Raw genomic sequence first — 56,106 nt, forward strand, 5'->3', positions numbered from 1 at the left:
CTGTTGGCACACGCGGTCGTATACGGTGCTACCCGGCGGTGGACCCGCCGCAACACCACCCATAAGGTCTTGATCACCGCTCAAAAAGACGCAAGTTCTGGACACCGATGATCGATCTGACCCTCGAAGCCGCCCGCACCATCGTCGATACGGCGCTTCGGGAGGCGAGGAAACGCAGCCTGAAGCCGCTGGCCGTCGTCGTCTTTGACGCCCGCGGGGCGCTGAAATGCGTCTCGGTCGAGGATGGTACATCTCTGCGCCGGGCTGAGATCGCCTGCGGCAAGGCCAACGGCGCGCTGGCATTGGGCCTCGGCTCCCGCGCGATCCATGCCCGCGCGGAGGCGCAGCCCTACTTCGTGGCGGCCGTGACCCATCTGGCCGGCCCCGCCGCCCTGGTGCCGGTGCCCGGCGGCGTCCTCATCCGTTCCGGCGAGGGCCGTCTATTGGGCGCGGTCGGCATCTCGGGCGATACCTCAGACAATGACGAGATCTGTGCGGTCGCAGGCATCGAGGCGGCCGGCCTCGTGTCGGAGACCGGCGCCTGATCATGCATCCGCGCCGGCGCGACTGGCTTGCGGGCGCCGCCGCGCTCGCAAGCATGCGCCCGGCAGCGGCAGCGGAACCGATGTACCGCCGCGGCAACGATGCCGATCCCGAAACCCTGGATCCACACCGTTCCTCCACGGTGGCGGAAGCGCATATCCTGCGCGACCTTTGCGATGGGCTCCTCACCTACGACAATCTGGGCGCGATCATCCCGGGGGCCGCGCGGGCTTGGAGCGTCTCAGAGGACGGCCTGACCCTCAGGTTCGACCTCAATCCTGACGGACGCTGGTCGAACGGCGAACCGGTCACCGCAGCGGATTTCGTGTTCTCGCTGCACCGGATCCTCGACCCGGCCACGGGGGCGAAATACGCCGAGATCCTGTTCCCCATCCGAAACGCCGCTTCGGTCAATCGCGGCGAAAAGCCGGTGGACGCCCTCGGCGTCACCATGGAAGGCCCCCTTGAGCTTACGATCACCCTCGAACAGCCGACACCCTATATTCTCGAACTGCTCACCCATCAGACCGCCGTGCCGGTGCATCGGGCCTCGGTGGAGCGCTACGGCGAGGCTTTTACCCGGCCGGGCAACCTCGTCACCAACGGGGCCTATCGGCTCACGGAGAACGTGCCGGGCGGTGCGGTCCGGCTGGAAGTCAATCCGCATCATCCTGACGCGGCCTCCATCGCGATCCGGCGGGTCGACTTCGTGCCCACCTCCGACCTGGCGGCTGCCGTGCGCCGCTACGCCGCCGGAGAACTCGACTCCCTCGCCGATCTGCCCGCCGATCAGATCGGCGACCTGCGCCGGCGGTTTGGCACTCAGGTGGTGCTCGGACCTTCGCTCGGGCTCGCGGCCCTGGCGGTGAACACTCGCAAGGCGCCGTTCTCGGACCGGCGGGTCCGTCAAGCGCTGTCCCTCGTGATCGACCGGGAGTATCTGGCCGATGGGCTGAATGGCGGAACCATGAGCCCGGCCTATTCCCTCTGCCCGCCCGGCCTCGACAATTACCGGACCCCGCCCGAGACTGCGGGCCGCTCAGGGCTCCCGATCGACCATGAGGAACAGGCCCGACGGCTGCTGGGCGAGGCCGGCTTCGGACCGGACCGGCCCCTCACGGTGGAGTACCGGTTCAACGTCAGCGACAACAACCGCACCGTCGCAGTGGCGATCGGCGAGATGTGGCGCGACCTCGGGATCGTGACCCGCTTCGTGTACACCGACGCCAAGACCCATTTCGCCTACCTGCGCGACGGCGGCGACTTCGACGTGGCGCGCATGAGCTGGATCGCCGACTATGCCGATCCGCAGAACTTCCTGTTCCTGCTCCAGACCGGGAACGACGGCTTCAATGCCGGCCGCTGGTCGGATCCGGCCTACGACGCGCTCCTGGCGCGGGCCGCCGCCGAACGCGACCTCGCCCGCCGGGCCGGCCTGCTTTACGACGCGGAGGCGATCGCGCTGCGCGAACTGCCCTGGATCCCGCTGATGCATTACCGCTCGAAAGCGCTGATCGCGCCGCGGTTGCACGGCTATCACCCGAATGTCCGCAACGCGGCGCCGACGCGCTTTCTGAGGCTCGAGGCGTGATCCGCTTCATCGTCCGCCGCCTCGCCCAATCGATACCGACTCTGTTCGCGGTCATCACCGTCAGCTTCTTCCTGATGCGGCTCGCGCCCGGCGGCCCGTTCGACCTCGAACGGCCCCTGGCACCGGCCGCGATGGAGAATCTGAGGCGGGTCTACGGACTCGACCGGCCGCTGATCGTGCAGTTCGGCAGCTATCTCGCGTCACTTGCGCACGGCGATCTCGGGCCGTCCTTCTCGTTCCGGGACATGCGCGTGCTCGACCTGATCGCCCGGGGCCTGCCGGTCTCGGCGACGCTTGGGGGACTGGCACTCCTGCTCGCGGCGGGGCTCGGCGTCGGGCTCGGAGTCGCGGCGGCGCTCCAGCGCGGCGGCGCGATCGACCGCCTCCTCGGCATCGGCGCGGCGCTGACCGTGTCGCTGCCGAGCTTCGTGGTCGCGCCGCTCCTCCAGATCGCCTTCGGGCTCAGCTTACGCTGGCTGCCGCTGAGCGGCTGGGGCGACGGCGCGCCGAGCCATCTCGTCCTGCCGGTGGTCACCCTGGCCCTGCCGCAGGTCGGCGCCCTGGCGCGGCTGACCCGGGCTTCGCTCGGGGAGGTATTGCGGACGCAGCCGGTGCGGACCATGCGCAGCCTCGGCCTGCCGCCGATGCGCGTCACGCGGCACGCGCTGCGGGGGGCGCTTCTGCCCGTGGTCGCCTATCTCGGGCCGCTGGCTGCATCTTTGCTCACCGGATCAATGGTCGTCGAGACGATCTTCGGCCTGCCCGGAATTGGCCGCTACTTCGTCGAAGGCGCGCTCAACCGCGACTACACCCTCGTCATGGGCACGGTGCTGTTGGTTGCCGGGCTGGTGATCGCCCTCAATCTCTTGGCCGACCTCGCCTGCGCTTGGCTCGATCCGCGCCTGCGGGTCGCAACGTGATGGCAGCGCCGCGCCCGGCGCGCGGGATCTTTACCCGCCTTGTTCGGATGCGCAGTGCGTTGGCAGCTCTTGCCGTGCTGATCCTGATCGCGCTGGCATGCCTCGTCGGCCCCGGCCTGACCGGCCACGATGCCGACCGCGCCTATCCGGACCTGCGCCAATTGCCGGCCGGTCTGGCGGCGCAGCCGGATGCGGCCCATCTCGGCCCGGCGCTGGAACGCCTTGCCTTCCGGATGCGGGTCCGGCTCGAGGCGGTGGTGCGCGACGGCGACACCCTGCGTCTCACCCTCGGCTCCGATGCGGGTGTAGACCGGCGCAGTCTCGTCTACCTCCCGCGCTCCGGGCTATTCGGCACCCCCGCGATCACGGAGGAGCGCGACGGCGGCCGCAGCCTCGTGGTGACGGTGCCGATCCGGAGCCTGCATTTCCTGCTCGGCACCGACGTGCAGGGCCGCGATCTGCTCACCCGCTGCCTCACGGCCGGACGGGTGTCCCTGGCGATCGGCCTCGCGGCCAGCCTCGTGGCCCTGCTGGTCGGAGTCGCCTACGGCGCAACGGCGGGTTTCCTGGGTGGGGTGATCGACGCCGCGATGATGCGGTTCGTGGACGTGCTGTACGCCCTGCCCTTCGTGTTCTTCGTCATCCTGCTGCTGGTGTTCTTCCGCCCGAGCCTCACGCTGATGCTGGTGGCGATCGCAGCCGTGGAATGGCTCGACATGGCCCGCGTGGTCCGCGCCCAGACGCTGTCGCTGCGCGAGCGCGACTTCGTTCGCGCCGCTCAAGCGCTCGGTGTCGGGGCGCCGGGCATCATCACGCGCCACATCGTGCCCAACACCCTCGGTCCGGTCGCGGTGACCGCGACCCTGCTGGTCCCTCAGGTGATCCTGCTGGAAAGCTTCCTGTCGTTCCTCGGCCTCGGCGTGCAGGAGCCGCAGACGAGTTGGGGAGTCTTGGTCGCCGATGGCGCGCGTTCGATCGAGGCGGCGCCCCACATGCTGGCCGCCCCGGCCCTATTCTTGATCGCTACCCTGGTGGCGCTCAACCTGTTCGGCGACGGCCTCGCCGACGCCCTGGATCCGCAGGCCGGGTAGGGGTTCAGGTCAGAGTCCGGATCGGGGAGCCGGCGAGCCACGCCTCGATGTCGTCCACCGCCTGGGTGAAGTACGTCCGGTAATTGTCCCGCGTGACATAGCCGAGATGCGGCAGCGCCAGGACGTTCGGCAGCCGGCGGAATGGGTCGTCGGCGGGCAGCGGCTCGATCTCGAACACATCGAGGCCGGCGCCGGCGATCCAGCCCTCCTCCAGTGCCCGGCGCAAAGCTGCCTGATCGACGATCGGGGCCCGCGACGTGTTCACCAGATACGCGCTCTTTCGCATCCGGCGCAGTTCGACCTCACCGAGGAGGCCGCGCGTCCGCTCGCCCAGCACAAGGTGGATCGAGACGACATCGCTCGCCTCCAGCAGGGCTTCCTTCGAGGCCGCGCGCTCGACACCGGCCGCGGCTGCCCGGCCTTCGTCGAGGTTCGGGCTCCAGGCGATCACCCGCATGCCGAAGGCGCGCCCGATCGCGGCGACCCGCGTGCCGATCTTGCCAAGCCCGAGGAGGCCGAGCGTCGCCCCCGCGAGATCGGTCCCCAGGGTGCTCTGCCAGGGGCCACCGGTGCGCAGCGCTTGGTTCTCCTGCGGGATGTGTCGGGCAAGGCCCAGGATCAGCGCCCAGGTCAGTTCAGTGGGCGGCGTCGGGCTCGAATCCGTTCCGCAGACCGTGATGCCCCGCGCCTTGGCTGCTGCGACATCGATGGCGAGGTTGCGCAGACCGCTCGTGACCAGCAGTTCGAGCCGCGGCAGCCGTTCCAGCAAAGCAGCCGGGAACGGCGTGCGCTCCCGCATGATCACCAGGATCTCGACTTGATCGATCCGCGCGACCAAAGCCTCGCGATCCGGGATAGGCTCCGCGATCGCGGAGATGGCGACCCGGTCGGAGAGGCGCGTCCAGTCAGCCAGCGCCAGGGCCACCTGCTGGTAATCGTCGAGGATCAGGCAGGTCCGCATGGCGATGGCCTAGGCCGCGTCTGACCGTCGGTCAATCGCGGCGCGCTACACGCTGGCCAGCACCGCGAACGCCTCCGCGACGCCGGCGGCTCCGGGATCCTGCACCCCGGCGAGATCCCCCGCGGCGAGGTAGCTGGAGCGACCGGCCCCGGCTCGATCCATCCGGGCCGTGGCCTCGGCACCCGCGCGAGCCGCTTCGGCCGCCGCGCTGAGGTCTCCACCTCTCAAAGCTTCGACCGCGGGGATCAGCGCATCGAGGAGCGTGCGGTCGCCCGGCTTGGCGCCGCCATAGGCCTGCACCCGGGCCACACCTTGCGCCAAAGCACCCGGCCAAGCGGCACCGTCGGCGAATTCAGCAGCGGCCGCGGCGAAGAAGATCGAGCCGAGCACGCCGCTCGAACCGCCGACCGCCCGGCCGATCCGCTCGGCCAGGGCCCGGCACAGGGCGGCGGGATCGGCCTGCGGCAGTCCTTCGAGATCGGCCAGCGCGGCGCGCGCCGCGCCCGCGAAGGTCGTGCCGGCATCGCCGTCGCCGACCTTCGCGTCCAAGGCGTTGAGCTTCGCCTCGGCGGCGATCAGGGCCTGCGCGACCGCGGAAATCCGCGCGTTCGTGACCGGATCCAGCGACGGTGCGAAGGTTTCGCCGGCCAGCCCCTCCGGTATCGGGCGGAGGATCGGTGGGGCGATCCGCACCGCGCCGGGCCAAGCCGGCAGCGGCACCGGCGCGACCAGGGCGGCTTCGAGCGCATAATCCAGCGGCAGGACCGAGAGCGAAGCCCCGTGCATGTCGAGCGCCGTCATCAGCGGCGCGGGCCCGATCAGCAGGCGGACGCGCTTGCCGAGATCGGTAGCGAGTACCGCCCGGGTTAAGATCTGCATCTCCAGCGCGGAGGCCGAGCCGAGATTGTTCACGAGCAGCGCCAGCCGGTCGCCTGCCACAGTACCAGACAGGCGACCGGCCATCATGCGGGCAAGCGCGCCGGCCGGGGGCAACGCGATGCGTTCCACACCGGGCTCGCCATGGATGCCGAGACCGAGCTCGGCCTGCCCCTCCTCTAGACGCTCGCTGCGCGACGAGCCGGGGATCGTGCAGGTCGAGACCGCGATGCCGAGCGATTTGGCCGCCGCCGCTGCCCGGCGGGCGAGAGCCGCCACATCCTCCAGCGGAGCGCCCGCCTCGGCGGCGTGCCCCGCGATCTTGTGGACGAACAGGGTTCCGGCGACGCCGCGGGGCTGCTTGGCGTCCGGAAGGGCGATGTCGTCCGACACGATCACGGTCTCGACGCGATGGCCCAGGGCCCGCGCTCGCTCAGCAGCGAGTCCGAAGTTCAGCCGGTCGCCCGCATAGTTCTTGACGACGAGCAGACATCCGGTGGACCCCGTCACGGCAAGGATCCCGGCCAGCACCGCATCGACGCTCGGCGAGGCGAAGACATCACCGCACACGGCGGCGCTCAGCATCCCCGGCCCGACGAAGCCAGCATGGGCCGGCTCGTGACCGGAACCGCCGCCGGACACCACCGCAACCTTGCTGGAATCCAGCTCGGCGCGCAGCACGACGCGGATGCCGGGATCGCCGTCGAGCCGGGCGAGGCGTCCGCCGCTCGCGGCGAGAGACCGTCGAGGGCGTCGTTGACCACGGTGGCGCGGGCGTCAATGAAATGGGCCATGGCGTGACCTTCGGTGGTTCGGTCCGCGATTCTCTGTCGGCGGCAGCGCGTATTGTCTGCGCAATCCGGCCGTTGGGGCAACCGCCACGGGCGTTGCGAACGGAGCGCTCGGGCAGCGCCCGCCTCTGCAACCTGAAGCCTTATCCTGCCGTGACCGCATCGGCGGGCCTTGAAGGAGAGCTCCAGGGATCGTGCGGCGCGCCAGAGGGGTTCCTTCGAGGCCTTCGCGACGCTGCGGCACCTCAGTGTGAGGTTTGTGTTTCGGACGACCGGTAAAATCGAGTCCGATTTGGCCTCACTCCTTCACGGCCCCGGTAAGCGCCGAGACGTAATATTCCACAAAGAACGAGTACAAAATCACCAGCGGCAGCGAGCCGAGCAACGCGCCGGCCATCAGCGAGCCCCACTTATAGACGTCGCCGTCGACGAACTCGCTCACCACCGCAATCGGCACAGTCTTGTTCTGCGTCGAGGACAGGAAGGTCAGCGCGTAGATGAACTCGTTCCAGCAGAGCGTCAGGGAGAATATCCCGGCCGAGATCAGGCCCGGGAAGGCAAGCGGCAGGATGATCTTGGTGAGGATCTGCCAGCGGCTCGCACCGTCCATCAGGGCGCATTCCTCCAACTCGTAGGGAATGGTCTTGAAATAGCCCATCAGGAGCCACGTCGAGAACGGGATCAGAATCGTCGGATAGGCGAGAATCAGGGCGATCGGTGAGTCGAACAACCCGTAGGCCTGAATGATCGTGGCAAGCGGGATGAATAGGATCGAGGGCGGCACGAGGTAGGCGAGGAAGATCGCTGCCCCGACCCAGCCGGCGCCTCGATAGCGCACGCGCACGCAGGCATAGGCGGCGAGCACGCTCGCGAACAGCGACAGCGCGGTGGCGGCTACCGACACGTACATCGTGTTCCAGAGCCAGCGCGGATATTGTGTCTCGAACAGCAGCTTGTGGATATGCTTGAACGTTGGCTGCACCACCCAGAATGGGTTGTAGTGCTCCATGTCGATCAGCTGCTCGTCCGGTTTGATGGCAGTCAGCGCCATCCAGTAGAACGGGAACAACAGCACCACGAGGATGAGCGCGAGCGGCAGGTACGTGGTCACCAGCCTTCGTGGCAGACGCTCCAGATAGGCCATGCCCTCCGAATTGTCGGTGAGGCCGGCCGGCTGTGCGGCCAGTACCGGATTGAGATGCGGATCGGCATGGGCGGGCGGTGCGGGTGCGCTCAACGGTCGGACTCCCCGGCCTGCCAGGCGCGGCGCTGTAAGCCGAACCACGAGATTCCGATGGCGGCGAGCAGGAACGGCACCATGGCGGTGGCGATGGCGGCCCCCTCCCCCAGCGTCCCCGACAGGATGCCGCGCTGATACGACAGGGTCGCCATCAGGTGCGTGGCGTTGACTGGTCCGCCGCGGGTCATGGCCCAGATCAGCTGGAAGTCCGTAAAGGTGAACAACACCGAGAAGGTCATCACCACGGCGATGATCGGCGTCAGCAGCGGTAGAGTGATCCGCCAGAAGATCTGCCAGTTCGAGGCGCCGTCGAGCGTCGCGGCCTCGTAGAGCGAGGGCGAGACCGTCTGGAGCCCGGCGAGCAGCGTGATCGCGATGAACGGCACCCCGCGCCAGATGTTGGCGAAGATCACGCAGGCGCGCGCCATGGCGGGCTCGCCCAGGAAGTCGATGTTGCCATCGATCACCCCGAGATGGCGCAGCGACCACGAGATGATCGAGAATTGGCTGTCGAAGATCCACCAGAACGCGATGGCCGAGAGCACGGTCGGGACAACGAACGGAATCAGCACGATCGACCGGACGATCGCCTTGAACGGCATGTTCTTGTTGAGCAGCAGGGCGAGGTAGAGCCCCACCGCGAACTTCACTGCCGAGGCGACCGCCGTGTACAGGCAGGTGTTGAACACCGAGAGCCAGAACACGTCGTCGTCCCAGAGCCACGCGTAGTTCTCCAGGCCGATGAACACCCCGTCCCGGCCGATCCGCGTATTGGTGAAGGACAGCCAGATGCCCTTCAGCAGCGGATAGGCCAGGAACAGGCTGAGGATCAGCGCGGTGGGCAGCATGAACCAGAAGCCCGCCCAGCCGCGGCTCGCGCGCAAACGCTGCCAGCTTGAGCGGATCGGAACCGCGACCGGGGCGGGCTGCGTCAGGGCCGTATGCGCCATGCTGTCGCCTCTCGCGCCGAGGGTCAGGTGTTGCGGAAGATGCGCTGGGCGGCGCGCTCGGCGTTCTTGATCGCGCCCTTCACGTCCTCGCGGCCGGTGCAGTGGCTGGCGAACATGTCCACCACCACGAAGTCCGCGAGTACCGCTGCGATGCGCTCGCTCACCGGCGCGAGCCCGCCCGCCGCCAGGGAGCGCCGCCCGGCCTCGGCGAAGACCGCGTTCTTCGGATCGGCCGTCCAGATCGGATTCTTGGGATAGTTCGACAGTGGCTGGCACAGGTAGCTCTGTGCTTGCTCCAGCCACGGATTGTAGTTTGATGCCTCCATCATGAAGGCGATGAACGCCTTACAGGCATTGGGCGCCTTCGAATACTTGAACGCCAGGATCGGGAATGCGAGCTGGAACTCGGTCGGCTTGCCGACCGGGCCGATCGGCCAGACCGCGTGGTCCATGTCCTCGGCGAGCTTCGGGTTGTCCTTCTTGGCCGCGGCGTAGATCGAGATGCCGTTGTTGGTGAGATACAGGTCGCCGGCCAGGAACGCCTTGTTGTTTGAACTGTCGTTCCACGAGACGGTGCCGGGCACAAAGGTCTCGTAAAGCGATTTGACGTATTCGAGCGCCTTGGCGGTCTCCGGCGAATTGATGACGATCTTCTCGTTGGCGTCGACCAGGTTTCCGCCATGGGACCAGAGCGCCCAGTGGCACCACGTGTTGCCGTCGCCGGTGGCGTGGCCGAGCGCGAAGCCGGCAGGCGTATTGTTCTTCTTCAGACCGCGGCAGAGTTCGAGGAAGCCGGCGGTGTCGGTGGGAAATTTGTCGAACCCCGCCTTCTTCATCGCCGAGATGCGGTAGTTCGGGTATCCACCGTTGAACGCCACGGGGATCGCGATCCACTTGCCCTTGACCTTGCCGTAGGCCTCCGCGGACGGAAACCACGGGCCATACTTCTTAGCGAGGGAGTCGGCGACATCCTCCAGGGGCAGGCACTTGTCCGGGAAGAGCGCCGGGAACGAGAACAGACCCCAGACCATGTCGGGCCCCTGTCCCGTATTGGCCGCCACGGAAGCCTTGGGCTGAATGTCGTCGTAGGATTCGTTGCTGACTGTGATCTTGACGCCGGTCGCCTGCGTGAAGGCATCGACCATCTTGAGGAAGGCCTCGTCCTCGCTCGGGATGAAGCGCTTCCAGCGCAGGAGCGACAGGCTGGCCCCCGGCTCGGGCTTCCACTCGGAACTCTGCGCCCAGGCCTTGGCGAAGCCGAGGAGGTCGCCGCCGGCGGCGAGGCCGGCTGCGGCAGCGCCGGCAAGGAGGGAGCGGCGATCGAGACCTTGCATAGGTGGCTTCTCCCTGGGTGTGTTGCTTAGGCGGACCGGTTTGCCGTCCCGCCGTCTGAGAGCTCGACAGCCGTTCAGGTCGGCAGACGACGTCCGGTCTCGGCGTCGAACAGGTGCACGCGGTTCGGGCGCAGGAAGACGGTCTCACCCGGCCGTTCGGTCACGCGTTCGCGCAGGACGCAGGTGAGATCCTGGCCGACCGCACGCACGGCCAGCATGGTCTCCGAGCCGGTGGGCTCCACGACCACCACCTCTGCGGCGATCCCGTCCGGGGTGAGATCGAAATGCTCGGGCCGGATCCCGAGGACGAGGGGCTTCCCCTCGACCCCGGCCGGTACATCGGTCAGCGGAATGGTCAGGCCGGTATCGGTGACGAAGGTCAGACTGCCGTTCGCCCGGATCTTGCCGGACAGGAAATTCATCGCCGGCGACCCTATGAAACCGGCGACGAACAAGTTGTCGGGCCGGTCGTAGAGGTCGAGCGGCGGTCCGATCTGCTCCACGACGCCATCGTGCATCACCACGATCCGGTCGGCCATCGTCATGGCCTCGATCTGGTCGTGGGTGACGTAGATCGTCGTCGTCTTAAGGCGCTGATGCAGTTCCTTGATCTCGGTGCGCATGGCGACGCGCAGCTTCGCGTCGAGGTTCGAGAGCGGCTCGTCGAACAGGAACACCTGCGGATCACGCACGATCGCCCGTCCCATGGCGACGCGCTGGCGCTGGCCGCCGGAGAGCTGTCGCGGATAGCGATCGAGGAGGTGTGTGAGGCCGAGGATCTGCGCGGCCCGATTGACCCGCAGGTCGATCTCGGACGTGGCTGCCTTCCGGATCCGCATCGAGAACGCCATGTTCTCGCGCACCGTGAGATGCGGATAGAGCGCGTAGTTCTGGAACACCATCGCGATGTCCCGCTCCTTGGGCGGTACATCGTTTACCACCCGCTCGCCGATGCGGATCTCGCCGCCGGAGATGTTCTCCAGCCCGGCGATCATCCGCAGAAGCGTTGATTTTCCGCAGCCCGACGGGCCGACCAGGATGACAAATTCACCATCCCGGATGTCGACCGAGACACCGTGAAGGATGTTCGTCGATCCGAAAGCCTTGCGTACCTCGCGGATTCCCACCGAGGCCATGCTTCCTCCCGTTCTAGGCCGCTCTGTCGGCAGCTCTGTGAATACAGTACACGGGAGCGTGAGCGGGAAAGCAAGGCGTCACCTTCATCATCCTGCAGAATATCCCGGTTCTGTCATTCGTCCTCGAACGGGTGGGTTACGGGGCGGTCGGGGTGAAACGGCGCGCAAGCCACAGCCCGCGTTCAGGATGCTAAGGCTGCGCCGCCCCAGCCCGGAAGCAGGCTGCGGGACCAGCCATCTGGGGAAAGGGGAGCACCATGCCGCTATCGGGTCTGAATGCGCATGCGATCCTACCCGTCGACGGATGCCGCGGTTCGCTCGTGGGTCGGGTCTGGCGACCGGACGCGCAGGGTCCGAGCGTCGTGGCGATCCGCGCCGGTGCGTCTGGCGAGGCGCGGGTGATCGATGTCACGCCTCGCCTGCCGACGGTGAGCGACCTGTGCGAGCAGGCCGATCCCGCCGCCGCCCTTCGGGACGCCCAGGGTGAGGATCTCGGCAGCCTCGATACGATCCTCGCGAACACGCCGCCGGAGTCCCGCGATCCGAACCGGCCGTGGCTTCTTGCTCCGGTCGATCTCCAGGCCCTGAAGGCCGCGGGCGTCACCTTCGCGACCTCCATGCTGGAGCGGGTCATCGAGGAGCGCGCCCGGGGCGACCTCGCGGCCGCGGCGGCGATCCGTGCCGAGGTCGAGCGCCTCGTGGGCCAGGACCTGCGGCGGCTCAAGCCCGGTTCGGCCGAGGCGATGGCGCTCAAGGCCGTGCTGGTCGCGCAGGGCGCCTGGAGCCAGTATCTCGAAGTCGGCATCGGCCCGGATGCCGAGATCTTCACCAAGGCGCAGCCGCTCTCGGCAGTGGGCTGCGGCGCGGATGCGGGTCTCCACCCGGACTCGCACTGGAACAACCCGGAGCCCGAGGTGGCGCTCGCGGTCGCGTCGGATCAGCGGATCGTCGGCGCGACGCTCGCCAACGACGTCAATCTGCGCGATTTCGAGGGCCGTTCGGCGCTGCTCCTCGGCAAGGCCAAGGACAACAACGCCTCCTGCGCCATCGGGCCGTTCCTGCGCCTGTTCGACGAGACCTTCGATCTCGACACGATCCGGCGCACCACCGTGACATTGGAGGTAACCGGCGCGGAGGGGTTTCGCATGGAGGGCACCTCGCCGCTGGCCGAAATCAGCCGCGACCCGGACGAGTTGGTCGCAGCCCTGATGGGGCACACGCACAACTACCCGGACGGTGCCTTACTGTTGCTCGGCACGATGTTCGCGCCGATCCAAGATCGGCACGGGCCCGGCCTCGGCTTCACCCATGTCGAGGGCGACCGGGTCGTTGTGGCGAGCCCGGAACTCGGTAGCCTCGTCAACCGCATGCGCCGGTGCGACGCCTGCGAGCCTTGGACCTTCGGGGCTCGCGCTCTGATGCGCAACCTCGCGGCGCGCGGCTTTCTATGACACAGCCTCCGGCTCCAGCAGCGACATTGCCCGCCGAGACCCTGCCGATGAAGAACGCCGCCCTCCTCGACCGCCTCGCCGCGATCGTCGGACCGTCCGGCCTCGTCACCGGTGATGAGCTGCGCCAGCGCTCGGCCAACTGGACGCGACCGACCGAACCCTGCGCGGCCTTCGCGCTGGTCCGACCGCGCAACACTGCCGAGACCAGCACCGTGATGGCGGCCTGCCACGAAGCAGGCGTCGCGATGGTGCCCCGCGGCGGCGCAACCGGGCTCGTGGACGGGACGCTGTGCGCGCCCGACGAGATTACGCTCTCAACCGAGCGGATGACGCAGATCGAGCCAGTGGATCCACTTGGCATGACCGTCGTAGTCGGCACCGGCGCTACCCTCGAAAGCGTGCAGAACGCATCGACCGAGAGCGGCCTGTTCTTCCCCCTCGATCTCGGCGCCCGGGGCTCGGCCACGGTCGGCGGCGCGATCTCCACAAATGCCGGCGGCCTGCGTGTGCTGCGCTACGGCATGATGCGCGAGATGGTCCTCGGGCTCGAAGCGGTGCTGGCCGACGGCACGGTGGTGTCGTCGATGCGCCCGCTGATCAAGAACAACACCGGGCTCGACCTGAAGCAGCTCTTCATCGGCACCGAGGGCACGCTCGGCATCGTCACGCGGGCGGTGCTGCGGCTGCGCCCGGAGCCGGCCGGTTACGCGACCGCGCTGATCGCCTGTCCCGGCGTCGATGACGGCGCCAGGGTCCTGCGCGCGGCGCAGAGCGCGTTCCAGGGTCGCGTCTCGTCCTTCGAAGGCCTGTGGCCGGATTTCTACCGGGTGATGACAGCTCCCGGCCGAGCCACCCCGCCGCTCAGCCACGATTACCCGTTCTACGCGATCATTGAGGTCGAGTGCGTCCCGGAGGAATCCGACCGGTTCCTTGGCCTGCTGGAGCGCCTGATGGGCGAGGGCACGATCCTCGATGCCGCAATCGCCTCCTCTGAAGAGCAGAGGCGCGGGATGTGGCGGATCCGCGACCGGGTGGAGCATCTGAACGCCGACGGGATCGATCGCGCCTTCGACGTCAGCGTGCCATTGGCAAAGATGGACGGCTACGTGCGCGGTGCGCTCGAACGGCTCGCCGCGATCCCGGCATGCCGGGCGGTGGTCTACGGCCATATCGGCGACAACAACCTGCACTGGAACACGAGTCTTCTGGACACCGCCGGCAACGCGGCGATCGACGCGGCGATCTACGAGCCGCTGGCCGGGCTGAATGGCTCGGTTTCGGCGGAACACGGGATCGGGCTTGAAAAGCGGGGCAAGCTGATGCTGTCACGCTCGCCTGAAGAGATCGCCGCCATGCGCCTCGTGAAGCGAGCGCTCGATCCGGACAACCGGCTGAACCCTGGCAAGATCTTCTGAGACCCGCGCGATGACGGTTCGGCTGGCGGTGCGGCTGACACCTCGCGGCAGGCGGGACGCCACCGAGGGATGGGGCCGGGACGAGAAGGGCCAGCCCTACCTGAAAGCCCGCGTCGCCGCCCCACCGGTGGAGGGCGCCGCCAACGCGGCGCTGGAAGAGTTGATCGCCAAGGCTCTCAAGGTGAGCCTGGGCTCGGTGCGGATCGCGGCTGGCGACCAGAGTCGGTTGAAGATTTTGGAGATCGACGGGATCGCACAGGCGGATCTGGAACGGGTGTTCGGTCACGTCGATTGAACGGACCGCTCCAAGACAGCGGCGGTGTCGCCGTAAGCCCGCCGTCTATCCGAGGCGGCACTCGCCAAACCAGAGTTTCCTGCCTTCATCTGCACTTTCAAGGCGTTAGCCGCGTTCCAACGCCGATCACGCGGTGAGCCAGTTTTCGACGCGCAGACCCGGGACGCGACGGAACTCGTCAAGACTCGCACTGACTAAAGTCAAGCCGAGTGCCCGGCATTGAGCGGCGATCATGAGGTCGTTCGGGCCGATCGGCGTCCCTGCACGTTCGAGAAGGGCTCGGATTTCGCCATAGTGGCGATCGGCCGGCGTGCCGAAAGGCAGGATGGTGATCGCCGCGAGTACGACTTCGGCGCGTTCCGCCAACCGCTTGGAGTTCTTCCGTGCCACCCCATACCGAATCTCGGCCGCAACGACGATGCTCGTCGCGACCTCGGCGTCACGCTCTGCAAGAGCGGACGCGACGCGCCCTTCCCGGCCGTACCTGATCAAATCGGACAGGATGTTGGTGTCGAGCAGAAAACCCGCGTCGTCGCTCAAAGAACGACATCCTCGATATCGAGTTCCGGAATCTCATCCAGCGCATCCTCGGGATCGAGGGGTTCCAACGTGCGCACGAGTTCGCAAAATCGCGGTCTAGGACGGATCAAAAGGCTGCCGTCCGCCTGCCGCGCAATCGTCACCTCATCGCCGGGCAATTCGAATCCTTCGGAATCCGAATGGCCTGGCTCCGGTTGTTCCGGAAGACCCTCGCGACGCGCTCCATGGCCACCCCCGTCGGCATATGCCAAACCATATGCATGCGCCGTGATCGTGACAAGCCAGTGGGCCGCGCCACCCTCAGAACGCGACCTTGTCGCCCCCCTTCAGCGCCAGCATCTCGCGCGCCTCATCGGGCGAGGCCACCGCCAGCCCCAGCCCCTCGATGATCGACCGAACGCGCCGGACCTGCGCGGCATTGGTCTCGGCGAGCTTGCCCGGCCCGTCCCAGAGGCTGTCCTCCAGACCGACACGGACGTTCCCGCCCATCGCGGCCGCCATGGCGGCGATGTTCATCTGGTTGCGGCCCGCCCCGAGCACCGACCACTGGTATTGATCGCCGAACAGCCGGTCGGCGGTTCGCTTCATGTGCATCACGTCGTCCGGATGCGCGCCGATGCCGCCCTGAAGCCCGAACACCGTCTGGATGAACAACGGCGCCTGCACGAGGCCGCGATCGAAAAAGTATTTCAGATTGTAGAGGTGAGCGGTGTCATAGCACTCGAACTCGAACTTCGTGCCGTTCGGTCCGCAGGTCGTCAGAATGTGCTCGATCTGGCCGAAGGTATTCCGGAAGATGATATCCTTGTTGCCGAGGTAATCCCGCTCCCACTGGTGTTTGAGGTCCTTGAACCGGTCGAGCATGCCGAACAGCCCGAAATTCATCGAACCGAGGTTCAGGGAGGCGACCTCGGGCTTGTAGGTCGCGGCCGGGCGGACCCGCTCCTCGATCGACATGGTCGGCGCGCCGCCGGTGGTGATGTTCACCACGCAGGAGGAGCGCTGCTTGATCACGGGCAGGAACTTGGCAAACGCCTCGGGAGACTGGTCCGGCTGGCCGGTCTCCGGGTTGCGGGCGTGCAAGTGGACGATGGCGGCGCCCGCCTCGGCGGCTCCAATGGCGGCGTCCGCGATCTCTTCGGGCGTCACGGGCAGGTACGGCGACATGCTGGGTGTGTGGATCGCGCCAGTCACCGCGCAGGTGATGATGACTTTCCGCTGTGCGGCCATGCTCAATCCTCCTGTGAAGCTTTGTGCGCCCGGAGCGCCGCCAGCTGCGCGTCGCGGCGACGCATGCGGGCTGGCAGATCGGGTTCGTGCGGCCATTGCGCCAGGATCGCGTCGGTCGCCGGCGCCGCGTAGACCGAGGGTGGCGCCGGATCGGCGGCGAGGCGTTGATAGAAGCCCGTGTAGCGCGCGCAGTAATCGGCGATGCCGCCCGGAGCGTTGAGCGCGATCGTCTCGAACGGCCCCATGAAGCTCCAGCGCAAGCCAAGCCCGTCCGCGACGGTCCGGTCGAGATCCTGCGGGCTCACATAGCCCTCCGCGGCGAGGCGGAACGCCTCCGCCAGCAGCGCGCCTTGCAGCCGGTTCAGGATGAAGCCCTCGATCTCCTTGAGAACGGTAATCGGCACCTGTCCGATCTGCTCGTAGACAGCCCTGGCACGGGCCAACGCCTCCGGGGCCGTCCACGGCGCGCCGCTGATCTCTACCACTGGAATCAGGTGGGGCGGGTTGACCGGATGGCCGATCAGGCAGCGCGCCCGGCCCGGCAGGTCCTCGGTGAACAGGGAGCACCGGATCGCCGACGAGGACGAGGCCAGGATGGCGTCTTCAGGCGCATGCTCGTCGAGTTCGGCGAAGAGGGACTGCTTGGCGATCAGCGTCTCCGGACCATTCTCCTGCACGAAGCTGACGCCGTCGAGGCACGAAGCGAGGGTCGCGAAGGCCCGGATCCGGTGTCCGGCCACCTCCGGCTCGGCGCAAAGCCCATTGCCGGCTAGGACATGCAACCCATCGGCACAGACCGGGATCGCTGCCTCGGCGACGCCAGGGGCGGTGTCGAACAATCGTACATCCCAGCCGGCACGGGCGAAGATCATGGCCCAGGCCCGGCCGATCAGGCCGACCCCCACGATCGCGACGCTGCCGGTCATGACAGCCCTCCCGGGATACGCTCGGACGCAGCATGCGTCGACGCTGTGATCACAGATCACTAGCGGGACCGATCCGGTTCCGTCTAGTCTGGGCCATGAAATCCGTGGCGGCCCTGGCCGACCTTCCGCAACTGGACCGACGAACCCTGACCGACACCGCCTACGCAGCGTTGTCGGACCTCTTGGCCTCGGGGCGGCTGGCCCCGGGCGACCGGCTCTCCCTGCGCCGAAGCGCGGCTGCCTTCGGTGTCTCGGTGATGCCGGTACGAGAAGCCGTGAGCCGCCTCGTCGCAGAGGGTGTGCTGGAGGTTGCCCCGTCGCGGATCATCCGCGTGCCGATCCTAAGCGCGGACGCGTTCCGGGCCCTCGCCGAGACGCGCATCGCCGTCGAGGGCATTGCGGCCGCGCGGGCCGCGGAGTGTCGGACAGAGTCTGAACTCGACGCAATCCGCATTGCCGAGGCGGCGTTTCGGGCAGAAGCGGAGTGCCGTGAGCCCGATCGGGTCAAGGCCGTTCAACTCAACCGCGACCTGCACTTCGCGATCTACGGCGCCTGCCGGTTGGCTCCTCTCAAAGAGATCATCGGACGCCTGTGGCTGAAGGCTGGCCCAGTCATCAACTTGGATCTGCGCGCCTGCCCCGAGCGGCTGCATCAGGGTTTCGCGCTCCGGCGGCACGCCGAAGCCCTCGCGGCGATCGAGGCGCGTGACGGCTCGGCTGCCTCCGCTTCCGTCGCAGCCGACATCCGCGACGCGGCCGATTTCATCCTGTCCCGGGGCACTCTGCGGGCGGAACGCGGGGAGGACTGATCATGGAACTCGGATTGGCAGGCCTGCGCGTCCTCGTCACGGCGGGCGCCGCAGGAATCGGGCGGGCAATCGTGGATGCCTTCCAGGAGGAAGGCGCCCGGGTCTTCGCATGCGACATCGATCCGGAGGCCCTGGACGCCCTGCCGGCCAATGTCGGGCGCAGCCGCACCGACGTCGCCGACCGGGCCGCCGTGGCGGCGCTGATGGACGCCGCGATCGATCATCTCGGCGGGCTCGACGTGCTCGTGAACAATGCCGGCATCGCCGGACCGACGGGCCGGGTCGACGAGATCGCCCCCGAGGCCTGGGATCAGTGCCTGACCGTCTGCCTGACCAGCCAGTTCAACTGTGCGCGCCTCGCCGTGCCGTACCTGCGCCAGAGCGCCAACGCCTCGATCGTCAACCTGTCCTCGGCGGCCGGCAAGTTCGGCTTCGCCCTGCGCAGCCCCTACGCGGCGGCGAAATGGGGCGTCATCGGCTTTACCAAATCGCTTGCCATCGAGCTCGGTGGCGATGGCATCCGGGTCAACGCGATCCTGCCCGGGCTGGTCGCTGGTGACCGCCAGCGCCGGGTGCTGGAAGCCAAGGCCCAGCAACAGGGTACGAGCTTCGCCGAGATGGAGGCGCGCGCCTTCTCGTTCGTGTCGGTCAAGGAGTACGTCACTGCCCGCCAACTCGCCGATCAGATCCTGCTGCTCTGCTCGGAGCGCGGACGAACGATATCCGGCCAAGCCATCTCGATCGATGGGGACACGCGGATGCTGTCCTGAAATCAGATCTCGATAGTGTAAAGCCTCCGGACGAGAACGCCGCCGGAGACCGTACCGCGCCGGAAGCGCGCAGGTTGCCCGGGGCGACTTCCGAATGGCTGAATTTTGAATACAATCCCGGCAAGGTGGCTCCGAGTCACCGGGGAGGATGCGGACGTGACGGGAACGAAGGCGCAGATCGCGACAGCGCCGCGCGCGGCGGCGCGCCGGGATGCCGGGCTGGCGCGCAGGCTGGCCGAGCAACTGCAGGGCGAGGCACGCTTCGATGCCTTCACGCGCGGCCGGTACAGCACCGACGCCTCGATCTACCAGATCATGCCGTCTGGCGTGGTGCTGCCGCGTTCCGCCGCCGACATCGCCGCGACGTTGCGGATCGCCGCCGAGCATGGTGCGCCGGTGATCCTTCGCGGCGCTGGCACCTCGCAGAACGGGCAGCCGATCGGGTCCGGCCTGGTGATCGACTGCTCGCGCCACTTCAACGGCGTACTGGCCTACGATCCGGAGGCCGGCACCATCACGGTCGAGCCCGGCATGGTGCTGGAGCGGATGAATGCCCGGGTGAAGGCCGACGGCTGGTTCTTCCCCGTGGAGCCGTCCACGGCGACCCGCTGCACCATCGGCGGCATGGCGGGCAACAATTCCTGTGGCGCCCGCTCCCTGCGCTACGGCAAGATGAGCGACAACGTCCTCTCCCTCGACGCGCTGTTGCATGACGGTGAGGCCTTCACGTTCGGCCTGACCGGCAACACGGTATCGGGCGTGACCGGTTCAGCCCGCGCCGAAGCTCTCGCCGAACAGGTGCGCACCCTGGCGGACGAGCACCGGGACGAGATCGCGCTCCGCTACCCGAAGGTGCAGAGGCGCGTTGGCGGATACAACCTCGACGCGCTGATCGAGCCGCGGCCGAACCTCGCGCACCTGCTGGTCGGCTCTGAAGGCACGCTTGCCGCCACCACGGCGGTGACGCTGAAGCTGTCGCGCCTGCCGACTCATCGCGTCATGGGCGTCTGCCATTTTCCGTCGTTCCGGGCCGCGATGGAGACGACGCGGCATATCGTGGCCCTCGATCCGGTGGCGGTTGAGCTGGTGGACAACAACGTCCTCGTGCTCGGCGCCGACATCCCGCTGTTCCGCACCACCCTGGCCGACATCACCCGCGGCAAGCCGAACTGCCTGCTGCTCACGGAATTCGCCGGGGACGACCTCGCCGCCCTGAAGCGCGATCTGAAGCGCCTCGAAGCCTGCATGGCCGATCACGGCTATCCGGATGCGGTGGTGGAGATCGTGGAGCCGGCCCGGCAGAAATCCGTCTGGGAGGTGCGCGAAGCCTGCCTCAACATCATGATGTCGATGAAGGGCGACGCCAAACCGGTCTCATTCATCGAGGATTGCGCGGTGCCGCTGGAGCACCTCGCCGATTACACCGACGCAGTGACCGAGGTGTTCACCAAGCACGGCACCCGCGGGACTTGGTATGCCCACGCCTCGGTCGGCTGCCTGCATGTGCGCCCGATCCTCGACATGAAGCTGGGGGGCGACGTCGCGAAGATGCGCGCGATCGCGGAGGAGACCGCCGAGCTGGTGCGCCGGTACAAGGGCTCCTACTCCGGCGAGCACGGCGACGGTATCTCCCGCTCCGAGTTCATCGCGCCCCTCTTCGGTGACACGTTGGCGAAGTGCTTCGAAGTCGTGAAGGACGCCTTCGATCCGGACAACCGGCTCAACGCCGGCAAGATCGTTCGCCCGCTCGCGATGGATGACCGGTCGCTGTTCCGGTTCAAGCCCGACTACACGGTGACGCAGCCGATCGAGACGGCCCTCGACTGGTCGGACTGGGGCGGCTTCGGCGCAGCCGTGGAGATGTGCAACAACAACGGCACCTGCCGGAAGCTTGTTGGCGGGGCCATGTGCCCGTCCTACCGGGCGACCCGCGACGAGCAGCACCTGACACGAGGCCGGGCCAATTCGCTGCGGCTCGCCATGTCGGGGCAGCTGGGCCAGGACGCGTTCACCAGCCCGGAGATGAAGCGGACCCTCGATCTCTGCGTCTCCTGCAAGGCCTGCCGGCGGGAATGCCCGACCGGCGTCGACATGGCCAAGATGAAGATCGAGTTCCTGCACCATTATCACGCCCGGCACGGGCTGCCGCTGCGCGAGCGTCTGATCGCCCTGATGCCGCTCTATGCCGGGGCGGCGGCCCGGCTGGCGCCGCTCCTCAACCTGCGCGACCGGCACCCGGGGCTGGCGCGGCTCTCCGAGACGTTCGCCGGGCTTTCGGCGAAGCGTTCCCTGCCGCGCTGGCGTCGGCCTTGGCGCGAACAGGGTGAGGCCGCCCATCCGGACGACATCACGGGCGATGCCCGCGATATCATCCTGTTCGGCGACACCTTCAACCGCGCCTTCGAACGCGAGAATCTGGAAGCGGCCGAGCGGGTGCTGCGGGCCGCCGGCTATCGCCTGCACCGGGTCTATCCGAGCCGCGGGCGGCGCCCCCTCTGCTGCGGCCGGACCTGGCTCGCCTCGGGCCAGACCGACCGGGCGCGTCAGGAGGCGCGGCGGACCCTCGACGCGCTCCTGCCCTTCGTCCGGGCCGGCGCCCGGGTGGTCGGCTTGGAGCCGTCCTGCCTGTTGACCTTCCGCGACGAGTTCGCATCCCTCCTCCCGGGCGCGGACACCGCCCTGCTGGCGAAGCAATCGATGCTGTTCGAGGAGCTGCTGGCCGCCGATCTCGCGACGGGGCGGATCGAACTGCCGCTGGTGGATCAACGCGGTCGCGTGGCCCATCTGCACGGGCATTGCCACCAGAAGTCCTTCGGCCTGATGGGCTCGGTGGAGACGGTGCTGCGGTCGGTCCCGGGGCTCGACCTTCGGGTGATCGAGTCGAGCTGCTGCGGTATGGCCGGGGCCTTCGGCTACAGGCCGGAATCGATCGAGACCTCCTTCGCGATGGCCGAGCTATCCCTGTTCCCGGCGCTCCGGGCTGCGGGCCCCGACGATCTCGTGGTCGCCGACGGGACGAGCTGCCGCCATCAGATTCACGACGGCCTCGGCATACACGCGGAACATGTGGCTCGCGTGCTCGATCGGGCTCTCGTGCCTCGACACTGAATTGCCGGACACATAGACAGGGAAGACAGGCAAGCGGCCCTGCCATGCGTCGGGGGACCATGAACAAGATCGAGTCCGGTATCGGCATCCACCGCCGTTATCTTCATGATGAGGTGGCCGACCGGATTCGCGAATTGATCCGATCCGGCGACATGGAGCCGAAGGCGCGGATCAATGAGGGTGAGCTGACGGAGCGCTTCGGCATCTCGCGGACTCCGCTGCGCGAGGCGATCAAGATCCTGGCGACCGAGGGTCTCTTGGAGCTCCTGCCGAACCGGGGTGCGCGCGTCGCCAGCATCTCGGATGCCGAGCTCGAGGAGATGATGGAAGTGATCGCGGGTCTCGAGGCCACTGCCGGCGACCTCGCGTGCCGCACGATCGGTGACGCGGAAATCGACGCCATCGTCACGGACCACGACGCGATGGTGGCGGCCTGGAAGGCGGGCGACGAGGCCGGCTACTTCAGCCACAATCGGCGCATCCACGAGGCCATCATGGCGGCCAGCCGGAATACGGTTCTGGCGAACATCTACGAGAGCCTGTCGGGTCGGATACAGCGCTCGCGCTACTCCGCCCATCAGACGCCGGACCAGTGGGCCCGTGCGATCTCCGAACACGAGCGCATGATCACGTTCCTGCGCGCCCGCGACGGCGCGTCGCTCGCCGTTCTCATGCGTGAGCACATCCGTGGCAAGAAATCGGTGATCGCCGCGAATTACGGGGCTGCCGAGGCGGTCTGAAGCACCATCCTGCGGCTGCGCTCAGGCGGCATTCTGCGCCCGCAAGCCGGCGACGAGATCGGTGAAACGGTCACCCTGCACGATGACATGGCCGCGCAGCGCGTCGGCCGCCTGCGCCGCATCGCCGGCCAGGATGGCTGCTACGATCGCCTCGTGCTCGGCGAGCGACTGCGGCACACGCTGGCGAACGCGCAACTGCAGCCGCCGATACGGCGCCAGCCGGCGATGCAGCGTAAGCGCCTGATCGGCCAGGAAGTCGTTGTGGCTGGCCCGGTACACGACGGAGTGGAAGACGTAGTTCTCGGCGTAGTAGGCTTCGGCATCCTCGGCCACCATGGCGGCGCGGCAGCCCGCGAGCGCCGCCTGCAGGGCAGCGGCATCCGCGGGCACGAGCCGCCGGGCCGCGAGTCGCCCGCAGGCCGCCTCGATCTCCGCCATGGTTTCGAACATTGCCAGAAGCAGGTGCGGCTCCGGCGCGCTGACGATCGCGCCCCGCCGGGGTTTCGTCTGGATCAGACCGGTGGCAGCCAGTTGCAGCAATGCCTCCCGGATCGGCGTCCGCGAAACGCCGAATCGGAGCGCGAGCTGGTTCTCGTCGAGCCGCGATCCGAGGGCGAGTTCGCCGGCGACGATCTCGTCCTCGATCCGCTGCTTCAGACGCTGCGCGTGGCTCATCCCCCGATCCCCTTTTTGCGACCGCCTCTTCAGCGCCCCTGCTCTTCCCGTCACCCGAAACGACCACACGGCGGCGCTCAAACGAGGTCGTCGATGCGGACTCCGCAACACTGACGCAGAACGTTGGCGGCGGAACGGATTGAAACGCCGTTCTCCCACGTCAGTGCTTGGTCTTGTCGCGGACCGTACGGTCGACCGATCGAAGCGCGTTTCCGAGCGGCAAATGCCTGGTTTGTACCGAAGCGCATTATGCTTCCGCATTGACAAAATATACAAGCCGGTCATTCATGCATACATAGCGACGGTGCAAATAATGCACCGCACAACAAGTCAGCCGCGTTGTTTGCGGTGCGGGAGAGCAAAATGACGCCAACTCGTCGCTCGTTGATCGCTGCAACACTTGCAGCCCCTGCCCTGCTCAGGTTCAGCGTCGGGTCCGCGCAAGCCGCCACGACCTTGAAGCTGTCCCACCAGTTTCCCGGCGGAACGATCGACGAAGGCGATTTCCGCGACCGGATGTGCCGGAAGTTCGCCAAGACCGTGGCCGAACGCTCCAAGGGCGCGCTGGAGGTCCAGGTCTATCCGGGCTCCTCGCTGATGAAGACGAACGCCCAGTTCGGCGCGATGCGCAAAGGCGCGCTCGATATGTCGCTCTACCCGAGCCCCTACGCGGGCGGCGAGGTGCCCGAGATGAATATCGGGCTGATGCCGGCGCTGGTGACGTCCTACGCACAGGCGGTCGCCTGGAAGAACGCGCCGGTCGGCCGCAAGCTGACCGAGATTCTGGACACCAAGGGTATCATCCTCGTCTCCTGGGTCTGGCAGGCGGGCGGCGTCGCCAGCCGCGAGCGGCCCCTCGTCAGCCCGGCGGACGCCAAGGGCATGAAGGTCCGCGGCGGGTCGCGCGAGATGGACATGATGATGAAGGAGGCGGGCGCCGCCACCCTGTCCATTCCCTCGAACGAATCCTACGCGGCGATGCAGACCGGGGCATGCGACGCGGTCATCACCTCATCCACCAGCCTCATCTCGTTCCGCCTGGAAGAGTTGGCCAAGGCTCTGACCTCGGGGCGGGAGCGGTCCTACTGGTTCATGCTCGAGCCGATCATGATGTCCAAGACCGTTTTCTCCGGCCTGCCGAAGGACCAGCAGGACCTGATCATGGCGGTGGGCGGCGAGCTCGAGGCCTTCGGGCAGGCGGGCGCCAAGGAAGACGACACCCGTGTCGAGGAGATTTTCGGCAAGGCCGGCGCGAAGGTCTTGCAGCTCGACGAGAAGTCGCTCGGGCAGTGGCGTGACCTCGCCCGCGGCACCGCCTGGAAGGACTATGCCGGCAAGAACGCGAACTGCGCGGAGCTGCTCAAGCTCGCGGAGCAGGTCGCGTGAGCCACGGCTTCGACGCCGCGACAGCTCCCCCCGAGGCCCGGGGCGACGAGCCACGGCTGCCCGGATTGCTGGGCAGCCTCGATCGGGCGATGCGTCTCCTGAACCGCGTGATCCTGGGGATCGGCGGTCTCTGCCTCGTCGCGGCCTGCCTCGTGCTGACCCACAGCGTCGTCGTCCGCTACCTGCTGAAGGAGCCGACCGAGTGGCAGGATGAGATGGCCGTGTTCCTGATCATCGGGGCCACCTTCCTGTCGGCTGCCGGCGTCCAGGCCAAGCGCGGCCACGTAGCGATCGAGGCGCTCACTGGCCTGTTGTCGCCGACCGCTAACCGGGTCCGGCTGCTGTTGGCGGACGTCGTCAGCTTGGCCTTCTGCCTCTTCTTCGCGTGGAAGAGCTGGTCCCTCGATCACGAGGCCTGGACCGACGGTCAGGTCTCGCAATCGACCTGGGGGCCGCCGCTCTGGATTCCCTACACGCTGATGGCGGTCGGCATGAGCCTGCTGTGCCTGCAATTCGCCCTGCAGATCGCCGAGGCGCTGGTCTACGGCCCCCGCGCGGCCGGCTGGGCGAAGCCGAAGATCGGCCTCGGCGCCGATCTCAATACGACGACCGCGCCCGAGGGGCCGGATCCGATGGGCCGGACGGTTCCCGCCAAGGGTCAACGATGAGCATCGCCGCGATCGGCTTCCTGTACGCGGGCGCCACTCTCGGAGCGATGCTCTCCGGCATCCCCATCGCGTTCGCGCTGGGCTTCGTGGCTCTGGCCTTCATGGTGGCGTTCATGCCGGCCGCCTCCCTCGATACGGTGGCGCAGAACGTCTACGAGGAGATGGCCTCCATCACCCTGCTGTCGATCCCGCTCTTCATCCTGAAGGGTGCGGCGATCGGACGGTCCAAGGCGGGCCAGGACCTCTACTCGGCGATGCATGCCTGGATGCACCGCATTCCCGGGGGCCTGGGCATCGCCAACGTCTTCGCCTGCGCGCTGTTCGCCGCCATGGCGGGTTCGAGCCCGGCGACCTGCTCGGCGATCGGCTCCGCCGGTATCCCGGAAATGCGCAAGCGCGGCTACTCGCCGGGCTTCGCGGCCGGGATCATCGCGGCCGGCGGCACGCTGGGCATCCTGCTGCCGCCCTCCATCACCATGATCCTGTACGCCGTGGCCGCCGAGCAATCGCTCGGGCGCCTGTTCCTCGCCGGGATCGGACCGGGGCTGCTGTTGGTCGGCCTGTTCGCTACGTGGTCGGTGATCCGGTTCCGCTCGGAATACGCGACCGCGAAGGCGGTCCTGGAGCGCGGCGGGCCGGCCTCGCCGATCCTGGCGGACGAGCAGTACAGCATGGCGCAGCGGTTCTCGACGCTGCCGCGGGTGCTGCCCTTCGTGGTCCTGCTCACCGGCGTGATGGTGGCGCTCTACGGCGGCTATTCCACGCCCTCGGAGACCGCGGGTCTCGGCGGCCTGATGGCGCTGGCGCTGATCGCAGCGATCTACGGCGTGTGGCGGTTCCGGGACGTCAGCCCGATCCTGACCGCGACTCTGCGCGAATCCACCATGCTGATGCTGATCATCGGCATGTCGCTGCTCTACGCCTACGTGATGAGCTACCTGCACATCTCGCAATCGGCGGCCGCCGCGATCGTGGCGATGCAGCTCTCGCCCTGGGTCCTGCTGGTGACAATCCTGGCGCTCGTGATCGTGCTGGGCTTCTTCCTGCCGCCGGTCTCGATCATCCTGATGACGGCGCCGATCATCCTGCCACCGCTGAAGGCCGCCGGCTTCGATCTGGTGTGGTTCGGCGTGGTGATGACTATCACCATGGAGATGGGCCTGATCCACCCGCCGGTGGGGCTCAACATCTTCGTCATCAAGAACATCGCGCCGGATATCCCGCTCACGGACATCATCTGGGGCACCCTGCCCTTCGTGCTGCTGATGGCGGTGGCGATCCTGATCCTGTGCCTCGTGCCGGGCATTGCGATGTGGCTGCCGGACCTGCTGCTCGCCACGACGCGCTAGGCGGTCACGTCCGGCGACGCCAGTCGCGTCGCCGGCCGCGCCGCGCTATCACCACGGGATGACCGACCTCCGGACCATCCAGATGCTGCACGCGGCCAACGTCATCGCCGAGGACGAGATCGACGCGAGCGTCGAGGCGTTCTTGCAGGGCGTGGTGGCGGAACCCTACCGGTTCCGGAGCGGCCACCGGCTGAACCTCATCAAGGCAGTGCGCAGCCACCCCGGGGCGCAGGAATTCGTCGGGCGGGCGAATGTCGGCACGTCGCTGAAGCGCCCCTTCGTCCGGGCGGCGATCCTGCAGGCACGACCGCTGAAGGATTGAGCCGGCGTTCGGCCTCCCCATAGCGGCTTGGCAGCGACTCACTTAAGCGCTGGATACGATCATGCCTGCTCGCGATCAGGCTCGGCTGATCACGGGCGCGACTGCACCTGCATGAGAGACACCGATGAGCCTCGACTCCGTCCGGGCGTTCTTCGCTGAGAAGGCGCCCGATATCGCCGTTCTCGAACTGGGGACTCGCACCGCGACTGTCGCGGAGGCCGCAGCCGCCCATGGCGTCGCCCCGACACAGATCGCCAAGACGCTGTCGATCCGGGTCGGCGATCAGGTCATCCTGGTCGTGACCCGCGGCGATGCCCGGCTCGACAACAAGAAGGCCAAGGCGGTGTTCGGCGGCAAGGTCCGGATGCTGGATCTGTCCGAGGTCGAGGCGGCCACCGGCCACCCGGTCGGCGGGGTCTGCCCGTTCGGGCTGAGCGCGCCGTTGCCAATCTATTGCGACGTGACGCTCCAAGCCTTCGAAGAGGTCGTCCCGGCCGCCGGGAGCACGCACAGCGCCGTGCGGATCGCACCATGCCGGATGGCCGAGCTGACCGGAGCGACCTGGGCCGATGTCTGCCAGGAACCGGGCTGAGCGCGTTAGCTTAGCGCCCGGTCCAGTCCGGCGTGCGCTTGCCGAGGAACGCTTCCATGCCCTCTCGAAAGTCCCGGCTCATGTAGCACATGAGGATCAGGTCATCGCCCGGATGCGCCTCGCCCTCGGCGGTGGCCTCCTCCTCGGCGAGGCGGCGCAGCCCTTCCTTGGTGGCCTGCATGGTCAGGGGCGCGTGACCGGCCAGAAGCTGAGCCAGAGCATCGACCCGCTCGGTCAGGGCGGCGCGATCCTCCACGACCTCGCCAACGAGCCCGATCGCCAAGGCCTCTTCGGCCCCGACGAGGCGCGCGGTGAAGATGATGTCCTTGACCCGGGCCGGCCCGATCAACCCCGAGAGGCGCTTGAGATTGCCCTGGCTGAGACAATTGCCGAGGGTCCGGGCGATCGGGAAGCCGAAGCGGGCGTCGCGCGTGGCGATGCGCAGGTCGCAGGCCGCCGCGATCGCGGCCCCGCCGCCCGTGCAGGCGCCCGCGATGGCCGCGATGGTCGGCACCCGCAGGCGCTCCAGCGACCCGAGAACCCGGTCCATGAAGCGCTCGTAGCCCAGCGCATCCTCGGCGGTCTTGAAGTCGCGGAACTGCGCGATGTCCGTTCCGGCCGCGAACGCCTTCTCGCCGGCGCCCGTGATGATCAGCGCCTTCACGGCCGGGTTCGCGACAATCGCCTCGCAGCAGGTGATCAGGCCCTGGTACATCGCGAAGGTCAGCGCATTGCGGGCCTGCGGCCGGTTGAGCACGATCCGGGCGATTCCGGCCTCATCGGTCGTGAACAGCAGTTCGTCGGTGGCGGGCGTGGCACTCATCGGAAGGCTCTCCGGGCGTCGGGTCAGGCGACGGTCTCGCGGACCACGCCCCGCGTGATCAGGCTGTCGATCTCGTCGGCCGTATAGCCGGCCTCGGCCAGGATCGCCCGGGAATGCTCGCCGAGCAACGGGGCCGGCCCGTGGACGCGGCCGGGCGTATCCGAGAATTTGACGGGAAGGCCCAGCGTTTTCATAGGACCGACCCACGGGTGATCGACCTCAACCACCATCTCACGCGCCCGCGTCTGCGGATCGCGATGCATCGCGTTGACGTCGAGGACCGGGCCAGCCGGGACGCCGTCAGCTTCGAGCCGTGTGAGCCACTCTGCGGACGAATGGGCCTGGAAGATCGGAGCCAGCGTCGCGGCGAGTTCCTGGCGGTTGGCCATCCGGTCGCGGTTGAGGGCAAAACGCGGATCCTCGGCCAACGCGTCGGCGCCGATTGCCTTCAGAAGACGCAGCCAGTTGGTCTGGTTGGCCGCCCCGATGGTGATCCAGCCATCGGCCGTCTCGAACGCCTCGTAGGGCGCGTTCAGCGGATGGGCCGAGCCCATCGGGCCGGGCGCGACCCCCGTCGCCATAGCGATGGCCGATTGCCAGTAGGTGTGGGTGATGCCGGCCTCGAACAGCGAGGTGTCGACCGCCTGGCCCCGGCCCGTCCGCAGCCGATTGGAATAGGCCGCCAGCACGCCCATCGCGGCGAGGATGCCGGCGGTGATGTCGGTCACCGGCGGCCCGCACTTCATCGGCGGCCGGCCGGGCCCCTCCCCGGTCACCGACATGAGCCCGCTCATGCCCTGGGCCACGAGGTCGAACCCGGCGCGGTCGGCATAGGGGCCGGTACGGCCGAAGCCGGAGAGCGAGCAGTAGACCAGCTCCGGAAACTCCTCCCGCAGGGTCGCGTAGCCGATGCCGAGGCGCTCCATCGTGCCGCCGCGGTAGTTCTCGATCAGCGCGTCCGCACCTTTAAGCAGGCGGCGCAGCACCGCGATGCCATCCGGGTCCTTCAGGTTGAGGCTGATCCCGCGCTTGCCGCGGTTCATCATCATGTAGGCGGCGCTCTCGCCCTCGAGGGCGGGCGGGACGGTGCGGCGGGTATCGTCGCCGTCCATCTTCTCGACCTTGATCACCTCCGCGCCCATGTCGGCGAGCATCAGCCCGCAGACCGGCCCGGCCATGATGTGCGCAAGTTCGATCACCCGCATCCCGGCGAGCGGGCCGAACCGTACGGTCTGTTCCGACATCGTGGGTCTATTCTCCGGCCGGGACGATAGCACTCGGCCGGACCGGCCGCGCGTCCGGCTCCACAAATTCGCGCTCGGGATGCATCGTGAAGGCGAGCCCGGCGCCGAGCAGGCAGAGCCCGACCGACCCGATGAAGGGCAGCGTCCAACTGCCCGTCAAGTCCACCACCACACCGAAGACGATCGGCGAGACGATCGCGGCGATCGCCGATCCGGTATTCATCAGCCCACTGGCGGTGCCGGCATATTTGGGCGCGATATCCATCGGCACCGACCAGATCGGCCCGATCACGAGCTCGGCGAAGAAGAAGCCGGAGGACAGGAGCAGCGCCACCAGGGTCAGGTCGCGGGTGAGCAGCACGCCCGCCAGACTCGCCGCCGCCCCCAGGAACCCGACGACGATCAGCGATAGCCGGGCAAGCTTCACGTTGCCGGTCCGGTGCAGGATCGCGTCGCTTAGGACGCCGCCGACCGTGTCGCCGACCACGCCGGCGAAAAACACGCCCGAGGCGAACAACGCTGAATTCTTGAGATCGAGGCTGTAATTCTCCTTGAAGAAGCTTGGGAGCCAGCCAAGGAACATCCACAGGGTCCAGCCGTAGCAGAAATACGTGATGCTGACCGGCAGCATGCGCCGGGTCAGCGCGCCCCACGGCACATTCTGCTTCGCGCCGACCTTGCGCGGTGCGGGCAGCGTGTCGAGCTCCGCCTGCGTGATCGCCGAGTGGTCGGACGGGTCGTCGCGGAAATACAGGTACCAGATCGCGACCCAGATGAAGCTCACACCGCCCAGGATGACGAAGCTGGTGCGCCAGCCGAAATGGTAGATCAGGAAGGCGACAATCGGGGGCGCGACCGCGTTGCCGAGCCGCGCGAAGGCGTGGGTGATGCCCTGCGCGAAGCCGCGCCGGCCCGGGGCCGTCCAGTTCTGCATCGCCCGCGTCGCAGTCGGGAACGTCGCGCCCTCGCCGAAGCCGAGCAGGACCCGGGCGAGGAACAGGGTCACCAATCCCCCGACCATCCCGGTCAGGATCGTGGCCATGGCCCAGATCAAGCCGCAGACCAGCAGCGTCCGCCGGGCGCCGAACTTGTCGCCGACGGACCCGCCGATCACCTGGAAGATCGCGTAGGGGTAGGCGAAGGCCGACAGGATCAGGCCAAAATCGGTCTTCGACATGCCGAAGTCGCGGATGATCTCGGCGCCTGCCGTGGCGATGTTCACCCGGTCCAGATAGGTGATGAAATACATCACACAGAGCAGGCCGAGCACGCCATTCGTGGCGCTTACGCGCTTCGCCATCGACCGTTCCTTCCCATCGGGGCGCTGCCGCTTCCGGCCGCCTGGCGCCTCAACCTGCGGTTGGGCGCTCTCTCGTAATGCATTATTCAAACGCTTCGAGAGGCGAATGGCAACCGGGAATTACGCCTTGTCCGGGAATTGACGATGGGTGCTTCAACGGAAACGGGGGCCGCAAGGGCCCCCGTTCCGGGTTGGTCGATCGTGGCGGCCGGCTCAGGCGGTGGCGGGCTGCAGCTGTCCGGATGCTTCGGCAGGCGCCATACCGAGCGCCTTTCCGCGCGGCCCGACCCAGCGGCCGACCCATTTGCGCTGCCAGAGGGCAAGGCATCCCAGCACGATCGCCGTGAACGCTGCGTAGCCGATGAAGCCGTATGAGAACGACCCGGTATATTGCTTCGAGAGGCCCATGACGTTCGGCAGGATCGCGCCGCCCAGCGCCCCGACCTCGCCGATCATCGAACCGGCGACCGCGGTGTTGTTGGGCCAGCGCAGGGGCACAAGCTGGAACAGCGCGCCGTTGCCGGCGCCGAGCGCCGCGAAGCACAGCATGAACAGGATCGTCGTGAGCACGAGAGACGGCGTCGCGGTGAGCGACAGGAAGGTCGCGATGGCTGCGAGCAGCACCACCGACAGGACCGCAATCCCGCCCATCCGGTCGGCGAAGTAACCGCCGACGATCCGAATCCCCGAGCCCATGAAGGCGGCCAGCATGGTCAGCCGCCCAGCCTCGACCTTAGTCACGGCGAACTGCTCGTAGAAGAAGGTCGGCAGAAAGTTCGACAAGCCGACGAAGCCGCCGAAGGTGATCACGTAGATCAGCGAGAACGCCCAGCCGTCCTTGGTGAACAGGCAGGAGATATGCTCCTTGAACGACTGGTGCTCGGTATCCGGCGGCTCCTTGGCGAGCACGATCATGACCACCAGCGGCAGCAGCATGACGAGGCCCGCGAAGGCGTAGGTCGTCTGCCATCCATAGGCCTGCGCCAGCGGCGGGGCGAACAGCACGGCCAGCACGGTCCCGGAATTGCCGGCGCCCGCAATGCCCATGGCAAGGCCCTTGTGCTCCGGCGGGAACCAGCCCGAGCCCAACGACAGGGCCACGCCGAAGGACGCACCGGCGATGCCGAGCAGCACGCCCATCGCCAGAACGTCGTTGTAGGAGGACACGAAGAGATAGCCGTAGGCCATCGCCAGCATGATCACGCTCATCTCAGTGATCGCGGCGTTCTTGCGGCCGATATACTGGGCCAGGATCCCGAGGGGGAAGCGCATCAGAGCACCCGCGAGGATCGGCAGCGAGATCATGAAGCCGGTCTGCGCCGGGGTCAGCTTGTAGGTCTCGGTGATGAACGGGCCCATGGCGCCATTCAGGACCCAGATCGCGAAGCAGAAATCAAAGTAGAGGAACGCCGCGAACAGAGTTGGGGGGTGCCCCGACTTCATTACCGTCTTGAAGCTGGCCATAGGGGTGCTCGTCTATAGTGGGCAAACCGCAACGCGGTCGCTCATGCCGGGGGATCCGGACTCACACCGTCCGCTATTTGGAGCGTCGTTGCTCCGCGGCCGCAACAGACGCGGCTTCCTCGGCAATGCAGCAAGTGTGCCAGATCGCACGTTGCGGCAGTTACGACCTCGGGAGGCAGGACGTCTGCATGCCGATCGCTATCAGAGCGTGCCGGTGCCGCTCGCGAAGGCAGAGCTGCCGAGTAAACGGGCGCCGTACCACGATCGTGGACCGACCATGCCGGATCTTGCGCAGGCTTCCCTGATCGCCGGTCTTGGGTCCGTCAGCTCAGAACGCGATCACCGTAGCGGCACAACGGCAACACCACCCCGGAGAAGAGCATTGCGGACTGCCCGACACCGGCTACGCAACTTGGCGGCGACACCGGATATTTGCTAAGTCCCGGACTGAGCTGGGCCACGTATTCGTGCCAGCCCGCTCGATCGCGCGCCGCCACGCCTCGCGGTGTCGCCATCTAAGGAAATCGTTGCATGTCCGCCCCGATCCGCCGCCTTTGTCTGGCCGGCCTTGCCGCCCTCGCGTTGACCGCGACCGCTCATGCCCAGGGTCGCGGCCCAGTCGCCGAATCCGGCATCGACGGCTTCGGCGATGACGGGCAACTCTATCAGGATCAGAACGGCGCGCTCTATGTGCGGCGCGGCGGCCGTTACCTGCCGTATACCGGACGCACGGACATCGTTCGCCCGGCGCCAACGGCTCCGGCCGCACCGCCCCCGGCGGCCGGTCTTGAGGCAGACCCGACCCAGCCGGCCCGGCCCGGCAGCGCCGCGGGTGCTCCGGGGCTTTCGCCGCTCGAAGCCGCGAAGGCCAAGGCCGTTCTGCGAGCCCCGGACAACGAGCCGATCGATTACGCGAAGGCTTACGGGCCGGTCACGGACGACGTGTTCCCGGTTCAGGCTTTCAACTACAAGAAGATGAACCCGGCGTTCCTGCGCCAGGAGATCGCCTATAACGGCCCGTACGAGCCCGGGACGATCATCGTCGATCCGCGGGCGCACCAGCTGACCCTGGTCCAGGAGAATGGCCGGGCGCGCCGCTACGGCGTCGGCGTCGGCAAGCAGGGCTTCTCGTGGTCCGGCAACGCGACGGTCAACTCCAAGCAGGCTTGGCCGGACTGGTACCCGCCGAAGGAGATGATCGCCCGCAGCCCCAAGCTGGCGAGCGAAGTCGACAAGCTTCAGAGCGGCCTCGGCGTCGCCGGCGGCCTGCGCAACCCGCTCGGGGCCCGCGCCATGTACCTTTGGCAGGGCAACAAGGACACGCTGTTCCGCATCCACGGCACTCTCGAGCCGTTCTCGATCGGAAAGAGCGTGTCGTCGGGCTGCATCCGGATGATCAATCAGGACGCGATCGACCTGTTCAGCCGCGTCACGGTCGGCAGCAAAGTGGTGGTGCTGAACTGATCCCGCTGTGATTCTGGGCGCCGATGATCGGCGCCTCAGAACAGGCCGCGCCGATGCTCGCCGAGGATCCGGCGGACGGTGCCGGCCTCGGAGCGGTAGACGACGGTCTCGGTCTGGATCCGGTCCGGCCGGAAGCGGACGCCCCGTAGCAACGCGCCATCGGTGACACCGGTGGCCGCCACGATCACGTCGCCGCTCGCCAGATCGGTCAAATCGTATTTCCGATCGAGATCCGAAATTCCCATCTCGGCGGCCCGGCGGCGCCGTTCGGCCGTGTCGAGGATCAGCCGTCCCTGCATCTGGCCACCGATGCAGCGCATCGCCGCGGCGGCCAGCACGCCCTCGGGCGCCGCGCCGATCCCGAGATAGAGATCGATGCCGGTCTCTTCGGGGCTCGCCGTGAAGATGATGCCGGCGATATCGCCATCCGAGATCAGGCGGACAGCGGCTCCAGCTTCCCGCACCTCAGCCACGAGCGCCGCGTGACGGGGCCGGTCCAGGATCAGCGCGGTGATTTGCCGGGGATCGACCCCCTTGGCACGCGCGAGCGCACGAACATTGTCGGTGGGGCTGGCATCGAGATCGACCAGGCCGGCCGGATAACCCGGACCGATGGCGATCTTCTGCATGTAGACATCGGGGGCCGCCAGCAGGGAGCCGCGCTCCGCCATCGCCATGACGGCGATCGCCCCGGGCATATCCTTGGCGCAGAGCGTCGTGCCTTCGAGGGGATCGACGGCGATGTCCACCTCGGGCCCCTCCCCGCGGCCGAGCTGCTCGCCGATGAACAGCATCGGCGCCTGATCGCGCTCGCCCTCCCCGATCACCACGGTGCCCCGGACGGGAAGACTGTTGAGTTCGTCGCGCATGGCATCGACCGCCGCCTGATCGGCGGCTTTCTCGTCACCCTTTCCGCGCAGGCGCGCCGCCGCGATGGCGGCGCGCTCGGTCACCCGGGCGAGTTCCAGGGCGAGCATGCGCGGCACCCCGCGGGACGCGGGCATCTGAGTGTCGGCCATCGTTTCCTGCCTTTGTCCGGGTCCGATCTGTGTCGGATCCCGATCTAAACGCCGTCGGGCGAGCGACGTTCAGCCTAAGCTGCGTTTCGGGCGGGCCCATAAACTACATTACGTCGGCGCATTCGCGCATCGGATCGTTTTGCAGGTCTTGCCGATCTTTATCGATAGGCCATCAGGCCTCGCGGGGGCGACGATCGTAACGGTGCGCCGGTCCGTTACTCGCGCTCGATCCGGATCACCTGTGGCGGCTCGGCCAGCAGCCCGTCCGCGTCGATGGCCTCCAGCGCGGCGCGGATGCTGCCTTCCGTGGCCGCGTAGGTGATCAACACCAGCGGAACCGGCCGTCCCGAGCGGCCACGCGGATCGGAACCGCCACCCTCGGTGCGGCGCTGCAGGATGCTCTCCAGCGAGATCTCGCGCTCGGCCATCCGCTGCGCGACGCCGGCCGCGACGCCCGGCCGGTCGTGGACCGTGAGCCGGATGTAGTAACCACCCTCGTGACGCTGCATCTCGACGCGCTCGCTCGCGCGCATCGCGGCGGCGGGAATGCCGAAGGTCGGCCGCACGATGCCGCGCGCCACATCGGCGATGTCGGCCAAGACCGCCGAAGCCGTCGCCTCGCCGCCGGCGCCCGGCCCAATCAGGGTGAGTTCGCCGACCGCATCGGCATCGACGGTGACCGCGTTGGTGACGCCCATGACCTGGGCGATGGCCGAGGATTTCGGCACCATGGTGGGATGTACGCGCTGCTCGATTCCAGCCTCGGTCGCTTGCGCGACGCCGAGCAGCTTGATCCGGTAGCCGAGCTCGTCGGCCATGCGCAGGTCGAGGGGCTGCACGCGGGAAATCCCCTCCACCGACACGCCCTCCGCGTCGATGGCGGTGCCGAAGGTGAGGCTCGTCAGGATCGCGAGCTTGTGGGCGGTGTCGAAGCCTTCGACGTCGAAGGTCGGATCCGCCTCCGCGTAGCCCAGCGCCTGCGCATCCTTGAGGCAGGCCTCGAAGGTCAGGCCCTCGCGCTCCATCCGGCTGAGGATGTAGTTGCAGGTGCCATTGAGGATCCCGTAGACGCGCGACACCGCATTGCCGGGCAGACCCTCGCGCAGCGTCTTGATCACCGGGATGCCCCCGGCGACCGCCGCCTCGTAGGCCAGGGCGACGCCACGCCCCTCGGCCAGAGCCGCGAGCGCCGCACCGTGACGGGCGAGCAGCGCCTTGTTGGCGGTCACCACCGGCTTGCCGGATTCGAGGGCCGCTTCCACGACGGCCTTGGCGGCGCCCTCGGCCCCGCCGATCAGCTCGACGACGACGTCCACGTTGCCGGACTTTGCCAGGGCGACGGGATCGTCGAACCATTCGATGCCGGCCAGATCGAGGCCGCGGTCACGGCTCCTGTCGCGCGATGAGACCGCGGTGACCCGCAGGTCGAGCCCCGCCGCGGCCAAGGTCGTCCGGCGGCGTTCCACCATCCGGACCACGGACGCACCGACGGTGCCGAGCCCGGCGATCCCGAGGCGAAAACTCACTGGCATGACCCCTTCCGTGCCCGGACCCCCGCGAGGAACCGGGCGCCCGATGCGGCGCACTTCTGCAAGAAATCCGGCCGCGCCGCAAGGAAACCGCCTGCATGGCGGGCGCAGTTCAACCGACGGTTTGGCGATGCCGGATGGCCGTCGCCACCAGGGCGTACAGCACGGCGGCATTCAGCAGATGCCACAGCGCGTGGGTTCCGATCGGTAGGAACGTGCAGGCGGATCGGTCGAGGGTCCGCGCGGTGAGCGAGACCAGGAACAGCACGCCGATCCCGGCGAGTCGCCGTCCGGTGCCGGTGATGCGCTCCTCCGGCCGTCCGATGGTCGCGGCAGCCATCCCGAACAGCGCCAGCAGAGCGGGCAGGTAATCGATCGAGCCATTGCTCATAACCGCCACGTCGCGTCCGGTCAGACTATTGAGGACGGGCGTCAGGCTGAGGCCGATCAGGGCGAACGCCGCGGTCATGCCAGCGACCGCAATCGGGGGAACCCGCAGGTACCGCAGGAGGGCGAGCGCGAGATACGCGTAGATGAACAGAGCGATCGGAATCACGTCGGCGAGCATCGACCAAAAGACCGCCAGCGTGTGGAACAGGAACGAGCCAATTCCGACAATCGCAACGAGGCCGGACAGGGCCAGTCCGGCGCGATCCGGCGGGGCGGTTCGTGCCGCGCGGCGTGCTCCTGCTGCGGCGGCAATCAGGAAGGCCGCGTTCGACAGGGCGTTGACCGGCTCGGCCCAGAACTCGCCGCCGGTCCGTTCGCAATAGGCCCGTACGGGTTCGAACCAATCCATCCGGCAACCTCGGAATGCTCGGTTTGCCAAGAGACCAGCACCGCGGCGGGTACGGATTGCGAATCTGGCACCGAGCCGGCCTTGCCAGCGCGCCGCGAAGCGCGGATGACGGCCATGCGGCGATCGGATGCGAGGCGATGCGGATCACGACCTGGAACGTCAATTCGATCAAGCAGCGGCTGCCCCACCTGCTGGCGTTCCTCGACGAGGCCAAGCCCGACGTGGTCTGCCTGCAGGAGCTGAAGTGCCAGGACGACGCGTTTCCCCGCGCCGAGGTCGAGGGCGCCGGCTACGCGGTCGAGACGCTGGGCCAGAAAGCCTATAACGGCGTCGCCCTGCTGGTCCGCGCGCCGCTGGCGATGAGCGAGATCCGGCGCGGTCTCCCCGGCGATACCGAGGACGAGCAGGCCCGTTATATCGAGACGTTGATCTCCGGGGCCGACACGCGGCCCGTCCGCGTCGCCTCGATCTATCTGCCGAATGGCAATCCGGTGGACAGCGCGAAATACCCCTACAAGCTCGCCTTCCTGGAGCGCTTGCGGCTTCATGCACGCGCGCTGATGCAGGACGAGAATGCAGTGGTGCTGGCGGGCGACTACAACGTCATCCCCGATGCCGCCGACGCCGCCGATCCGGAGGCGTGGCGTTCGGATGCGCTGTTCCTGCCGCAGAGCCGCATGGCGTTCCGGGCGCTTCTCGCCGAGGGCTACACCGACGGCCTCCGGGCCTGCGACCCGCGCGCCGGGCTCTACACGTTCTGGGACTATCAGGCCGGATGCTGGCAGCGGAACGCCGGCATCCGGATCGACCACCTACTGCTCTCGCCCCAGGCCGCCGATCGCCTGGTCTCGGCCTCGGTGCAGAAGCACCTGCGCGGGCTCGACAAGCCGTCGGACCATGTACCGGTCACAGCAGAATTGTCGGCAGGCTGACACGGTGCCCTATGTAAGCGGTGGGTCGCGGCGCTGGAGCGGCTGCGTTCACCAGCATGGGAGTAACTCTTGATCGTCTACGGTACCGGTTATTCGCCCTACGTCCGCAAGGTTTTGGTCTCGCTGGTCGAGAAAGGCGTGACGTACGAGCACAAGCCCTTGATGTTTCACGACCCCGATCAGGGCTTTCAGGCATGCAGCCCACTCGGGAAGATACCAGCCATCAAGGATGACGAATTCCAACTCGCCGATTCCTCAGCCATCCTCTGGTATCTGGAGCGCAAGCACCCCAGCCCGGCTCTGGTCCCGACCGATCCGAAAGCGCTTGGCCGCGCTGTCTGGTTCGACAAGTTCGGTGACACCGAACTGTTCGGCAAGCTGATCGTGCCGTTCGTCGAGCGGGTGCTCAAGCCCAACATGAAGAAGCAGCCCACCGACGAGGCCGCGGTCACCAAGGCGCTCGACACGGATCTGCCGCCGCTCTTCGACTATCTGGAGGGTGAGATTTCCGGACCGTATCTGGCCGGGGATGCTTTCAGCATCGCCGACATTTCGATCGCGACCGGGTTTTACAACTTCCACCTGGCTCAGGCGCGGGTCGATTCGAGCCGTTGGCCAAAACTCGCGGCCTATGTCGAAGCCACGCTGGCGCGGCCCTCGTTCCAGGTCGCCATGGAGGCGCGGAAGGGCTGAGGTCTAAGACGAAGCCGGCGGCCTTTAGCGCCGCCGGCGGATCGAACCCACGGTCTGGAGCTGGGTCTGAGCCTCGGCGCGGTCGTCCTCGGCAGCGGCGGCCCAGTTCTTGTCGAAGAGCGCGACGATCCAGTCGTCCTTTCGGCCCTCCGCCCCCTCCCGGGCCAAAGACAGCCACATCAGCCCCTTCACGCGTTGGATCGGCACCCCGCCGAGACCGTTGATCAACATGTCGCCGAGCAGTGCCTGGGCGGGATGATGCCCCTTCTCGGCGGCGAGGTTGAACCAGCGCGCTGCCTGCCGGGGATCCGACTCGACGCCGGTGCCGTCGAGGTAGAGCCGGGCCAGATTGTACTGCGCGTTGGGGTCGCCGTAGTAGGACGCCGCGTAGTTGAACATGTCGTAGGCGCGCTCGGGATTGGGGCGCACGTAGGTGCCCTTGATCCCCTCCAGGAAGTAGGTGCCGAGCGCCGTGAACGCGCTGCCGAGCACCGCGGAGTTCTGCGGATCGGGCCCGTCATCGGTGCTGGCATCGGCGATCCGGGAAAAGAACTCGAACGCCTTCAGGTCGTCGTGGGGCACGCCGTCGCCGTCGGCGTACATCCGGCCGAGCTTCCACAGGGCCAAAGCGTGACCCTGACCGGCGGCATATTCGAGCGCCCGGGCGGCACCCTGCTTGTCGCCGGCATTGTACTCGCGCATCCCGGCGCGGAGCGCGTCCTTGGCCGAGCGATAGGCCTTGTCGGCCACCGGCACCGGGATGGGTGTCCGGATGTTGGCGTCGAGGGCGCGCGGCGCATCGGTCGGCATGGCCAGCAGAACCAGGGCCCAGCCGGCAAGCGCAGCTTTTCCGACGATCCGGAACCGACTGGGATCGGCCCCGGCCGGCGTCCTGCGCCGGCTGAGGTCAGTCCTAGACGTCCGCATAGCTCTGCGTCTCCTTGGCACCCCCTGGGTGCGTGACGGCGCCGTAGAGCGCCGGGCCGACGCCCTGCGCGTATTTCCAGAGATAGCCGGAGGTCGCGGTGTTGCCCCGGGGCGTCCAGGCCTTGCGCCGTTCGGCCAACTCCTCGTCCGACAGGGCGACGTCGAGCGTGCCCTGGATCGCGTCGAGGGTGATGATGTCGCCGTCCCGGATCAGCCCGATCGGGCCACCCACGGCGGCTTCCGGCCCGACATGGCCGACGCAGAAACCGCGGGTCGCGCCCGAGAAACGACCGTCCGTGATCAGCGCGACCTTGTCGCCCATGCCCTGGCCGTAGAGGGCCGCGGTGGTTGACAGCATCTCGCGCATGCCGGGGCCACCACGCGGGCCCTCGTTGCGGATGACCAGAACCTCGCCTTCCTTGTAGGTGCGGGACTGGACGGCCTCGAAGCAGGCCTCCTCGCCGTCGAACACCCGGGCCGGACCGGTGAAAACCTGCTTCTCGGCCGCCATGCCGGCGACCTTCACGATTGCGCCCTCGGGAGCGAGGTTGCCCTTAAGGCCGACGACGCCGCCGGTGGGGGTGATCGGACGGTTGGCCGGATAGACCACGTCCTGATCCGGGTTCCAGGTAACCCGGTCCATGTTCTCCGCAATGGTGCGGCCGGTCACCGTGAGGCAGTCGCCGTGCATGAAGCCGTGATCGAGCAGCGTCTTCATCAGGAGCGGAATGCCGCCGACCTCGAACATGTCCTTGGCGACGTAGCGCCCGCCCGGCTTCAGATCCGCGATGTACGGCGTGCGCCGGAAAATTTCCGCCACGTCGAACAGCGTGAACTCGATGCCGCATTCGTGCGCGATTGCCGGCAGGTGCAGGGCCGCATTGGTCGAACCGCCGGAGGCGGCGACCACGGTGGCGGCGTTCTCCAGGGCCTTGCGGGTGACGATGTCGCGGGGGCGGATCTGCTTGGCGAGCAACTCCATCACCTTCTCGCCGGCCGTGGCGCAGAACTTGTCGCGGATCTCGTAGGGCGCCGGCGCGCCGGCCGAGTAGGGCAGCGCGAGGCCGATCGCCTCGGAAACGGTCGCCATGGTGTTGGCGGTGAACTGCGCGCCGCAGGCGCCGGCCGAGGGGCAGGCGACCTGCTCCAACTCGTCGAGATCCTCCAGGCTCATGTCGCCGACCGCGACCTTACCGACCGCCTCGAACAGGTCTTGGACGGTGACGGGCTTACCGCGGAACGAGCCGGGCAGGATCGAGCCGCCATAGATGAAGATCGACGGCACGTTGAGGCGCACCATCGCCATCATCATGCCGGGCAGCGACTTGTCGCAGCCGGCCAAGCCGACCAGCGCGTCGTAGGCGTGGCCGCGCATGGTCAGCTCGACCGAATCGGCGATGACCTCGCGGGACGGCAGCGAAGCGCGCATGCCGCCATGGCCCATGGCGATGCCGTCGGTCACCGTGATGGTGCAGAACTCGCGCGGCGTCCCGTGCGCGGCGGCGACACCCTTCTTCACCGCCTGCGCCTGGCGCATCAGCGAAATGTTGCAGGGCGCGGCCTCGTTCCAGCAGGAGGCGACACCGACCAGCGGCTGATGGATCTGCTCGCGGGTCAGCCCCATGGCGTAGAGATACGAGCGGTGGGGAGCGCGGTCCGGCCCCTCGGTCACGTGGCGGCTCGGCAGCTTCGACTTGTCGTTCAAACGCGTCACCATGAACCCGGACAAAGCCTTCGCACCACCGATCCCGAGCGGGTGCGAAGGACCGCGGCACGTCGCCATCTGCGATGCGCCGGAACCGTCATCCGCGTGCTCGGAAAACCTCGTTCGTTAACGGTAAAGCGTTGTCGAAATTGCCGTTTACCGCAGATGTTGAGGTGGGCCCGGACTATGGCGGGATCGCGGCGTTTACGGGCAGGTCTCGGGGCGGATCCGGGATCGTTTTACGGTGTTGCGACCCCGCCACAGCCACGCTTCGGCGCTTTCCGCGGACCGGTGATAAGTTGAAGATTCAACCCATTCGGCAAATAGATTGCCGCAGCGCTCTGAATGATAGCGCCCGTCGGGGTGCTGTATCATCGTTCATCAAAGCATAAATCTAGAAAATCTTGCGCTATACCAAACTGTTTGTACTGAATAATCATTTTCTTAATATTTGATGATCTCGATAATATAATGATTCGTGGTGGATTGCTTGCACAAATCTGCGGAGAGATAGGTTGAGTTTGGGCGCGGCGGAGGCGCGCTCGGCGAACCGCCGGTAGTGAAGACGGTTCCGGCCTTCGCCGTACGCAGCATGCCCGAAAGGGCTTCGGACTCCCCGATCGCAGAGGCGGCGGAGTCCGAGACCGTCAGACGTTCCGTGGTTTTCAGGCCGTCAGGCCGCTCCGGCATGCGGCGCCGGGATCTCGGTCGAGATCGCCTCCACGGTGCGGGGCATCGGGCTACCCTGCCCGTCCGTGCGCTGGATCCGAACCTGCTGGTTCACCGGCTGCATGTTACCGAACGGCGTTGAGAACGCGATCTCGGCGGCATCACGACCGACGCCGATCCGCACCAGCCCGTCTAGGTCGGCCTGCCGGGTGGCGTCGAACAGCCACCAGCGGCCGTCGAGATAGGCCTCGAACACCGCGTGGAAATCGCTCGGCACGAGGCCGTGGGCATAGCAGCTTACGAATCGGGCGGGAATGCCCAACGCCCGGCAGAAGGCAGTGCCGATATGCGCGAAATCGCGGCACACGCCGGCGCGCTTGAGCAGCGACTCATCCGCCGTGGTTTCCCCGTCGCTGGTGCCGGGCTGATAGGTGATGTGATCGTGAATCCAGTTGCAGATCTGGTTCACACGAGAATGCCCCTTCGGCAGGGCGCCGAACTCGGCCAGGGCATAGGGCGTCAGCCGGTCCGAGGAGACGAAGCGGCTCGGCAGCAGAAAGGGCAGGATGTCGAGGGGCAACTGCCCGATCGGCGTCTCTTTGATGGTGGCGGGATCGGCCCGGTGCACCGTGAGATCGACTTCAGCGTTGTATTCCAGCGCGAACTGGCCGGTGGGGACATTCACCGCCAGGTAGCGGTTCAGCATGTCGGGCGTCGTGTAGATGTCGCGCTTCAAGTTGGGCGTCAGGACCAGGCTCTCGCTCAGGATCTCGACGCTCTTCAACTTGGCCACCTCCAGATTGAAGATGAAGGTCGTATCCGAGAGGATGTTGTAGGATAGGCTGCAACCAAGCGTGTAGCGCATCGGATTTCCTTGCCGGGCGACGCCCTTTTCGCCGTCCAAGCAAGGGGCGCGCCCGATTGCCGGTTCCGGCTCAGGCCGTTTTCGGCTGCATCACCACGGTGAGCGAGCGCACACCCTGCGCCCCGTGGATCAGTACGCCCTCGATGTCAGCGGTCGCCGACGGGCCGGTGTGCAGAACCGCGTAGGCCGAATGGCCGAACTCCCGCCGACGATAGGCCGCCTGGACGTTGGGCAGGATGTCGGCCGGGTCGAGTAGCACCACGAGGTGTTGGGCGAGGTAAGCCACGGCGTTGACGATCAGCTGGTCTTCCGTGAACAGCACCGAGCCCGTCTCGGCGATACCGAACACCGCGCGGACCACCGCCACGTCGACATCCTCGACCTCCTGCGGGTAGCGTATGCTGCGCAGGTCGCGGTTGCCGGTCAGCTCCGGGACTGCCGAAGCGATGACCTTCGCGCCGTCGAGCCGCTCCCGCACGCCCGCGAAGATGTCACCGGCCTGGGGCTCGGCCACCCGGCCGCCCATGCGCTTCAGCCGCTCTCCGAACTCGGCCACCAGATCGTCACCGACCAGCGGCGCGAATAGCGGCAGCTCGGGCAGCGGGAAATCGCCGGACGGCCGGTTCCGGCGGATCTCGGCCAGGATCGCGTCGCGGGCGCTCATCGACCCGTGTCCTTCATGCGGTTCTGCTTGTACCACGCGTGGAAGGTCTGGCGCGGCGCCTCGGGCATCTCGCGCTTCTTCCCCCAGGTGTTGAGCGGATTGTAGACCGCGAAACGCGGCAGCACCTTGAGCGCTGAATCGGCTGCGCCGATTGCGGCCCGATAGGCGGCTGGACGCGACAGGACTGCACCCGCCGCCTTCATCATGCCCTGCTTGAGCGCCGGGATCTGGTGCTCCTCGACCAGCACCTTGCGCCACGCGAAGATCTGCTCGTGGATGTTGATCTTCACCGGGCAGACGTTGGTGCAGGAGCCGTTCATCGTCGAGGAGAACGGCAGCGTCGAGTATTTCCGCTTGTTGAAGGTCGGGTCGATGATCAGCCCGATCGGCCCGGAATAGGTCGCCCCGTAGGAAAGCCCACCCGAGCGCCGGTAGACCGGGCAGGTGTTCATGCAGGCGCCGCAGCGGATGCATTTCAGGGAGGTCCAGAACTCCTCCAGGCCGAGGCGCTCAGAGCGGCCGTTATCGACCAGCACCATGTGCATCTCTGTGCCCTTGCGGGGCGCGCGGAAATGCGAGGTGTACTGGGTGATCGGCGAACCCAGAGCCGAGCGCGACAGCAGGCGGATGAACACGCCGAGATGCTCGACCTTCGGGATGATCTTCTCGATGCCGATCGAGTGGATCTGCAGCGGCGGCACGTTGCCCGACAGGTCGGCATTGCCCTCGTTGGTGCAGGTGACGACCGAGCCGGTCTCCGCGATGGCGAAGTTGCAGCCGGTCATGCCGGCATCGGCCTGCAGGATGTAGGGCCGGGTCGTCTCGCGCTGGCTCTCGGCGAGGTAATGGGCGTCGTCGTTGTCCGGATCGGTGCCGAGGGTCTTGGCGAAGACTTCGGCCACATCCATCCGGGTCTTGTGGACCGCCGGGGCGACGACGTGGCTCGGCTCCTCGTTGTCGAGCTGCTGGATACGCTCGCCAAGATCGGTCTCGATCACCTCGATGCCGTTGGCGTCCATGTGATGGCGGAAGCCGCACTCCTCGGTGAGCATCGACTTCGACTTCACCAGCGTCTTGGCGCCGCGGCTCTTCAGAATTTCCAGGACGATCCGGTTGTGGTCCGCCCCGTCCTTGGCCCAGTGAACGTGGACGCCGTTTGCCTTCGCGGCTGCCTCGAACTGCTCGAGATACTGGTCGAGGTGGCTTAGCGTGTGCGTCTTGATCTGCGAGGCGAGTTCGCGCAGCTCCTCCCATTCGGGGATGCCGTGCGCGGAGGTATCGCGCTTCTTGCGCAGGTCCCAGAGGCGCTCGTCATGGGCGGCCTGGTGAAGGGGGGCGGCGAGGAAGCGCTCGGCTGCCTCGGCTTGATCGATCGGCCGGTTGCCGCGGATTTTGGCGCCACGGGGCTGCGGCTCGCGCACCTGCGGGGCGCGGATCGGCTTCGAGGCGGCCTCGGCGTGCTGAAGCCGGGTGCCGTCCTGCGCGCGCTCGCTCTCGTCGTCACGGGCCCGAACTTCCGGGTGAATGACGCCCTCGCGCTCGCGGGGATTGAGATCCTCGACGCTCATGCGGCGGCTCCGTTCATCACCTGCGCGATGTGGATGTATTTGAGCGGCAACCCCAGGCGTGCGGCGCAGCCCTTCTGGTGCATCAGGCAGGAGGAGTCGGCGGAGACGACGTATTCGGCCCCGGCCCGGTTCTGATCGGCAACCTTGTCGTAGCCCATCTTGGCCGAGACCGCCGGTTCGAACACCGAGAAGGTCCCGCCGAAGCCGCAGCACTCGTCCGGCCGGGCGAGGTCCACCAGCTCGACGCCGTTCACGAGGCGCAGCAGGTCGAGGGGCTTCGAATAATAGGGCTTCACCAGCTCGCTGGGCCGGGCGTGGTGGATGCCGCGCAGGGCGTTGCAGTTGGTGTGGTAGGCGACCTTGTGCGGGAAGTTCGCCCAGGGCAGTGCCTCGACCTTCAGCACGTCGTGCATGAACTCGACCAGCTCGTAGGTGCTGGCGCGGACGTGGCGGACCTCGTCGGTCTGCGGGATCGCGGTCAGGTGCTCACGCACCTGATGAACGCAGGAGCCCGACGGCGCCACCACGTAATCGAAGCCCGAAAAATTCTTGACGAACAGGGCCTCGGTGGCGGCGGCTTCCGCGTGGCAGCCGGTGTTGGTCATCGGCTGGCCGCAGCAGGTCTGGTCGAACGGATACTCAACCGTGCAGCCGAGCCGCTCCAGCAGCTCCAGGGTGGCGATCCCAACCTCCGGCTCGAAGGCATCGACGTAGCACGGCACGAACAGGCCGACCCGCATGGTCCGGCACCCCCCTGGATCGCCGCTCCGTCGACCTGGAACGGTTCGAGACTGATCGTCAGGGTCTATCGGATGAGGTTGGTCTTGGCGAGATCGAGAACCGCGTCACCGCGTCCATCCATCACGGCCCGCAGGACATAAAGGCTAAATCCTTTCACCTGCTGCCCGTCGATCTTGGGCGGCATCGACAATTCGTTGCGGGCCGTGCGTACGTCGAGGAGCGAGGGGCCGTCGAAGGCCAGGAACTCGCGCATGGCGCCGGGCAACTCGGCGGGATCCTCGACCCGCAGGGCGAAGATGCCGGCCGCCCGCGACATTGCTGCAAAATCCGGATTGTCGAGGGCGACGCCGGTCTCGAGGTAGCCGGCCGCCTTCATCTCCAGCTCGACGAAGCCCAGCGTGCCGTTGTTGAACACCACGACCTTCAGCGGCAGCCGGTGCTGCAGCAACGTCAAAAAGTCGCCCATCAGCATGGCGAAGCCGCCGTCGCCGCACAGTGCGATCACCTGCCGGTCGGGCTGGCACGCCTGCGCGCCGATGCCCTGCGACAGCGCATTGGCCATGGAGCCATGAACCCAGGAGCCGAGGAGCCGGCGCCGCCCGTTCATGGCGAGATAGCGCGCCGCCCAGATCGTCGGTGTGCCGACATCGGCGGTGAAGATCGCGTTGTCGGACGCCGCCTCGCTGATCGTGCGGGCGAGGTATTGCGGGTGCAGCGGACCACCGGGCTTGCCGGTGGCCAGCTCATCGAGCCCGGTGCGCGCCTTGGCGTAGTGCTTCAGGCTGGCCTCCAGGAAGGATCGGTCGGTTTTGGACTTCAGCCGCGGCAGCAGCGCCCGGAGCGTCGCGCCCACGTCACCGACAAGACCCAGCTCGATGCGGCAGCGACGGCCGAGCTCGCTGGGGCGCAGGTCGATCTGCGCGACCTTCGCCTCCTGCGGGTAGAACTGCTTGTAGGGGAAGCCCGTGCCGAGCATCAGCAGCGTGTCGCACGCCATCATGGCGGCGTAGCCCGATGCGTAGCCGATCAGGCCAGTCATGCCGACATCGTAGGGATTGTCGAACTCCACGAACTCCTTGCCGCCGAGCGCGTGGACGATCGGGCTCTTGAGCGCCTCGGCGAGCTGAAGCAGTTCGGCATGGGCGCCTGCGCAGCCGCGCCCGCACAGCAGCGTGACGCGCTTGCCGGCGTTGAGCAGGGTGGCCAGCGCATCCAATTCCGTATCGGCTGGACGCACGACCGGCTTGGCGGGGATCAGCCCGGCCCGCGGCGCCAGCGCGCGCTTGGGCGCCTCGCGGAGCGCGACATCGCCGGGGATCACGATGACCGCGACGCCGCCCTCCCCGACCGCGGCGCGGATCGCGTTCTCCAGCACGAAGGGCATCTGGGCCGGGTCGGAGACCATCTCGCAATAGTGGCTGCAGTCGCGGAACAGCTCGGTGGGCTTGGTCTCCTGGAAATAGCCCGAGCCGATCTCGGGCGACGGGATGTGGGCGGCGATCGCCAGCACCGGTGTCCGGCTGCGATGGGCATCATAGAGCCCGTTGATCAGGTGCAGGTTGCCGGGCCCGCAGGAGCCGGCGCAGACGGCGAGTTGTCCGGTCACCTGCGCCTCGCCGGCCGCCGCGAAGGCGGCAGCCTCCTCGTGGCGGGTGTGGATCCAGGCGATCCGCCCACGCGCGCGCAGCGCCTCCGTGATCCCGTTCAGGCTGTCGCCGACCACCCCATAGACACGCGCGACACCCGCTTCCTGAAGGGTCTCGGCGACGACGTCCGCGACGTTGCTGATGCGCATGATCCGGCTCCGGGTTTGACCTTGGGCAGGAAAGTGGGATCCGTGCCCCGGAAGTCACCCCAGGCGACGCACCCCGAGCACGCCCCGGGGGACTTTCCAGGGCAACGCGGCCCCTGCGCTTGATTTCCAGCGCCCCAGAGTCGAAGGACGTCTCGAAACGTTCCGAAGAGATCATCCCCATGGAAGAACTGCTCGCCCGCGTGACCGCCCGTACCGGGCTCGATGCCGCGACGGCCCAAACCGCGATCGGCCACATCCTGGCCTTCCTGCAGAAGGAAGGGCCCGAGACCGAGGTGAACCAGCTCTTGGCGGCGCTACCGGGGTCCGAATCGCTGGTCGCCGAATCCAACGCCGGCGAGACCAGCGGCGGCGGTCTGATGGGCATGCTCGGCGGTATGATGGGCGGCGGCGGCGTCATGGCGCTCGGCCAGAAGCTGATGTCGGCCGGCGTGCCGATGGGCCAGATGCAGCCGCTCGGTCAGGAGCTGTTCGCGTTCGGCCGCGAGAAGGTCGGCGAAGACGCGATGGGGCCGATCCTCGGCTCAATCCCAGGTCTCAACCAGTTCGTCTGATCTAACGCTGCGAGTGCGCAGCCGCACAGCATTCGGGCTCGGCCTGGACGATCGTGAAAAAACAGTTTCCGGGCGAAAGCTTGACGGAACCTGTCACCACGATCCCCGTTATTGGGGAGCGGTCGGAATCGTCGCCTTCTGCGACGTTCGCGACCGCAATCCAACAGGCCGGCCATGCCCGTCTTCGAAGCGAAGAATCTGGACAGTTCGTTCGAGGGCCAAGCCCTCCTCGCCGCGATCCTGCATCCGACACGGGCGGCGCATTCCCGCGCGCTGCGTCACGGCCGCCGTCGCGCCGAGCGCTCGGCCGCCATGGCCGATCCGTTGACGCTGGAGCCGCGTTTCCCGGTCACGGCGGACGGGTTGGTTGCGACGCCCTACCCGTCCCGCTGAAGTCTCGGGCAGCTACCAAGCCTGCGGGGTAACGATCCCCTGCCGGGTTACGACCACCCAGTCCCGCCCACGGCGCTCGACGCCCTCGACCCGGCCAAAGCCTGGCAGGACCTCCCCCGGTCCGATTTCCAGGAGCCGGTGGCGGCGATTTTCCAGAATCGCCATCCCATCATAGACCTCGCGGACCGCCCAGGCGTCGATCACCGGGGGCTTTTCGCTGCCCGAGGCCTTCGGTTTCACGTCGGCCAGCTTGGCATCGGCGAGCTTCGTCTCGACAGCCTTTACGTCCGTGACCTTGGCCTCCACAACCTTGGGCTCGACGGTCTTCGGCTCAAGACTGCGCGTCTCGGCAAGGCTCCCGGTCTGCGTCGGCTCGGCCTTCGTGACCGCAGCGGACCGCCGGTCGATCTGCGCGGCAAGGCTTGCGATCCGCGCGTTCTGCTCGCGCTCGACCTGCTCGAGCCGCTCGCCAAGGGCCGCGTTCTTGGCGGTCAGGTTCTTGTCGAGCTGCGCGAAGCGCTCGCCGAGCGCGCCGCTGCGGCCTGTGGCCTCCTTGCGGGCGGTGTCGGTCGAGGCGCGCAGGTCGGCAAGAATACGATGGAGCTGCGCGATATCGCTGCTGAGACGCGCTGTCTCGGTCCGGCCGGCATCCAGCGTCGTGCTGAGCGCCGCGACAGCGTCGCTCGACAGGCCAGACGATCGGGTCATCGCGATGACGCCACCGCCCAGCAGGGCGCCGAACGCGACGCAGACGCCCGGGATCGCGAGGGCCCGCCGATCGATCCGCGGCAGAGAACGCAGCATCGCCAGCGTCGGCGCGGGGGCTTTCGGCGACTTGGCGGTCTCCGAAGACTTGGCGGCTTCCGGGGCCGTTTCGGCCTGGCCGGTCACAATGGCTTTGAGCAGCTCGTCCGGCGAAACGGCCGGCTTGGTCTCGGTCTTGGTCATCGCCCCCAACTCCGGTGCAGGACGTCACTGCAAGCCTTCGTTAAGGACGTTTGTTTACGAAACCCTTACCGGCCATGAAGAGCCACTGCCGATCGCAACGCGCTCGAGAGTGGCTCCAAGGTCTAGTATAATCGCGCGCTCCTGCGCCGAACCGGGAACCACTTCGGCGGAGAGCGCTCTCGGTCACGCCGCAAGCCCGCGCTTCTTCAGCAGAGGCTCGATGCTCGGCATCCGACCGCGGAATGCCGTGTAGGCCTCGCGCGGGTCGCGCAGGTTGCCGGCGCCGTACACGAAGGTGCGCAGGCGCTTGGCGGTCTCTGGATCGAAGATGTCGCCGGCCTCGCGGAAGGCGTCGAACGCGTCGGCATCCAGTACCTCTGACCAGAGATAGCTGTAGTAGCCGGCTGCGTAGCCGTCGCCCGAGAAGATGTGGGCGAAGTGCGGTGTCCGATGCCGCATGCCGATCTCGGACGGCATGCTGATCCGCCTCAATGCCTCGGTCTCGAAGGCGGGCACGTCCAGCCCGGACTCGCCCTCGGCCGAGAGGTGGAGTGTCATGTCGACGATCGCCGAGGCGGTGTACTCCACCGTGGCGAAACCCTGGTTGAAGGTGCGGGCGGCCAGGAGCTTTTGGAGCAGCGCATCCGGCATCGGCGCCCCGGTCTGGTGGTGGCGCGCATGGGTCCGCAGGACTTCCGGCTGCTCCAGCCAATGCTCGTAGAGCTGCGAAGGCAGTTCCACGAAGTCGCGGGCCACGGCGGTGCCGGAGAGCAGCGGATAGGTCACGTCCGACAGAAGGCCGTGCAGGGCATGGCCGAATTCGTGGAACAGGGTGCGGGCATCGTCGAACGACAGGAGCGTGCTCTCACCCTCCGGCGCCTTGGCGAAATTCATCACGTTGACGATGATCGGCGTGATCGGCCCGTTCAGCCGCTCCTGCGAGCGGAAGGCGCTCATCCAGGCGCCGGAGCGCTTGGTCGCCCGCGCGAAGTAATCGCCCAGGAACAGCCCGACCTCGGACCCGTCCGGGTTGCCGACCCGCCAGACCCGGACATCCGGGTGATAGCGCGGAACATCGGACAGCTCCTCGAAGGTCAGGCCGAACAGTCGGGAGGCAGTGTCGAAGGCCGCCTGGATCATCCGCTCCAGGGGCAGGTAGGCCTTGATCTCGCTTTCATCGAGATCGTGCTCGGCGCGCCGCACTTTCTCGGCGTAGTGGCGCCAATCATGCGCCTGGAGGGTGAAGTTGTGACCCTCATCCTGAATCGCTGCCTGAAGCCGGTCGCGCTCGTCGCTCGCCCGCGCCCGGGCCGGGGTCCAGACGTCGCGCAGAAGGCCGGTGGCCGCGTCGGGGCTCGCCGCCATCGTGTCGTCGAGGGCGAAATGCGCGAAGCTGTCGAAGCCCAGGAGCCGCGCCCGCTCGGCGCGCACCTGGATGATTTCCGCGGCGATCGCGCGGTTGTCGGTCTCACCGCCGTTCTCACCGCGCCGCGTCCAGGCCGCATGAGCCCGCTCGCGCAGGTCGCGTCGGGTCGAGAACACGAGGAACGGATCGATCAGCGAACGGGACAGGGTGATGACATGGCCATCCAGGCCGCGTTCCTCCGCGGCGCTCCGGGCCGCGGCGCGCAGGAACGGCGGCAGCCCGGCGAGATCGTCCTCGGTCTGCAGCGGAAGCGTGAAGCTGCTCTCGTCGGCCAGGAGGTTCTGGCTGAACTTCGTGCCAAGCTCCGACATCCGAGCCGCAATCTCGGCGATGCGAGCCTTGGCGTCGGGCGCAAGGGTCGCGCCGGACCGGCGGAAGCGGATGCGGTAGCGGTCGAGGACGCGCCGCTCCTCGGGACCCAGTCCCTCGGATTCTGGATCCACGGCCGAGATCCGCGCCCAGAGCTGCGGGTTCAGGTAGATCGCGCTGCCATGGCGGGCGAGCTTCGGCCCGATCTCGCGCTCGATGGCCTGCAGCTCAGGGTTCGTATGGCTGCCGGTCAGGTTGTAAAAGACACCCGCAACCCGATCGAGCGCCTGCCCTGCGCGCTCCATAGCTTCCACGGTGTTGGCGAACGTCGCCGGGGCCGCCTCCCCAGCGATCGCCGCGATCTCGTCGGCATGGGCGGCAAGCGCCGCCTCGAAGGCCGGGCGATAGTGCTCCGGCCGGATCAGCTCGAAGGGCGGGATTCCGTACGGCGTGCTCCAGCGTGCCTCGCGGAAGGGATTGTCCTGCGGCAGGCTCGGGAGCCCGGCTTCAACGGCGTCCGGCATTCAGTCCTCAGTGTCGATCCAGGTGGCGCGGGCCGTCGTCGGGGCGGTTCGGCGTGTCGGTCGCGCATACGATCCGCCAGACAGAATCCTGTTCGGGCGATCCGTCAACCGTGTGATTGATCCGAATGGCCGCTCGCTCGTTTCTGACAGCCAACGCCCACGCTTCGAGGCTCCATGCCGGGACGACATCAGCCGATCCGCCGACTGCCCATGGTCCTGGCATTCGGCGCCCTTGCCCTGGCCGTGTCGGCCGTCGCAAGCCACGCCGCCGAGGCACCGGCGGCTACCGTCCCGGTGCCTCCGCCCCTTCCGCCTCAGCGGCCCGAGACCCTGAAGACGCCCGCTCCGGAGGCGCCACCGCCAACGCCGCCAGCCCGTCCGGCCGAGCTGACGCCACCGGCAGCGCCACCGAAGGAGACCGCCGACGCGCCTGCTCAGGCAAAGCCTCCAGAGACCGGCAAGCCCGAAATCCCCAATCCGCCGCCGACTCCGCCCGGGCGACCACCGGAACTCTCCGGCGAGGCGGCTCTGGCGCTCAAGGTCACGCCCCCGGACGACACCGCGTGCCGAACCCGTCTCAAGCGGCTCGGCGTCGAATTCGAGCCGCTGCCACCGATCATCGAGGGCCAATGCACGGCGCCGCTGCCGCTGAAGATCGTGCGGCTCCCCGATGGCGTGGCACTGCCGCAGGGAGCGACGCTGACGTGCCGGACGGCCGAGGCGCTGGCACGCTGGGTGACGGAGGTCCAGGTCGAGGCCGAACGGTCGCTGAAGCACGGGCTGACCGGACTGGAACTCGGCGGCTCGTACGTCTGCCGCGGCCAGAACCACGATGTCGATGCCAAGCTGAGCGAGCATGCCTTCGCCAACGCCGCCGACATCATGGCTTTCACCTTCGCGGGCCGCGCCAGCATACCGGTGAAGGCGATGCCGGACGGCTCCGACGAGGCGCGGTTCCTGAGCGCTGTCCGCGGAAAGGCCTGCGGCTTCTTCCGGACGGTTCTGGGGCCAGGCTCGAACGCGGCCCATGCCAACCACTTCCACCTCGACGAGCGCGAGCGGACCGCTGGTCACCGCCTCTGTGAGTAGGGCGTGGAACGTTCCGTCAGGCGCAGCATTTCTGCGTGCGAAGCGCCCACGCTTCTGGAGACGGCGATCGCAATGAGCCCGAAATCCTGGCGGCCGGTCCTTGCGGCGCTCCTGGCGACCGGCCTCGCCACGCAGGTCGCGGAGGCGCGCCCAAAGCCGAAGACCGCCGATCAAGTGGCTCCAGCCCCCGCCCTGACCGCGGACGCCATCAATACCGCGACCCTGTCGCCGCAAGCCGGCGATAAGGCGCCCGCCAAGCGCCAGACCGGAAAGAAGAACGACGAGAAACCCGATCCGTTGATCGTCAAAGCTCAGGTGCTGCTCGATCGCGCCCGCTTCTTTCCCGGCGCCATCGATGGTCTGACCGGCGACAATTACCGGCGTGCGCTTTCGGCATTTGCCGTCGCGCAAGGCCTTCCGGCCACGCAGGCACTGACGCCGGAGGTGTGGGGCAAGCTCCAGGCCACGAGCGATAAGCCGGTGGTGACCGATTATCCGATCACGGAGGCCGATGCCTCGGGACCCTACCTCGACAAGATCCCGCCCAAGATGGAGCAACAGGCCGATCTGAAGGCGCTGAGCTACACGAATCCGCGGGAGATGCTGGCCGAGCGGTTCCACATGAGCCGCGCCCTCGTGACGGCCCTCAACCCCGACAAGCCGCTCGACAAGGCCGGAACCACCATCACGGTCGCGGCCGTCGACCCGATGGGGACCGACAAGCCGAAGGCGAAGGAGCTACCGCAGGAGCCGAAGGTCGAACGGATCGAGGTGGACAAAACGAGCCGCGATGTGCGTGCCTACGGAGCCGACGACAAGCTGCTCGCCTACTACCCGGCCTCAATCGGCAGTTCCGAGAAGCCGGCGCCGAGCGGCGAGACGAAGGTGAAGGGCGTCGCGTTCGACCCCGACTACACCTACAACCCGAAATACGCGTTTAAGGGTGTCAAAGCGCAGCACAAGTTCACCATCCAGTCCGGCCCGAACAATCCGGTCGGCCTCGTCTGGATCGATCTGGCGATTCCGAGCTACGGCATTCACGGCACGCCGGAACCCGAGAAGGTCGGAAAGACCGAGTCACACGGCTGCATCCGTCTGACCAACTGGAATGCCCGCGATCTCGCAGCCCACGTGGCGCGCGGTGCGAAGGTCACCTTCAAGGACGATTGAGACGCCAAAGCCGCAGCCTCCCGCAGCCGGCAACGAAAATGTATCGGCGGTTAACATTCTGCGCGCGGATAGCCGGGGAACAGCGTGCGAACGCTTGACACGTTGCGCGTTACGGGCGACGCCAAGGACCACCTCGTGAACCGGTCGTCGTAGCGGCGCTGCGCGCTTCGGACGCCGAACACACGGTTCCTGGGTGTATCTTGACGGACGGCACGGTCCCCGGTTCGGGGGCGCTGGAAGGGAAGACGGCCCGGCGTGACTGCTGACTCCAACGATGATGTGCTCAACGGCGTCCGCGTACTCGTCGTCGAGGACGAGGCCGCGATCTCGATGCTGCTGGAGGACATGCTGCTCGATTTCGGCTGCGCCGTTGTCGGACCGGCTGCCCGGTTGTCCTCGGCGCTCGAGATGGCCGCTCAGGAGACGTTCGAGGTCGCGATCCTCGACGTGAACGTGGCGGGTGAACCGATCTACCCGGTCGCGGAAGCCATCGCCAAGCGGGATCTGCCCCTGGTGTTCTCGACCGGCTACGGCGGCGCTGGCATCCGCGAACCGTTCCGCGACCGGCCGGTCGTGCAGAAGCCGTTCAGCCAGGCCGAACTGAAGCGCACGCTGATTGGCGCCATTCGGGCCGCGCGCGCCTAAGACGAGAACGGCCGCAAGAGCGGCTGCGTCACATGCCCTCGATCGTGAAAGCGTCGGCGACATGGGCCGGCCAGCCCCGGGCGCCGACGAACACGGCGTCCGCCCGGAACGTCATGCCCGCGGACCACGCGTATTGTCCGATCCAGGCGCGGACGGCGCGGGAGAAGCGGCGCCGTTTGGCCGCGTCGATCGCCTCGCGGGCGTCGTCCCGCCGGGGCCGCGCTTTCACCTCCACGAACGCGATGGTTTTCCCGCGCTGAACGATGAGGTCGATCTCGCCGCCCGCGAAACTCACGCGTCGGCCGATCGGCCAGTAGCCCTTGAGCATCAAGGCCGCCAGCGCTAGCCATTCGGCGCGATGGCCTCTCAGGTAGGCGGCGCGGCGCCGGACATCCTGTTTGGGCCGTGCCCCGGTCACGCGTCGCTCCGCGCCAGGGCGAGGGCCCGGGTGTAGACGAGGCGCCGCGGCTGCCCGGTCTCTTCGGCCACGAGGCTGGCGGCATCCTTGATCGAATGCCGCTCCAGCGCCGTACGGAGCAGGGCATCGAGGGCTTCGTCACCCTCCGCATTCCGCTCCACGGCCGTGGCGGCGCCGATGATGACGACGATCTCGCCCTTCGGCGGCCCGTCCTCGGCGAAGCGTTCGCTGAGGCCGCCCAACGTGTCGCGGCGGATCGTCTCGTAGAGCTTCGTCAACTCCCGGGTCACCGCGGCCGGGCGGTCAGGCCCGAGAACGGCGGCCGCGTCGGCGAGCATCTCCGGCAGCCGATGGGGCGATTCGAACAGGACCAGCGTGCCCGGCACCTGGATCAGTGCCTCCAGGCGGTTGCGGCGGGCACCGGCCTTCTGGGGCAGGAAGCCTTCGAAGAAGAACCGGTCCGTGGGCAACCCTGCCGCCACCAGAGCAGTCATCACCGCAGAGGGACCGGGAACCGGCGTGATCGGAATGCCGGCCTCGATGACGGCCTGGACCAGCTTGTAGCCCGGGTCAGAGACCAGCGGTGTGCCCGCATCCGAGACGAGGGCCAGCGCCTCCCCGGCCCGCAGCCGGCCGACCATCCGCTCGCGCACCGCGTCGTTGGAATGCTCGTGATAGGCGAGCAGCGGTGTCGTGATGCCG

Annotated in this window: 52 protein-coding genes and 1 pseudogene (1 of these 53 cut by a window edge); 24 read left to right on the forward strand and 29 right to left on the reverse strand. The window is 67.5% G+C overall.

Annotated elements, in window-relative coordinates; genetic code table 11:
* Positions 1-107: 107 nt before the first annotated feature.
* Genes OXS27_RS06485 through OXS27_RS06500 form a run of 4 tightly spaced genes read left to right on the forward strand, consistent with a single transcriptional unit; the run spans position 108 to position 4,145 of the window.
* On the forward strand, positions 108-545 hold the full coding sequence (locus tag OXS27_RS06485) for a heme-binding protein (RefSeq protein WP_267355098.1): 438 nt from the start codon (positions 108-110) through the stop codon (positions 543-545).
* A 2-nt stretch (positions 546-547) separates the two neighbouring features.
* Entirely contained in the window at positions 548-2,134 is a 1,587-nt protein-coding gene (locus OXS27_RS06490) for a peptide ABC transporter substrate-binding protein (RefSeq protein WP_267355100.1), read from the forward strand.
* Positions 2,131-3,054 carry an ABC transporter permease subunit gene (locus OXS27_RS06495; protein ID WP_267355102.1) on the forward strand — a complete coding sequence of 308 codons (924 nt, stop codon included), beginning with the start codon at positions 2,131-2,133 and terminating at the stop codon, positions 3,052-3,054. Before OXS27_RS06490 ends, OXS27_RS06495 begins: the two co-directional genes overlap by 4 nt.
* Positions 3,054-4,145 (forward strand): ABC transporter permease, encoded by a 1,092-nt coding sequence (locus OXS27_RS06500; RefSeq protein WP_243920027.1) that lies wholly within the window; start codon positions 3,054-3,056, stop codon positions 4,143-4,145. The genes OXS27_RS06495 and OXS27_RS06500 overlap by 1 nt, the downstream gene beginning before the upstream one ends.
* Positions 4,146-4,149: 4 nt before the next feature.
* On the opposite strand, the gene OXS27_RS06505 is transcribed toward OXS27_RS06500, so the two are convergent.
* The 6 genes and pseudogenes from OXS27_RS06505 to ugpC all read right to left on the reverse strand — a co-directional run bounded on the left by OXS27_RS06505 (position 4,150) and on the right by ugpC (position 11,433).
* A complete protein-coding gene (locus tag OXS27_RS06505) occupies positions 4,150-5,106 on the reverse strand; it encodes a D-2-hydroxyacid dehydrogenase family protein (RefSeq protein WP_267355104.1) in 957 nt (318 codons plus the stop codon).
* A gap of 45 nt (positions 5,107-5,151) precedes the next feature.
* Positions 5,152-6,776, reverse strand: a pseudogene (locus OXS27_RS06510) (dihydroxyacetone kinase subunit DhaK).
* A 295-nt stretch (positions 6,777-7,071) separates the two neighbouring features.
* A complete protein-coding gene (locus OXS27_RS06515) occupies positions 7,072-7,917 on the reverse strand; it encodes a carbohydrate ABC transporter permease (RefSeq protein WP_243920162.1) in 846 nt (281 codons plus the stop codon).
* 89 nt (positions 7,918-8,006) lie between these two features.
* Positions 8,007-8,963 carry a sugar ABC transporter permease gene (locus tag OXS27_RS06520; RefSeq protein ID WP_267355106.1) on the reverse strand — a complete coding sequence of 319 codons (957 nt, stop codon included), beginning with the start codon at positions 8,961-8,963 and terminating at the stop codon, positions 8,007-8,009.
* Between the two features lie 23 nt (positions 8,964-8,986).
* Complete coding sequence (locus OXS27_RS06525; protein ID WP_267355108.1) at positions 8,987-10,297, reverse strand: ABC transporter substrate-binding protein; 1,311 nt, start codon at positions 10,295-10,297, stop codon at positions 8,987-8,989.
* 74 nt (positions 10,298-10,371) lie between these two features.
* Positions 10,372-11,433, reverse strand: a complete 1,062-nt coding sequence (gene ugpC / locus OXS27_RS06530; protein ID WP_243920032.1) for a sn-glycerol-3-phosphate ABC transporter ATP-binding protein UgpC — start codon at positions 11,431-11,433, stop codon at positions 10,372-10,374.
* A gap of 257 nt (positions 11,434-11,690) precedes the next feature.
* On the opposite strand from ugpC, the gene OXS27_RS06535 reads away from it, so the two are divergent.
* From OXS27_RS06535 to OXS27_RS06545, 3 genes are read left to right on the forward strand one after another with little or no spacing between them, the layout of a single operon-like run.
* Positions 11,691-12,884 (forward strand): fumarylacetoacetate hydrolase family protein, encoded by a 1,194-nt coding sequence (locus OXS27_RS06535; RefSeq protein WP_243920033.1) that lies wholly within the window; start codon positions 11,691-11,693, stop codon positions 12,882-12,884.
* A 47-nt stretch (positions 12,885-12,931) separates the two neighbouring features.
* Positions 12,932-14,299, forward strand: coding sequence for an FAD-binding oxidoreductase (locus OXS27_RS06540; protein ID WP_267355111.1), 1,368 nt, complete (start codon positions 12,932-12,934; stop codon positions 14,297-14,299).
* A 10-nt stretch (positions 14,300-14,309) separates the two neighbouring features.
* Positions 14,310-14,594 carry a DUF167 family protein gene (locus OXS27_RS06545; RefSeq protein ID WP_267355113.1) on the forward strand — a complete coding sequence of 95 codons (285 nt, stop codon included), beginning with the start codon at positions 14,310-14,312 and terminating at the stop codon, positions 14,592-14,594.
* Between the two features lie 126 nt (positions 14,595-14,720).
* On the opposite strand, the gene OXS27_RS06550 is transcribed toward OXS27_RS06545, so the two are convergent.
* The 4 genes from OXS27_RS06550 to OXS27_RS06565 form a co-directional block, all read right to left on the reverse strand.
* Complete coding sequence (locus tag OXS27_RS06550; RefSeq protein ID WP_267355114.1) at positions 14,721-15,134, reverse strand: type II toxin-antitoxin system VapC family toxin; 414 nt, start codon at positions 15,132-15,134, stop codon at positions 14,721-14,723.
* Positions 15,131-15,292: a hypothetical protein gene (locus tag OXS27_RS06555; RefSeq protein ID WP_267355116.1), complete on the reverse strand. Its 162-nt coding sequence runs from the start codon at positions 15,290-15,292 to the stop codon at positions 15,131-15,133. The genes OXS27_RS06550 and OXS27_RS06555 overlap by 4 nt, the downstream gene beginning before the upstream one ends.
* A gap of 142 nt (positions 15,293-15,434) precedes the next feature.
* The gene (locus OXS27_RS06560; protein WP_267355118.1) at positions 15,435-16,364 is read right to left on the reverse strand and encodes a 3-keto-5-aminohexanoate cleavage protein; all 930 of its coding nucleotides are present in this window, start codon (positions 16,362-16,364) and stop codon (positions 15,435-15,437) included.
* A 2-nt stretch (positions 16,365-16,366) separates the two neighbouring features.
* Positions 16,367-17,290, reverse strand: a complete 924-nt coding sequence (locus OXS27_RS06565) for a 3-hydroxyacyl-CoA dehydrogenase (protein WP_267355120.1) — start codon at positions 17,288-17,290, stop codon at positions 16,367-16,369.
* Positions 17,291-17,385: 95 nt separating this feature from the next.
* Here OXS27_RS06565 and OXS27_RS06570 point away from each other — a divergent pair, with 95 nt between their 5' ends.
* The 4 genes from OXS27_RS06570 (at position 17,386) to OXS27_RS06585 (ending at position 22,717) form a co-directional block, all read left to right on the forward strand.
* Positions 17,386-18,099 (forward strand): GntR family transcriptional regulator, encoded by a 714-nt coding sequence (locus OXS27_RS06570; protein ID WP_267355122.1) that lies wholly within the window; start codon positions 17,386-17,388, stop codon positions 18,097-18,099.
* Between the two features lie 2 nt (positions 18,100-18,101).
* On the forward strand, positions 18,102-18,869 hold the full coding sequence (locus OXS27_RS06575) for an SDR family oxidoreductase (RefSeq protein WP_267355124.1): 768 nt from the start codon (positions 18,102-18,104) through the stop codon (positions 18,867-18,869).
* Positions 18,870-19,025: 156 nt separating this feature from the next.
* Entirely contained in the window at positions 19,026-21,977 is a 2,952-nt protein-coding gene (locus OXS27_RS06580; protein ID WP_267355126.1) for an FAD-binding and (Fe-S)-binding domain-containing protein, read from the forward strand.
* 59 nt (positions 21,978-22,036) lie between these two features.
* On the forward strand, positions 22,037-22,717 hold the full coding sequence (locus tag OXS27_RS06585) for a GntR family transcriptional regulator (RefSeq protein WP_267355128.1): 681 nt from the start codon (positions 22,037-22,039) through the stop codon (positions 22,715-22,717).
* Between the two features lie 21 nt (positions 22,718-22,738).
* Here OXS27_RS06585 and OXS27_RS06590 read toward each other — a convergent pair whose 3' ends face one another.
* Positions 22,739-23,392 (reverse strand): GntR family transcriptional regulator, encoded by a 654-nt coding sequence (locus OXS27_RS06590; RefSeq protein ID WP_267355332.1) that lies wholly within the window; start codon positions 23,390-23,392, stop codon positions 22,739-22,741.
* A 363-nt stretch (positions 23,393-23,755) separates the two neighbouring features.
* Here OXS27_RS06590 and dctP point away from each other — a divergent pair, with 363 nt between their 5' ends.
* The 5 genes from dctP (at position 23,756) to OXS27_RS06615 (ending at position 27,709) form a co-directional block, all read left to right on the forward strand.
* Positions 23,756-24,778 carry a TRAP transporter substrate-binding protein DctP gene (gene dctP, locus OXS27_RS06595; RefSeq protein ID WP_267355130.1) on the forward strand — a complete coding sequence of 341 codons (1,023 nt, stop codon included), beginning with the start codon at positions 23,756-23,758 and terminating at the stop codon, positions 24,776-24,778.
* Positions 24,775-25,446 (forward strand): TRAP transporter small permease, encoded by a 672-nt coding sequence (locus OXS27_RS06600; RefSeq protein ID WP_267355132.1) that lies wholly within the window; start codon positions 24,775-24,777, stop codon positions 25,444-25,446. Before dctP ends, OXS27_RS06600 begins: the two co-directional genes overlap by 4 nt.
* Entirely contained in the window at positions 25,443-26,795 is a 1,353-nt protein-coding gene (locus OXS27_RS06605) for a TRAP transporter large permease (RefSeq protein ID WP_267355134.1), read from the forward strand. Before OXS27_RS06600 ends, OXS27_RS06605 begins: the two co-directional genes overlap by 4 nt.
* A gap of 58 nt (positions 26,796-26,853) precedes the next feature.
* Positions 26,854-27,117, forward strand: coding sequence for a hypothetical protein (locus tag OXS27_RS06610; RefSeq protein ID WP_243920055.1), 264 nt, complete (start codon positions 26,854-26,856; stop codon positions 27,115-27,117).
* A gap of 124 nt (positions 27,118-27,241) precedes the next feature.
* Entirely contained in the window at positions 27,242-27,709 is a 468-nt protein-coding gene (locus OXS27_RS06615; protein ID WP_267355136.1) for a YbaK/EbsC family protein, read from the forward strand.
* Positions 27,710-27,719: 10 nt separating this feature from the next.
* Here the strand turns inward: OXS27_RS06615 and OXS27_RS06620 are convergent, their stop codons facing one another.
* The 4 genes from OXS27_RS06620 to OXS27_RS06635 form a co-directional block, all read right to left on the reverse strand.
* The gene (locus tag OXS27_RS06620; protein ID WP_267355138.1) at positions 27,720-28,532 is read right to left on the reverse strand and encodes an enoyl-CoA hydratase/isomerase family protein; all 813 of its coding nucleotides are present in this window, start codon (positions 28,530-28,532) and stop codon (positions 27,720-27,722) included.
* A 23-nt stretch (positions 28,533-28,555) separates the two neighbouring features.
* Positions 28,556-29,776 (reverse strand): CoA transferase, encoded by a 1,221-nt coding sequence (locus tag OXS27_RS06625; protein ID WP_267355140.1) that lies wholly within the window; start codon positions 29,774-29,776, stop codon positions 28,556-28,558.
* Positions 29,777-29,783: 7 nt separating this feature from the next.
* Positions 29,784-31,076 carry an MFS transporter gene (locus tag OXS27_RS06630; RefSeq protein ID WP_267355142.1) on the reverse strand — a complete coding sequence of 431 codons (1,293 nt, stop codon included), beginning with the start codon at positions 31,074-31,076 and terminating at the stop codon, positions 29,784-29,786.
* Positions 31,077-31,289: 213 nt separating this feature from the next.
* Positions 31,290-32,540 (reverse strand): MFS transporter, encoded by a 1,251-nt coding sequence (locus OXS27_RS06635; RefSeq protein ID WP_267355144.1) that lies wholly within the window; start codon positions 32,538-32,540, stop codon positions 31,290-31,292.
* A 531-nt stretch (positions 32,541-33,071) separates the two neighbouring features.
* On the opposite strand from OXS27_RS06635, the gene OXS27_RS06640 reads away from it, so the two are divergent.
* Positions 33,072-34,004, forward strand: a complete 933-nt coding sequence (locus OXS27_RS06640) for a L,D-transpeptidase (protein ID WP_243920066.1) — start codon at positions 33,072-33,074, stop codon at positions 34,002-34,004.
* Positions 34,005-34,039: 35 nt separating this feature from the next.
* On the opposite strand, the gene glpX is transcribed toward OXS27_RS06640, so the two are convergent.
* The 3 genes from glpX to OXS27_RS06655 form a co-directional block, all read right to left on the reverse strand.
* Complete coding sequence (gene glpX / locus OXS27_RS06645) at positions 34,040-35,023, reverse strand: class II fructose-bisphosphatase (protein WP_267355146.1); 984 nt, start codon at positions 35,021-35,023, stop codon at positions 34,040-34,042.
* Positions 35,024-35,238: 215 nt separating this feature from the next.
* Complete coding sequence (locus OXS27_RS06650) at positions 35,239-36,555, reverse strand: homoserine dehydrogenase (RefSeq protein WP_243920068.1); 1,317 nt, start codon at positions 36,553-36,555, stop codon at positions 35,239-35,241.
* Positions 36,556-36,664: 109 nt separating this feature from the next.
* On the reverse strand, positions 36,665-37,351 hold the full coding sequence (locus OXS27_RS06655) for a ceramidase domain-containing protein (protein ID WP_243920069.1): 687 nt from the start codon (positions 37,349-37,351) through the stop codon (positions 36,665-36,667).
* Positions 37,352-37,488: 137 nt separating this feature from the next.
* On the opposite strand from OXS27_RS06655, the gene xth reads away from it, so the two are divergent.
* Together xth and OXS27_RS06665 are read left to right on the forward strand one after the other, a co-directional pair.
* Positions 37,489-38,283, forward strand: a complete 795-nt coding sequence (gene xth / locus OXS27_RS06660) for an exodeoxyribonuclease III (protein WP_267355149.1) — start codon at positions 37,489-37,491, stop codon at positions 38,281-38,283.
* Between the two features lie 69 nt (positions 38,284-38,352).
* Entirely contained in the window at positions 38,353-38,976 is a 624-nt protein-coding gene (locus OXS27_RS06665; protein ID WP_267355150.1) for a glutathione S-transferase family protein, read from the forward strand.
* A gap of 24 nt (positions 38,977-39,000) precedes the next feature.
* Here the strand turns inward: OXS27_RS06665 and OXS27_RS06670 are convergent, their stop codons facing one another.
* The 7 genes from OXS27_RS06670 to poxB form a co-directional block, all read right to left on the reverse strand.
* Positions 39,001-39,903, reverse strand: coding sequence for a tetratricopeptide repeat protein (locus tag OXS27_RS06670; protein WP_243920072.1), 903 nt, complete (start codon positions 39,901-39,903; stop codon positions 39,001-39,003).
* A complete protein-coding gene (gene ilvD, locus OXS27_RS06675) occupies positions 39,890-41,620 on the reverse strand; it encodes a dihydroxy-acid dehydratase (protein ID WP_267355333.1) in 1,731 nt (576 codons plus the stop codon). The genes OXS27_RS06670 and ilvD overlap by 14 nt, the downstream gene beginning before the upstream one ends.
* Positions 41,621-42,281: 661 nt before the next feature.
* The gene (locus OXS27_RS06680) at positions 42,282-43,142 is read right to left on the reverse strand and encodes a transglutaminase family protein (RefSeq protein ID WP_243920075.1); all 861 of its coding nucleotides are present in this window, start codon (positions 43,140-43,142) and stop codon (positions 42,282-42,284) included.
* 70 nt (positions 43,143-43,212) lie between these two features.
* The gene (locus OXS27_RS06685) at positions 43,213-43,806 is read right to left on the reverse strand and encodes an LUD domain-containing protein (protein WP_243920076.1); all 594 of its coding nucleotides are present in this window, start codon (positions 43,804-43,806) and stop codon (positions 43,213-43,215) included.
* Positions 43,803-45,374 (reverse strand): lactate utilization protein B, encoded by a 1,572-nt coding sequence (locus OXS27_RS06690; RefSeq protein WP_267355151.1) that lies wholly within the window; start codon positions 45,372-45,374, stop codon positions 43,803-43,805. The genes OXS27_RS06685 and OXS27_RS06690 overlap by 4 nt, the downstream gene beginning before the upstream one ends.
* The gene (locus OXS27_RS06695; protein WP_267355152.1) at positions 45,371-46,114 is read right to left on the reverse strand and encodes a (Fe-S)-binding protein; all 744 of its coding nucleotides are present in this window, start codon (positions 46,112-46,114) and stop codon (positions 45,371-45,373) included. Before OXS27_RS06695 ends, OXS27_RS06690 begins: the two co-directional genes overlap by 4 nt.
* 65 nt (positions 46,115-46,179) lie before the next feature.
* On the reverse strand, positions 46,180-47,910 hold the full coding sequence (poxB, locus tag OXS27_RS06700) for a ubiquinone-dependent pyruvate dehydrogenase (protein ID WP_267355153.1): 1,731 nt from the start codon (positions 47,908-47,910) through the stop codon (positions 46,180-46,182).
* Between the two features lie 179 nt (positions 47,911-48,089).
* Between poxB and OXS27_RS06705 the strand changes: the two genes are divergently transcribed.
* Positions 48,090-48,482, forward strand: a complete 393-nt coding sequence (locus OXS27_RS06705; protein WP_243920080.1) for a DUF2267 domain-containing protein — start codon at positions 48,090-48,092, stop codon at positions 48,480-48,482.
* Positions 48,483-48,656: 174 nt separating this feature from the next.
* Positions 48,657-48,875, forward strand: a complete 219-nt coding sequence (locus OXS27_RS06710; RefSeq protein ID WP_243920081.1) for a hypothetical protein — start codon at positions 48,657-48,659, stop codon at positions 48,873-48,875.
* 12 nt (positions 48,876-48,887) lie between these two features.
* Here the strand turns inward: OXS27_RS06710 and OXS27_RS06715 are convergent, their stop codons facing one another.
* Both OXS27_RS06715 and OXS27_RS06720 read right to left on the reverse strand, forming a co-directional pair.
* A complete protein-coding gene (locus OXS27_RS06715; RefSeq protein WP_243920082.1) occupies positions 48,888-49,823 on the reverse strand; it encodes a hypothetical protein in 936 nt (311 codons plus the stop codon).
* A 183-nt stretch (positions 49,824-50,006) separates the two neighbouring features.
* Positions 50,007-52,082 (reverse strand): M3 family metallopeptidase, encoded by a 2,076-nt coding sequence (locus OXS27_RS06720; protein ID WP_267355154.1) that lies wholly within the window; start codon positions 52,080-52,082, stop codon positions 50,007-50,009.
* 174 nt (positions 52,083-52,256) lie between these two features.
* On the opposite strand from OXS27_RS06720, the gene OXS27_RS06725 reads away from it, so the two are divergent.
* The 3 genes from OXS27_RS06725 to OXS27_RS06735 all read left to right on the forward strand — a co-directional run bounded on the left by OXS27_RS06725 (position 52,257) and on the right by OXS27_RS06735 (position 54,986).
* Positions 52,257-53,171, forward strand: a complete 915-nt coding sequence (locus tag OXS27_RS06725) for an extensin family protein (protein WP_267355155.1) — start codon at positions 52,257-52,259, stop codon at positions 53,169-53,171.
* Positions 53,172-53,243: 72 nt separating this feature from the next.
* A complete protein-coding gene (locus OXS27_RS06730; protein WP_267355156.1) occupies positions 53,244-54,341 on the forward strand; it encodes a L,D-transpeptidase in 1,098 nt (365 codons plus the stop codon).
* Positions 54,342-54,596: 255 nt separating this feature from the next.
* Positions 54,597-54,986, forward strand: a complete 390-nt coding sequence (locus tag OXS27_RS06735; RefSeq protein ID WP_243920087.1) for a response regulator — start codon at positions 54,597-54,599, stop codon at positions 54,984-54,986.
* Between the two features lie 28 nt (positions 54,987-55,014).
* On the opposite strand, the gene OXS27_RS06740 is transcribed toward OXS27_RS06735, so the two are convergent.
* Both OXS27_RS06740 and rsmI read right to left on the reverse strand, forming a co-directional pair.
* Positions 55,015-55,404, reverse strand: a complete 390-nt coding sequence (locus OXS27_RS06740) for a YraN family protein (RefSeq protein WP_267355157.1) — start codon at positions 55,402-55,404, stop codon at positions 55,015-55,017.
* A protein-coding gene (rsmI, locus tag OXS27_RS06745) for a 16S rRNA (cytidine(1402)-2'-O)-methyltransferase (protein ID WP_267355159.1) crosses the window boundary here: on the reverse strand, positions 55,401-56,106 show its 3' portion. It continues 251 nt past the right edge of the window; only the last 706 of its 957 coding nucleotides appear in the window; its start codon lies off the right edge, out of view — the gene reads right to left on this strand; its stop codon occupies positions 55,401-55,403. Before rsmI ends, OXS27_RS06740 begins: the two co-directional genes overlap by 4 nt.

Source organism: Methylobacterium sp. GC_Met_3 (genome assembly GCF_026540775.1).
In the GTDB taxonomy this organism is placed as follows: Bacteria; Pseudomonadota; Alphaproteobacteria; order Rhizobiales; family Beijerinckiaceae; genus Methylobacterium.

Bases quoted from the DNA above. Each gene is read 5' to 3' on its own strand.
- OXS27_RS06485 (WP_267355098.1), top strand. From the start codon at position 108: ATGATCGATCTGACCCTCGAAGCCGCCCGCACCATCGTCGATACGGCG.
- OXS27_RS06490 (WP_267355100.1), top strand. From the start codon at position 548: ATGCATCCGCGCCGGCGCGACTGGCTTGCGGGCGCCGCCGCGCTCGCA.
- OXS27_RS06500 (WP_243920027.1), top strand. From the start codon at position 3,054: ATGGCAGCGCCGCGCCCGGCGCGCGGGATCTTTACCCGCCTTGTTCGG.
- OXS27_RS06505 (WP_267355104.1), bottom strand. From the start codon at position 5,106: ATGCGGACCTGCCTGATCCTCGACGATTACCAGCAGGTGGCCCTGGCG.
- OXS27_RS06515 (WP_243920162.1), bottom strand. From the start codon at position 7,917: ATGGCCTATCTGGAGCGTCTGCCACGAAGGCTGGTGACCACGTACCTG.
- OXS27_RS06520 (WP_267355106.1), bottom strand. From the start codon at position 8,963: ATGGCGCATACGGCCCTGACGCAGCCCGCCCCGGTCGCGGTTCCGATC.
- OXS27_RS06525 (WP_267355108.1), bottom strand. From the start codon at position 10,297: ATGCAAGGTCTCGATCGCCGCTCCCTCCTTGCCGGCGCTGCCGCAGCC.
- ugpC (WP_243920032.1), bottom strand. From the start codon at position 11,433: ATGGCCTCGGTGGGAATCCGCGAGGTACGCAAGGCTTTCGGATCGACG.
- OXS27_RS06535 (WP_243920033.1), top strand. From the start codon at position 11,691: ATGCCGCTATCGGGTCTGAATGCGCATGCGATCCTACCCGTCGACGGA.
- OXS27_RS06540 (WP_267355111.1), top strand. From the start codon at position 12,932: ATGAAGAACGCCGCCCTCCTCGACCGCCTCGCCGCGATCGTCGGACCG.
- OXS27_RS06545 (WP_267355113.1), top strand. From the start codon at position 14,310: ATGACGGTTCGGCTGGCGGTGCGGCTGACACCTCGCGGCAGGCGGGAC.
- OXS27_RS06560 (WP_267355118.1), bottom strand. From the start codon at position 16,364: ATGGCCGCACAGCGGAAAGTCATCATCACCTGCGCGGTGACTGGCGCG.
- OXS27_RS06565 (WP_267355120.1), bottom strand. From the start codon at position 17,290: ATGACCGGCAGCGTCGCGATCGTGGGGGTCGGCCTGATCGGCCGGGCC.
- OXS27_RS06570 (WP_267355122.1), top strand. From the start codon at position 17,386: ATGAAATCCGTGGCGGCCCTGGCCGACCTTCCGCAACTGGACCGACGA.
- OXS27_RS06575 (WP_267355124.1), top strand. From the start codon at position 18,102: ATGGAACTCGGATTGGCAGGCCTGCGCGTCCTCGTCACGGCGGGCGCC.
- OXS27_RS06585 (WP_267355128.1), top strand. From the start codon at position 22,037: ATGAACAAGATCGAGTCCGGTATCGGCATCCACCGCCGTTATCTTCAT.
- OXS27_RS06590 (WP_267355332.1), bottom strand. From the start codon at position 23,392: ATGAGCCACGCGCAGCGTCTGAAGCAGCGGATCGAGGACGAGATCGTC.
- dctP (WP_267355130.1), top strand. From the start codon at position 23,756: ATGACGCCAACTCGTCGCTCGTTGATCGCTGCAACACTTGCAGCCCCT.
- OXS27_RS06605 (WP_267355134.1), top strand. From the start codon at position 25,443: ATGAGCATCGCCGCGATCGGCTTCCTGTACGCGGGCGCCACTCTCGGA.
- OXS27_RS06610 (WP_243920055.1), top strand. From the start codon at position 26,854: ATGACCGACCTCCGGACCATCCAGATGCTGCACGCGGCCAACGTCATC.
- OXS27_RS06615 (WP_267355136.1), top strand. From the start codon at position 27,242: ATGAGCCTCGACTCCGTCCGGGCGTTCTTCGCTGAGAAGGCGCCCGAT.
- OXS27_RS06620 (WP_267355138.1), bottom strand. From the start codon at position 28,532: ATGAGTGCCACGCCCGCCACCGACGAACTGCTGTTCACGACCGATGAG.
- OXS27_RS06625 (WP_267355140.1), bottom strand. From the start codon at position 29,776: ATGTCGGAACAGACCGTACGGTTCGGCCCGCTCGCCGGGATGCGGGTG.
- OXS27_RS06630 (WP_267355142.1), bottom strand. From the start codon at position 31,076: ATGGCGAAGCGCGTAAGCGCCACGAATGGCGTGCTCGGCCTGCTCTGT.
- OXS27_RS06635 (WP_267355144.1), bottom strand. From the start codon at position 32,540: ATGGCCAGCTTCAAGACGGTAATGAAGTCGGGGCACCCCCCAACTCTG.
- OXS27_RS06640 (WP_243920066.1), top strand. From the start codon at position 33,072: ATGTCCGCCCCGATCCGCCGCCTTTGTCTGGCCGGCCTTGCCGCCCTC.
- glpX (WP_267355146.1), bottom strand. From the start codon at position 35,023: ATGGCCGACACTCAGATGCCCGCGTCCCGCGGGGTGCCGCGCATGCTC.
- OXS27_RS06650 (WP_243920068.1), bottom strand. From the start codon at position 36,555: ATGCCAGTGAGTTTTCGCCTCGGGATCGCCGGGCTCGGCACCGTCGGT.
- OXS27_RS06655 (WP_243920069.1), bottom strand. From the start codon at position 37,351: ATGGATTGGTTCGAACCCGTACGGGCCTATTGCGAACGGACCGGCGGC.
- xth (WP_267355149.1), top strand. From the start codon at position 37,489: ATGCGGATCACGACCTGGAACGTCAATTCGATCAAGCAGCGGCTGCCC.
- OXS27_RS06670 (WP_243920072.1), bottom strand. From the start codon at position 39,903: ATGCGGACGTCTAGGACTGACCTCAGCCGGCGCAGGACGCCGGCCGGG.
- ilvD (WP_267355333.1), bottom strand. From the start codon at position 41,620: ATGGTGACGCGTTTGAACGACAAGTCGAAGCTGCCGAGCCGCCACGTG.
- OXS27_RS06680 (WP_243920075.1), bottom strand. From the start codon at position 43,142: ATGCGCTACACGCTTGGTTGCAGCCTATCCTACAACATCCTCTCGGAT.
- OXS27_RS06685 (WP_243920076.1), bottom strand. From the start codon at position 43,806: ATGAGCGCCCGCGACGCGATCCTGGCCGAGATCCGCCGGAACCGGCCG.
- OXS27_RS06690 (WP_267355151.1), bottom strand. From the start codon at position 45,374: ATGAGCGTCGAGGATCTCAATCCCCGCGAGCGCGAGGGCGTCATTCAC.
- OXS27_RS06695 (WP_267355152.1), bottom strand. From the start codon at position 46,114: ATGCGGGTCGGCCTGTTCGTGCCGTGCTACGTCGATGCCTTCGAGCCG.
- poxB (WP_267355153.1), bottom strand. From the start codon at position 47,910: ATGCGCATCAGCAACGTCGCGGACGTCGTCGCCGAGACCCTTCAGGAA.
- OXS27_RS06705 (WP_243920080.1), top strand. From the start codon at position 48,090: ATGGAAGAACTGCTCGCCCGCGTGACCGCCCGTACCGGGCTCGATGCC.
- OXS27_RS06710 (WP_243920081.1), top strand. From the start codon at position 48,657: ATGCCCGTCTTCGAAGCGAAGAATCTGGACAGTTCGTTCGAGGGCCAA.
- OXS27_RS06715 (WP_243920082.1), bottom strand. From the start codon at position 49,823: ATGACCAAGACCGAGACCAAGCCGGCCGTTTCGCCGGACGAGCTGCTC.
- OXS27_RS06720 (WP_267355154.1), bottom strand. From the start codon at position 52,082: ATGCCGGACGCCGTTGAAGCCGGGCTCCCGAGCCTGCCGCAGGACAAT.
- OXS27_RS06725 (WP_267355155.1), top strand. From the start codon at position 52,257: ATGCCGGGACGACATCAGCCGATCCGCCGACTGCCCATGGTCCTGGCA.
- OXS27_RS06730 (WP_267355156.1), top strand. From the start codon at position 53,244: ATGAGCCCGAAATCCTGGCGGCCGGTCCTTGCGGCGCTCCTGGCGACC.